This is a genomic window from Kosakonia sp. H7A, from assembly GCF_003028445.1.
Lineage (GTDB): Bacteria > Pseudomonadota > Gammaproteobacteria > Enterobacterales > Enterobacteriaceae > Kosakonia > Kosakonia radicincitans.
Window position 1 is genome coordinate 115,343 of record NZ_PYTZ01000010.1, and the last position, 57,671, is coordinate 173,013.

The following is a 57,671-nucleotide window of genomic DNA, read 5'->3' on the forward strand; positions in this document are numbered from 1 at the left end:
GCACTGCGCGTGATCGACCGTGAAGACCGACAGTGGTTGATTGATTGCGGCCCCACGATCCCCCGCGCGCTGTGGCAGCGTGGCCTTGATGTGAATGCTATCGACGCGATTTACTTCACCCATGTTCACCCGGATCACTGCACCGGGCTGACGGCGCTGCTGAATTATTGGAAAAGCTTTCAGCGCAGCAAACCGCTGGTTATCTGGTCGCAGCGCGAACAGCGTCCGGTACTGATGCAGTTGGCAAGCCTTGCCAACTGGCCGGATACCACGCTCTGTTTCGACATCGACTGGCGCGACAGCGAACCGCAGTGGCGCTGGCACAGCTGGCACGTGAGTACGGCGTTCACGCATCATGAAATTCCCAATCTTGCGGTGCGCATTGAAGCAGACGGCGTGGCGCTGTTCTACAGCGGCGACGGACGCCCGACGCCGGAGAGTATCGCGTTGATGCACCACGCGGATCTGGCGTTTCAGGAGTGCGCCTCCATGACGCCGCTGGCCAGCGACGCCTCACACGGCGATTTTCCCGGCTGCCAGGCGCTGTTTACCCAACTGCGTTTACCGACGCTGGGGCTGTATCACTGCAATGACGCCGCGCGCCCGGCGCTGGCGCAGGCCTGCCTTACGCATCAGGGGCTGTTTGTCAGCGAAGATGGCATGCGCATTGAGATTACGCGCCGCGCGGAGGGGAGCATTTGAGTCAGGCAATCCGCAAACAGGCCGTTACGGCGGAAGACGTGGCGAAACGGGCGGGTGTCTCCCGCGCGGTGGTATCGCGCGCATTAAGCAGCAACGGCAGCATCTCCCCGGCAACCAAAGAGAAAGTATTGCGTGCCGCGCAGGAGCTGGGTTATCAGGTCAATTTTCTCGCGCAGGGGCTGAACCGCCAGCGCAGCCATCTGATTGGCGTGATTGTGGCGCGCATTGGCGATCCGTTTCGCAGCAGCCTGCTGGAGGGGTTACTGCACGAGATCCAGCGGCGTGGCTACCAGGCGCTGGTCACCGAAATTACCGGCGAGCAGGATCTGGTCACCACGCTGCGTCGTTTCACTCAGTTTCGCGTCTCCGGCGTGATTGTTACCTCCGGCAAACCGCCGGAAGCTATTGTCAACGAGTGCGTCAGCCAGCAAATTCCGGTGGTCGGCATCAATCGCCATCCCGATATTCCGTTTGTCGATTTTGTCTGCTCGGATAACCAGCGCGGCGCGCAACTGGCCGCCGAACAGTTGGTTCAGGCAGGTTGTCGCCGTTTCGGCTGGCTGATCAACCGTGGCTCCACGTGGGCGGGCGTGATGCGCGGCGAGGCCTTTGATCAGGCGCTGCAACAACTCGGCGTTGATACACAGCGGCATCTGCGCTGGATAAGCGCCAGCGAAGAGGGTTACGACGGCGGATGGCAGGCTGCGCTCAATGATGAAGACGAATTACCGGAAGGGATCTTCTGCGCCAATGCGCAGCTGGCCTGCGGTTTTCTCGACGGCATGCGCCAGCGCGGTAAGTTCGCGCCGCACGACTTCCATTTGATAGGCTTTGATAATACGCCGCAAAGCGGCCAGTTCAGCTACCAGCTCACTACGCTGCATCAGGATGTGGCGGAGATCTCGCGCCGGGCGTTAACGCGCCTGCTGGAGCGGGCCAAAAATCCCTTACAGCCTTCCCGCGTTGAGTGGGTTAAGGTGGAATTGATTCACCGACAAACATCGCCACGCATTGGCTAAGAGTTCCGCTATGACAGAAGAGTTTACCCACGCGCTCTGCGCGTTGATTCGTCGTCTCGGCCAGCAAGCGAAGCAACTTCGCGATAACGGGCTAACGATTGAGCAGAAAGGCCGCCAGGATTTTGTCTCCCAGGCGGATGTGTATGTGGAAAACGAGCTGCGCGCCTGGTTGAAAACGCAGCGCCCGCAGGATGGCCTGCTCGGCGAAGAACGCGGGCTGGAGCCGGGAAGCGACGGCATCTGGGTTATCGATCCGATTGACGGTACCACCAACTTTATCCTCGGCATGGATTACTGGTGCATCTCCGTCGCCTATGTTCGCGCGCACAACATCGAGCTGGGCATCATTTATGCCCCCGATCGCAACGAGTTCTTCTTCGCGCAAACGGGCAAAGGCGCGTACTTAAACGAGCAGAAATTGACGATTCGCGAGCCGTCGCCGGAAGCGGTAGTTCTGGGGCTGGGGCGCTCAAGCCGTACTCCGCCGCGCGACTATACGCAGACCATTGAAACCCTGTTTGAACATGGCATTGAGCACCGCCGTTTTGGCGCAGGTGCGCTGATGCTGGCGCACGTCGCAGCAGGCCAGGTGCATGGCTATTTTGAAGCCCATCTGCATAGCTGGGATGCGCTGGCCGGTCTGGCGTTGATTAAGGAAGCGGGAGGCATGCACAACGATTTTCTCGCCAGTGATGGCCTGACACAGGGCAACAATGCCTGGGCGGCAAGCCCGGCGGTGTGGAAACGTCTGCAGCCGGTTCTGCTGCCCAACGGTTAAAACGAAAAAGCCCCCGGCAAGCGGGGGCGTAACATCATTATTTGGAAAATTTATCCCAGGCCATATCCCAGGCGCTACCGGTACCCGGAGCGTAGGCGAAGGCCGCACCGGAACACCAGCTGGTGTACGGCCACGGTTTGCACTGGTAAGCGTTGCCGTCAGTACCGGTCACAATATCACCCGCGGCATAAGGGAAGTTTTCCTGATAAGCCGGGTAAGCGGACTCAACTTTTTCGTTGGTGGTCACATCCAGCTTCTCAGACATCCCGGATTTGTTACCCGCAGCGTCAAGAGAGAGCACCTGATATTGATAGATAGTTTCCGGCTGCAGGCCTTTATCCACATAAGCAGACGTGGTCGGTGAAGCGATCAGCTTACCATCACGGAACAGCTGGTAACCGGTCACATGGACGTTATCGGTTGCCGCTTTCCATTGCAGAGCGATGGTAGAGTCAGTGACTTCAACGGTACCCATGCTGGTCGGGATGGACGGCGCTTCGGTATCAACAGCCGGTGCAGCCTGCGTTTTCACTTTGAAAACTGCGCTGGCGGCAGAAGTGTTGTTTGCCGCATCGACAGCCACGATGGTGTACTGGTATTCCGTTTCCGCTTGCAGATTGTTGTCCACAAAGGTGGTGGTGTTGACGTCAGCCACTTTCTGCTGGTTACGGAATACACTGTAGTGATGAACGCCGGTGTCATCGGTAGAGGCTTTCCAGTTCAACTGAACAGAAGTCGCCGTGCTGGTGCCCTGTACGTCAGATGGTACGCTCGGTGCCGTCGTATCTTCTTCCGGTGCCGGCATTTCGCCGCCATCATGGATCAGGTTGGTATACGCTTTACGGAACTGGCCGTTAAAGGATTGGTGATTAACGTTATCGCCTTCGTCCCAGTTGATAGACCAGGTCATCAAGCCTCTTAACGGCAGACCTTCTTTTTCCATATCCGCGAATACGCGATAAACATCTTCCGGCGTTTTTACAAAACCGGTTGCCGCAGCAGAAGTATTACTTGGCAGGCCAATAACCAGTTTGCTGGACGGAATTTTAACCGCAGACAGACCGTGTTTATTGGTGATAATTTCTTTACTGAAGTGGTAAAGGAATTCATATTTTTTAGCGTCGTCATTCTGCGCATAGTTTACCCACCAGCCATCGGTAGCAGTATTGTCCGGCTGGAAACCAATGCCGAATGCACCCTGGTTGTAATATTGCGGCGCGATGAAGTCATAATATCCATCGAGACGTTCAATATAATTTTGATACTGCGGGTTAGCTTTGGTCAGATACGGAATTTCCGGCGCCATACTGATAATAAAGTGCTTGCCCTGCTGTTCATAATGTTCGCGAACTTTTTTCAGCGCAGCAGGAATAACGGTTTCGTTATCCGCCAGTTTAATGGCGCTCTGCTCAAGGTCCAGATCCAGACCATCGAAGCCATAAACGTCGACCAGACGAATAATTTCATTAGCCAGATTTTCGGTGTCGCCATTGGCTTCATGCAGTTCAATATGGGCATCTGCGCCGCCCAGCGACAGCAGAACCGCCTGACCACGTTCGTTCAGCGCGGCAATTTCCTCGCGGAAGCTCTGATCGGTGCCGTAATAAGGAACGAAGGTCGGCATCGCAGCACCGCCAGTGGATTTCATAAAGGCCGCCATCACGACGTTATACTCTTTCGGCGTATCTTTCAGCGCCATTTTTAACGGGTAGCCCTGAGCGTAATCGCCAGAGAAACCCTGATCCCAGTTGTGCCAGTAACCGACCAGCACTTTTTTACCTTCGATAGAAGGCATTGTATCCGCATAATCCGTTGCAGCAAAAAGGTGACCACTAAAACCAACCATGCCAGCTAATGCAAGGCCAGCACAAATTCGATTGCGCTTAAAAATCCCTTTCATTCTAATTCCTCATCTATTAATAATCAGTTTTTTGCTACTGGTTAACGTACCTCTAAACAACGCCGACATATTACATTTTATTTCGGACTTTTAATTATAGGAAACGGATATTCGCAATGCGGGATCTTTCCCTTTCGGTTGAGAATTCTCTACGCGGATATTCAGTGATTAATTCATAACAGAGAAACACTATAATAGCAGCGGCCCGATATAAAAAAAATATCAGGCCAGACACAAAAAAATATTGAGCGGAGAAATATTATTTACTTTCCTGTATTTCTGCGTAGAGCGTACTGAGCTCTTTTGCATATTTCTTCGCGCCTGGAATACCTATCGCTTTAATGTAATCAACCAGACCCTCGGGGTTCCGTTCGAGCAGGCGATACTCAATCAAATGGCCAATCGGGAAATTAATCTGCGGCGCTTTATTGACAATGTTATCTTCGCCGCCGGTTTCTAAATATTTTTCATTCTTCTTAACGATCCAGGCAATTGTTTTTTCACGATCATTTTTTATTAATGCATCCAGTTCATCAAAGCTAACAGCGGCATGCTGTAAAGATTCATTATCCACCTCAATAATAAAATCATGAACCGGCGTCACGCGGTCAATTTTTTCCGGCAGCGCCAGATCCAGCGCATCCAGATAGTTCGCGTAGCTTTCAGTGTGCATGAATTCGTTAAGTGTCATATTTAGCGTCCCGTATAGTTGCCAACATCCTGAACAATTTTAATCAATCGGGAACCAGTATGCCTGTAAGGATCCTTCGCGGCATGCTCCCAGGGCGTCACCTTCTCCAGGTTATAGGGAAGATCGACGTTTTTGCCCGACCGCTGCGGCCAGATGCGGTGGTTCAGTTCCAGCGACACATTCCGTGTTCTGATACGCCGGGTCTTAAAGTGGTACTCCTCCACCCGAATGCGCGGCGCTAACCCCAATCGCATACGCAACATATTCACTGAAGAGTACATGCCTTTCGGCGCGGCTTTGGCTTCAGCTTTCCAGTAATCGCGCCGCGCGGTATTCCAGCATTTTAAGCCGAGAGGATCGATCCACGTCTGCGGGGCAATCACATAGTCATAGACATTGAGTCCTCCGGCAAGCCCAAGCGGATCCTGGCTAATATAGGCAGCAATCGCCGGATCGTAATAGCGATAGCGGTTGTAATGCAGACCGGTTTCGCCATCAAAATAGTGCCCCTGGAAACGCAGCGGGTTATCGATGCGGCTGGCATAAACCTCGCCTTTTTCGCCCCATGCGCCGCTTCTTTCCGACCAGACAACCTCCCCGCCGGGCGAGGTCAGGCGCACCGGCGCACCGTTCGGATCGCAGTGATAGTGCCAGCTCTGCTTCTGCCCGTTTTCCTGCGTTAATAGCGCCAGCGGCCGGAAACCGCCAGGGTAGTAGATGTACTCGCGCAGGTTGCTGAACAGTTGCGCCTGCGCTTTTTGCCGCTTCAGTCGCCCGCCGGTATCGAAGATGCTCAGCGCCGCCAGCGGCTGCGGGGTGGCGGTGACTGTCTCGCCCGCCAGCGCATCCTCCTGCCAGTAGAACCAGCGCGTTTCACTGGCGGTTTGTTTGAAAACACGCCGTCCCAGGCCGTCATAACCATAACGCACCTGCTCGTTACCCTTACGTACGGCGATCAACTGGCGGTTTTCATCCCAGCTGAAGTCCTCTTTTTCGCCCTCATGCTGCACACTACGGCGCTGGCGCAGTTCGCCAGCGCGGTCAAACACATAGCGCGTCCCCTGGTGGAGGCCTTCGCGGAACCAGCCGCCTGCGCTGTCGTTCACATCGCGGATCTGCGTCTGCAACGCGTTACCCGCTGCGTCATGGATAAACTGGCGCAGCACACCGTCCGGTGCGGTATGCGCCGCCAGACGTCCTACTGGATCGTAGGCATACCGATCGCTGCCCCACTGGCTGTCTTCACGCAGCGTCAGGTTGCCTGTGCGATCGTAAGCAAAACCGCTGGCGAACAGCGGTAAATCGTTTTGCAGCACCTGCTGCGACGTTAAGCGGCCAAGGCGATCGTAGCGATAACGGCGCTCAACGTCGTCAGAGAGCTGCTCGCTGGCTCTGCGCCCACAAGCATCGTAAGTGAAACGTATTGGCGCATCCTCGTTCAGTTGCACCTCGCTCAGCCTGTCATGCTCATCCATGCCATAACGTACCCGGTGGCCGCCGTCGCTCTCGCGCGAGATCAGCAGCCCGCGTTGGTCATAGCCGTAACGCAACTGGAAGCCGTCCTGCTCCTCGCACAGTAATCGCCCGGCGCGATCATAACGCCAGACCAGCCGCCGCCACGGGTTTTCGCACAGCACCATGCGCCCGCAGGGATCGTAATGAAACGTCGCCTGTAACGTGTCGCCGCTGCGCCGCTCGCAAAGCCTCCCGGCACGATCGTAGCCGTAACGAACTTCACGCCCGAGCGGATCTTCGCGGTGAATCAAGCGGCTGGCTTTATCCCAGCCATAGCGCGTTATCTGCCCCCAGTAATCGCTCTCCGCCGTGACCCGGCCCAGCGCATCGCGGGTGAACTGCCAGCTCTGCCCGTTCTGGTTGATCACCGCCAGCAGGCGATCTTCAGCGTCGTACTGATAGCCCAGCGTTGCGCCGTCCGGCGTTTCGCAGGAAGCAAGCATTCCGGTGCCGGTATAGCGAAACCGCGTTATGCGCCCCTGCTCGTCGGTAAATTGCAGCGGCTCATCTTCCCGGTCATAGCTGACGCGCACTTCGCCCCCCGCCGGATCAACCGTAGCGACCAGCCGGTCTTTCATATCCCAGTGGAAACGGGTGACACCGCCATCGGCATCAATGCGCTCCTGCAACGTACCGCGCACCGAGTAGCGAAAGCGAGTCACGCCGCCGCCAGCAACGTGCTCAGCGCTTAAAAAACCAAATCGGTCATAGTGATAATGGGTTGGCGGAGAGCCAGGAATCTCGGCGGCGGTCAGTTGGCCGAACGCATCATAGTGATAACGCGATGTGACGCCCGTTGGGTCAATTTCTGCCACCAGATTACCGCAGCTATCGAACTGCGTGCGCCAGTTGGCTCCCTGCTCATCCGTTACCGCAATCAGATCGCCCCAGTCGTCATAGCTCGCCTGTACGACGCTGCCATCAGGCAGGTGTTCGGCAACCATCTGCCCGCGCTCGTCATACTCCCAGCGCCAGGTGCTGCCATCCGGCTCCACCAACTCCGCCGTGCGGCCAAAATCGTCATAGCGAAACAGCGTATTGCCGCCGGTGGGATCGATTTCCGCGATCGGCAAACCGTTTTCATCAAAGGTAATGCGCGAGATATTGCCCGCCGAATCGCTTATTTCCACTTCATTAAGCAGTTCGTGCCAGGCAAAGCGATAATCCCAAACGTCGCCATCGCCCCAGGCATGAATCACCCGCCAGGCATCATCGTACTGGTAATGGAACCCCTGGCCATTGCGATCCACATGGCTTATCAGATAGCGCTGCTGCCAGAAGAAGTGGCGCGGGTGCGACAGCGCATCAATTTCGGCGCTAAGCTGGTTATCCGCATCATATTCATAGCGCGTAAGCGGAGTTATCTCGCCATCCAGCGTATTGCGCAAACGCAGCGCCAGTAGCCGATCGTTTTGCCAGGTGACGAGGATTTCACGCCCGGTCGCTCCCGCGTGGCTGAACTCGCGAATGGACTGCAATTCATCGCCGTTCCAGTCAAACGCCCAGCCATTACCGTTACGATCCGCCAGCCTGCGTAGCGGCAACACGCCCTGTTTACCGCTGAAATGCAGCTCCGGGCCGCTCTCCTGCTCGATTCGCCACCACACTTCACCATCGCGCGTTTCGCGCCACAGGCGGCTCCCGTCCGGCAGGCCGGTAATCGCCTGTTCGCGGCCATCCGCCTGCGGCAGCGCGGCAAACAGCGTCATCCCTTCCGCCTGCGTCAGCAGGGCAACGCCTTCATCGGCGAGCACCTCAAGGCGGGCATCCGCCGGGGTGGACCAGCCGTAACCACACATCCCTGCGATTTCCGTGTCGGACGAGGTATAGCTGCGCGTCCACTCCAGCGGCAACCTGCCCGGCAGCAGAAAATCCATTTGCTCCAGGCTGACACTGCCGTCGCGGATATCCACCGGCTCCGCGCGCAGCACCCGGCATTTCAGGAAGCCGGGGTCCATATTGCGAAACAGTTTTTGCCGCAGCTTGCGGAAACGGCGCATAAACAGCCGCCACTGCGGCGTTTTTTTCAGTTTTTTAAACCCTTTTCCCAGGCCGCTTAACCCGGCGCGCATCAGCAGCGCCATCAGGTTGATGGTGGGCGGCCCGCCGACAATCACATTGTTGGGCAGCGCGAGGTTAAACGTTAGCGGCAGCGTCAGCGAAAGCGGTTTCGGTTTGGTAGCGCGTTTGAGGCGAAACGGCGGGATCAGGCCAATAATGTTGCAGCTCAGCACCGGCATGCCAATGCGGGAAAACGGCTCGCCATCCACCGAAACGGTTTTGCTGCCCATAAACAGCTCATCTTCAATCTGCGGGCCGCCCGGCGCGCGCAGCGGCGGGATCCACGCGCCGCCCACCGGAATATGCACCGCCATCCCGCCCGTTCCGGCACTGGCGCGTTTGATGCTGTTAACGTGAACCGTGGTGCCAATCAGCGGCAGATAGTCGAAGACATCAAAAACGATGCCGATGTGCGGCGTTGGCAGCGGCCACGGGTAGGTATGAATATCCAGCCCGAGCTGTGGATCGAAGTGCGCGCCGGAGTGCATCGCTTAACCTCAGAACATGGCACGCAACAGCGCGCGCAGGAAAGTACGAACTTCGGTCGCCAGGTCGCTCTCAGAAAGGCTTAAAAAGAGCAGCGCCAGCACGGTGACGACCACAATAATGATGATGCGATTTTTCATAGCGGGTTGCTTCCTGCAGTATCAGTTAACGATGCGTCGCTCTCTCCCCACGCGGGAAGGCGTTGCCACTCGCCGGGCGGCGCATCAAAAGGATGGGCGATTTCCGGCAGGCCGTTCCAGTGCGGATGCAGTTTCTCACGCGCCAGCCGGATAACGCGGCGAAAGCTCTCATCGCCGCGGCGGATCAGGTTTTCACGCTCTTCACGGATCAGCGTAAAGGTCGCTTCAAGTTGTAATTGCAAACGGCTGTCGGCCTGCCGAACCTGTTCCACTGCTGGCGCGGACGGCAGTTGCGCTTCCACCTGCGCAATAAGTTTCTGTTTTTCCGCCTGCCAACGCGTGGCGCAGGCTTCCAGGGCTTCGGTTCGCCGCTTGTCATGCATACGCAGCAAATCCTGGAACACCAGCGGCAAGGTGGTCTGCCCGCGTTCCGTGATCGGGACAGGTTCCGCCGCCTGGATGGCGCGGGCGTACTCTTCCATTGCCGCCGGGCGATGCCCGCACAGCCAGAGGCAAAAACCGCACATCCGCCAGCCCTCCATCGCAAAGAGCGGATGCGGGATGGCCTGCGCCTCAATCGCAGCCTGACGGTAGGCTTTCGCCGCCTGAAGATAGTCTTTGCGGGAGAACCAGGCGCCCGCCTCGCCAAAGGTGCTTTGCGTGCGCAACTGCCCTTTTACCGCCTGATCGGGCACCTCGCCGGAGATGCTTTGCGCCTGGCGGTAATGTTCCACCGCCTGCGCGTGATCGCGGCCTTTGAGCCAGCCGCCCGCGATCAGGTTATGCATCATCGCCTGCTGATCCGCCCAGCCGCGACACTGCGCAATGGCCAGCGCCAGGCTGCCGCGCGCCGCTACCTGCGCGGCGCTGCCTTTTTCCAGCAGCAACATGGCATCGGCCAGATAACGGCGGAACAGCAAACGGTCGGCATCGGCGTCGGTCTGCTGCTGCGCGGTCTGGTGCATGACCTTCATGCCATCAATCCGATCCTCAATCAGCCGGACGTGTCGCGGATTCGCGGTATACAGCGGCTGGCAGATCGGCTGTTCAACGGTGTCGATCAATAACAGGCGCGGCGCGTCAGCGCCCTGTTCCAGCCAGAGATGGAGCCAGCGCAGCATCGCGCTCTCATCGCTGACAGCGGAAGGTTTCAGCACCAGCACCAGATAACGCAGATCGTCGGTAAACTGTTCGGCGAAGTTCTGCAACAGGCTGCGTAACTGCCCGGCGCTGTAGCAGGGCAACCAGGGTTCGGCATCCCAGAAAGCGGCATCGGGCGTCGCTTCATACTGCTCAACGAATTCGCGGCCCAGCGCCTCGCTGTAGCTGTATCCGGTTTCAAAAGGCGTGTTAAAGCTGAGGAATAGATCGGGCAATGAGCGCCCCTGCGGATGCTGTTGCAGCGCGAAAAAAGCATCCAGCAGCGATTCGCCATTTGCCGGAACACGCCAGATAAACAGTCGTGCGGCGGTATCTTCGCTGGCATCCAGCCAGCTTAATTCCAGCTCGCTCATCACCTTTTCACTGGGGTTTTTGCTGGCGTTCATGGCATCCCCATCAGGCGTTCAGCTCAATTTTCTTGCCATTGACCATCACCCCGGCGGCATTAATGGTGATGGTCGATCCGCCAGCGGTGATCTCCACGCTGCCGTTGCCAATCAGAATGCCGCTCTCACCTACGTTGATGCGGAAGGTGTCCGTCGCGCTGTCAGCCACGCTGCCCTGGGTGAACCGGGTATCGCCGCCGGTAATGCTCAACGTGCGTCCGGCACCGATGCTGATGTCCTGCTTTTGCGTCACCGTGCGCGTCTCATTGCTGCTGACGGTGACAGTGCGGTTACCGGTCACTTCCAGCGTCTGATTGCCGGTCACCTGCACAGTGCGGTTTTGCTGGACGCTAACCGTCTCATTGCCCTGCACGCTGCGGGTGCGATCCTGGACCACCGTCAGCGTCTGATTACCTTCAACAGTGCCGGTATTGTTGCTTTTCACCGTGGTGGTGTGGTTGCCGGTAATAGTTTCATCGCGGTTTTGTTCCACACTCAGGGTTTCGTTCCCCTTCACGCTCTCGGTACGGTTTTGCTGTACCGTGGTGGTTTCATTACCGTTGATGGTTTTGCTGCGATCCTGGCCGACGGTGATGGTTTCATTGCCATCGACGGTGCGCGTCCGGTTTTGCTTGATGTGGCTGGTTTCGTCTTTGCCGACGGTTTTGGTGCGGTTGCTGCCAACGTCATGGGTTTCGTCGTTTTCGACTTCCGTATCCATATTGCGTTCGGCATGCAGCCAGAGCTGCTCAGCGCCCGGTTTATCCTCAAAGCGCAGGGCGTTGGCGTTATCCGGCGATCCATCTTTGGAACGGCTCATAAAACCCATCTGCGTGGCCGCCGCTGGCAGCGCCCACGGCGGCATGCTGGCTTCGTTGTAGACGCGGCCAATGATGATGGGTCTGTCCGGCTCGCCGTTAATAAAATCGACCACCACTTCATCACCGACGCGCGGGATCTGCACCCCGCCGTAGCCCTGCCCGGCCCAGGCGCTGGAAACACGTACCCAGCAGGAACTGTTCTCGTCGCCCTGGCTTTGCCGATCCCAGTGGAATTTCACTTTGACGCGGCCATATTTGTCCGTCCAGATCGACTCGCCCGCAGGCCCCACGACTCTTGCCGTTTGCGGCCCGTAGGTGCGCGGCCAGTCGGTGACGGCGGCCGGGCGGAACGGCGTAGATGCCGGAATGACGGTAAAGTCGATGCGCTGCTGCGTCTCGCCAACATCACCGGAAGCATACTGATTTTCGGCAAAATCATAGCGAGCACCTACCACCAGCCACTGCGCGTTGTCGGCATCGTTAGGGGATCGGATAAGCGTAAAGGTGTGCCCCGGCGCAATACCGGTCGCCGTCGCGCTGCCCTGCATTTGCTGCTGTTCCGCCTGCCAGGATTGCTGGCGAATACGTGCATAAGATTCGCCGTCGCCATGCTCGACAAAGCGGCCTGGCCAGTCATAGACATCGATTTTTCCGGGCGTTGGCGAAACGGGGTTTTGCAGGGTTTGCAACATCCAGGCATGGGGCTTGCGGAAGTCGTAATCGTCGGTGCTGTAGAGGCCAGGCGTGACGATATGCCGCGCCAGTAACTGGCTAACGCCCTCTTCATTCACCGCACCGCCGCCACTCTGCGCATGCCACGGGATCACTTCATAGCCGGGAAACGCCTCCGCTTGCGCGTAATCATCCATTAGCACCAGCGTGTGTCCCTCTTTGCCGTGGCGGAACAGGTAGCTGATGCCCTCAAGCTCCAGCAAACGGCTGATAAAATGAAAGCTGCTCTCGGCGTACTGCACGCAGTAATCCCACTGGCGATAGCTGCGCGTCAGTTTGTTTTCAATTTTTACCTGGTATTCGGAAAACAGAGTGCTGACGATGTCCGGTACGCGCTGCTGCTGGAAAATACGGAAATTGCGATCGCGCATCATCGGCCAGAAATCCGGCTCAAGGGTCGCCTGATACACCGCATAGCGCGTGCCATCCAGCTCTTCCGAGCGCGCAGAGATCGCCGTGACTTTACCGCTCAGATAGCGCGTCGTTCCCAACTGCGTTGGGATCATCACCGTCATCTCCTGGCCCAGCAGTTTTTGCCGATCGAGGGTGAAATCTTTGCTCAGCAGATCGACCTGAAAGCGAAAGGGCGTGGAGAGCTGTTCTTCCCCTTTAAACGTCCAGAATAAGAGCGAATCACTTCCGGAGGATGACAGAACGGTTATCCGGTTAACCATACATGTTCCTTTATTGCAGAGGCGAATATTCCGGGCGAAGAGGTGTTTCCACGCCTTCAGCGCAGGCAATTATTAAATAGAGTTTTGCGGTGCGGGTATTATTCCCTGCTAACCGATAATGATTTATTACGGGCGATATTAACTGGATATAGTTGAAACTTGCACCGATTGGTAGTTAAGAATCATCCCATTTTCATCAATTTATGATAACACGTTGAAAATTAAGACCAGGGTTTATTTACGCAATTTATTTAGGGTTATTGGGTTATGCGATTCAGCCAACATATTAATCGCGTATCATATATTTTGAGATGGCAATATTATTCTCAACACTAACAATTAAATAATTACGTAGGTTATTTTAGGAAAGTTTAATTATATGCCGGAAAATAAAGAGATGGCCCACCAGCGGGCCATTGTCGATTTCAGAAAAAGCGGTGACCGGCAGCCAGCGTAATAGCCGGTTGGCTGGCTTTAAACAACAGGGCCGGTTTGTCGCCGCCGAGCTGCGCGTGGCCGTCCTGTACCGCGATCCAGCTTCCTTCCGGTAAACCGATCACTTCCAGTTCCGGCGCCACCACCAACAGTTCGCGAATGCGCTGCTCGCGCGTTTCGCCCTGATGCCCGGCGGGTAGCGCGTTGGTAAAGTGCGGGTTGATCTGCAACGGCACCAGATTGAGCGCATCCAGACCGCCCGGATCGATAATCGGCATGTCGTTGGTGGTGCGGATCGTCGGACAGGCCAGATTCGCCCCGGCGCTCCAGCCAACATACAGCGCACCGTTGTTCACGGCCTGGCGGATCGGTTCGATCAACCCGCGCTCGCGGCAATTTTTCAGCAGGTTAAACGTGTTGCCGCCGCCAACCATCACAATCTCTGCGGCGGCAATCGCCGCAGGCGCGTCGTCCACGGTGTGAATGCCGGTGATCGACAGATCCAGCTCCGCCAGCGCCAGACGGACTTTATCCGTATAGGCATCAAAGCTTTGCGTCACGCCCGCGAAGGGAATAAATACCACCTTGCGACGCCCGCCAAGCTGCGCTTTCAGCAGCGGCAGCGCATATTCCAGATATTCGGTGCCAGGCAGCACCGAATTGCTCAGTAACAGCAAATCCATAACCCTCTCCTTTTACAGCAAATTGCGTAGCAGATCGGCTAACAGCTTATTCGATAATACAACGGGCAGCGGGACGTGGCGGGCGCAGATCGCCTGATGCCAGGCGGTGTAGCCCATGCAGTCGGTCAGAATCACTTCCGCCCCCTGCGCTTGCAGCGAGCGGGCGGCGGCGGCAATCTCGTCTTCGCTGGCGGTATAGGGCGAGGCAACGGCAAACACCGGCATTTGCGCAGCACCGCGCCACTTCTCCAGCTCGCTGGCGATCTGCGCTTCCAGCGGCACCAGGATCCCGGCGCGACGCGTTCCGACCAGTGCATTCAGCGTCGGCGGCAGGATCCGATCCGGCTCGATCAACCAGGCTTTTTTACTGCTCAAACCGTGAAACTCGCCGGTACAAAGAATAGCGATGATCTCGCAGCCCTGCGCTTCCAGCCAGTCGATCTTCTGTTGCAGCGCTTCGCCGACCGCCGGTTTGCCCATCACCACCGCTCGCCCGTCCAGCAGGCGCGAAGTCAGCAATGCATCACCAGGTTTTGGCGCAAAACGCGCCGCGATGGCGGCATCATCCAGCCCATCCAGCACTCCGGCGTGCAGGCAACTTACCTGCGCGGGTAACGCCGCATCGAGGATTGGGGTGATGTCGCTGCGCGGTGCCTGGCCGATGGTCAGCGTACCGATTTTACGGATCGCCATTTCACACTCCCGGCTGACGTTTTTGCAGATGCGCCAGCGAACCGTACAGATCGAGCAGGCGCTGGTATTCTGCTTTATCGAAGAACTGGCAGGTGCCGCGGGTGAACTCTTTCGCCACTTCTACGGCAAATTTACAGGCCAGCGCGATATCCGTTTCGTGGCTCGCCCCGGTGCCGCAGCCCGGCACGGTGCTTACCGCCGTAATCGCCACGCCAACCACGGGCGCGGCGGTAGCAATCGACGGTTGCAGAATGCTGTTCAGGTGGTAAACCCCATTACCGTACGGCGTGATGTCCTGGGTGGTGATCGGGAAAGTGACCGGCAGTTGCCCGGTGGTCATTTCCATGACGCGCAACAGATCTTCCGCCACGCGCAGGATGTAACCCGCTTTGACCGTCGGCGAAATGGCAAAGCCTTTATGGTTGATGATGCGGTTGCCTTTGGTGGTATCAATCGACAGCACCGCATCCATTTCGTCGGAGACTTCCTGCTCGTTCATGTCTTCGGTTTCGACCGGCGAATCCATAAAATCAACCGGTTCGTGTGGGCGTGTTGGCGCATCCGGGCAGATATGGGTGGTGACAATCACATCGCCTGGCAGGCTATCGCCCTGGCGCTGCATCTCCGCCAGTTTGAGCGCGCTGGCAATCGCCGCCACGGCGCCATCGGCGTCGGAGACCAGCCCAATTCGCCCCGGACGCGCACCAATACCGCCCAGACGTCCGACAATCCCCAGCGTCGGCGCGCTGCCGCCGCGACGTTTTCCTTCCGTACCTGGAATAACGATTTTAACGAAGTCGGTGCTGCCTTTCGGGCCACTGACCGCTTTCACGCTCACCTCGATGTTGCTGTAACCCGCCAGCAGAGTTTTCACCTTATCGCCGCTGGCATACGCGCTGTCGAGTAACTCAAAGACCTGTAACGTTTGTTGTAAGCTCATTATATTTTCTCTGGAATGGCGTGATTACTTTTTGCCGCCCGGCAGGACGGAATTAAAGAAGCTGAACAGGGCGTCTCCGGCGATCAAACCCGCCGCCAGCACCTCGATTTTGTTACGCATCGGCTCGCCGCCAACGCGCAGCACTGCCGCGCGGATGGCAATACCGATCATCACCGCCCAACCCGCCAGCGGGTTATTGATAAGCAACCCAGTAGCCAGCAGCACGCCCATCTGGCGGCCAGGGCCGCCAATCAACTGGATGATGGCGCCAGGAATGGCCCAAATGAGCAGCGATTTGGCAATATCAAACGACACCCCGGCGTTGATGGCGGCGACATACACTTTTGCCACCGGCGGCACCAGCCCCTGCGAGAAGTAGTCGCGGAAAATAAACAGCACCACCGGCATGGCGACGACAAAGGCCAGCATGGCAGCCAGCAACTGCTGACGGCGGCCCTCCAGCTCAAAGCGGGTGTGTTCGCCTTTACCGCGCAGGATCCATCCGGCCTTAAGGTCGTAGCCCATATCGGCAAACGCCGGGCCGGTGGCGGCAGAGAAACCACACAGCATCGCCAGCGCTTGTGGCGGGAAGCCAATCAAAATACCGATAAGCAAAGTGATCAGCGCCACGGCAAAGGCCGGGAACCAGCCGGAGTGCATGGCGGCAAGGCCCACGATCATTTCATGCAGAAAGGCAGCGAAAGCGGCGTAGACCATAAACGCCACCAGCCACGGCAGGGAGAGATGGGCATACAGACCACTGCCGAGCGCAATCAGTACTGAAATCGCCATAAAGCCGAGCGCGCCTAAGCGGATGGTTTTGCCAATCTGCGCATTTTGCGCCTGCGGCAGCGCGTCGGCGGCGGTATGCGGCGCTGCTTTCTGGCTGTTGCTCTGGCGGATCAGGCGGATAATCTGGAACAACGCCACCACGCCCGCCCCCGCCATCACGCCGTGCGGGATGTAGAGCTTGTTGATATCAATGCCGAATAGCGGCCCGGAATAACCGCGCAGCAGGAAACCAACGCCGAGCATGCTCAGCGCCCAGATATTGCCGATAAACGCCGTACCCAGCGCCGCCATCGGGAATTTGAACCACGAGCCGACAGCGCCGATCACCATGCCGGTGCCGAGCAGCGCCGCCTGTTTGCCGCCCTGATCGCCCGCTTTAATCGACTCTGCCGCCGCAATTCCCGGCGGCCAGGCGCCTTCGGCCGGGAAGATGCGCGTATTAAACAGGCGATAGAGCAGCCAGCCATCCAGCAACATCGCCAGCGCCACGCCGATAAACATCGGCATCACCATTTCGTTATGACCAAACAGCCACGGAATTGAAATAGGCAACAGCAGCGAGTTCGCCGCGCCAAAGGTAGCCGCCGACGTCGCGCTTTGCGCCAGGTTTTGAATATGGATGGAACGGAAACGGGCGAAGCACTGGAGTGGAATGCGGGCGATGATCATCGCCGCCATCGCGCCGATGATCGCTGTATTCGGCGTTACCCCCAGCGTGGTTAGCAGTTGCACGCCAATAACTGCGCCGAAGATGCTGAGCACCAGCAGCAACAGTAATGTGGCCGGGGCAAAAGCGCGTGGATGGCTCTCGCTCTGTTCCGGCAGCGTTTCGGATGAGACAGTCTGACTCACGGTTATTCTCCTGGTATTGGCAAAAAAGGAAAAATCAAAGCGAGCTGGTCACCAGCGTGTCACCGGTTTTTCCGGCGATGGTGAGGGCGGCTTCTTTCAGTAATGTCGCGATCCGTTGCAACTCTTCAGGGGTAGCAAGGTGTTGAGGGAAGGAGAGGCAGAACGCCACGGCTTCGTGAGTGGCCGGGTCGCCTACTGCGCAACTAACGGAAGCCGTGTCGGCAACCGATTCATTAACGGCCGTTGCGTAACCGGCATCGCGGGTACGGGCCACGGCAGCAACCAGCATGCTGACGTCTTGCTGTGTACCGCTAAGCTGCGATACCACCAGCGGGCTGGCAAAAAAATCATGGAGTTGTGTATCGGAAAGACGCGCCAGCAGCGCGCGGCCGGTCGAAGTTCCCCATGCCGGCGAGCGCGAACCCGGCCAGGTAACAACCGGCAGCGCCTGACGGCCGTGGATCACCCGCAGCACAAGGATTTCCTGGTTATCGAGCATCGAGATATAGCCAGTGTATCCCGTGCGTTCGCACAGGTTGCGCAGCGCCGCATCAACGTGATCGCTCAGGGTGATCTGGCGGCTGACGAGATGCGAAGCCGACATAATCAACGGGCCAGGCAGAAAGGTGCCCTGGTTTTCGTCTTTTTCCAGATAGCCCCAGAACTCAAGCTGGCTCATCACGCGCGAAGCGGTACTTTTGGGCATGCCGAGGTGGGTAATCACATCACTGACGCGGATACCGCTTTGCAGATCCACCATCAATTTCAGAATGCTGGCCGTGGTTTCTAAAATGGACATAATGCGGTCTCATAAAATGGGACTGAAGTTTCACTAAATGGAACTGCAAGAAGGGTGCCAGCGTGTAACAAACTGAATTTACAGAAAACGCATAAAATCGATCAGAATTCACGCACTAAAGTAACGATCAAAAAAGGTGCATGAATGGCGACATATCACGCAAATAGTGCAATAAAGCGGCAGGTGATGACGGCGGGCTTGTATCAAAAAAGAATGGCTTAGCTTTTTTTCGTATAACGTTATTCGTATATATTTGTTTTCGCACACGGCGCAAAGAATATAATTCGCACTAATCCAGCCCTCAAATAATTAAGCCGGGCTAATAAAATATTCCGCCAGCAATTTCTGGCAAAATGTTCCGTCCGGAAGGTGTGCAGTGCCAACATGGTTACCCTTAGCGATTGATTCTTTCTGGCCGATGCTTTCCGCAGGGCTAAAATTCACCATTCCCTTAACGCTGATCTCCTTTATTCTTGGGCTGTCGCTCGGTTTTGTGGTTGCGCTTTTGCGCCTGTACGGCCCGGCTTTTTTAAAGCCGGTGGTGCGGTTTTACGTCTGGCTGATTCGCGGTACGCCGTTGCTGGTGCAGCTATTTTTGATTTTCTACGCGTTGCCGAGCGCCGGGATCACCATTGATGCCTTCCCTGCGGCGGTGATTGGCTTTACCGTCAATATTGGCGCGTATACCTCCGAAGTGATCAGAGCAACGCTGCTGGCTGTGCCGAAAGGGCAATGGGAAGCCGCCCACTCCATCAGCATGACCTGGGCGCAGTCTCTGCGTCGTATTATTCTGCCGCAGGCTGCGCGCATCGCCGTGCCGCCGCTCTCTAACACCTTTATTTCTCTGGTAAAAGATACTTCGCTGGCGTCGGTGATCACCGTACCGGAGATGTTTCTTGCCGCGCAGCAAATTGCAGCGGTGACCTATGAACCGCTGATTCTGTACAGCGAAGCGGCGATTATTTATCTGTTCTTCAGTTCTGTGTTATCGCATTTGCAAGAGAAGCTGGAGCGGAAATTAGCGGGTACGACAGTAAAAGGCCAGGTCAATGATAACGCTCTCCAGCATTGAAAAAAGTTTCGACGGCAACCGGGTGCTGAAGGACATCAATTTAACGATTGAAGAAGGCACGGTAACCACGCTGATTGGTCCTTCAGGCAGCGGGAAAAGCACCTTATTGCGTTGCATTAATTTGCTGGAAATTCCTCAGTCCGGGGAGCTGACCATCGGCAAAGAGCGCATCACATTCGCGCCAGGTGCGCGGATCAAAGGCCAGGATATTCGTCGCATCAGCCGCCAGACCGGTATGGTGTTCCAGAACTTCGCGCTGTTTCCGCACATGACCGCCCTCGACAACATCACCGAAGGGCTGGTTACGGTGCATAAATGGGATCGCGAACGCGCTCGCCGCCGTGGTGAAGAGCTGCTGGATAAAGTCGGCATGCTGCACAAACGCGATGCCCTGCCGAATACGCTCTCTGGCGGCCAGCAACAACGCGTGGCGATTGCCCGTGCGCTGGCGCCGTCACCGGCGGTTCTGCTGTGCGATGAACCCACTTCCGCACTCGATCCTGAGCTCTCCGGCGAAGTGGTGTCCGTACTGCGCCAGCTGGCGCTGGAAGGCACCACGATGATCATGGCGACCCATGATTTGCGTCTGGCGGCGAATATCGCCAGCCAGGTGGTGTTTCTGGAAGCCGGGGAAATTGTCGAGTCCGGCTCCGCTAACGATTTGTTTTTACATGCGAAGAAACCCCGTACCGCGGAGTTTATCGCCTCTTTAAGCACAGCGCTCCCGGAACTCGGGGCGAGTTAATTAAAACAACATAGGGTAATGCAGATGAAAGCACTCGCAACATTAGTCGTAGCCGGGATTATGCAGCTTGGTTTTGCCCACGCAGCGCTGGCGCAGGATGATTTGGCAAAGATTCAGTCCGCTGGCGTACTGAAAATCGGGACTGAAGGCACCTATCCGCCGTTCACTTTCCACAATGCTTCCGGCACGCTGGAAGGTTTTGACGTAGAAATTGGCCGTGAAATCGCCAAACGCCTGAAAGTGAACCCGCAGTTCGTTGAAGGTAAATGGGACGGCCTGATCGCCGGTATCGACGCGAACCGTTATGACGTGGTGATCAACCAGGTGGGTATTACGCCGGAACGCGAGAAGAAATTCGACTTCTCCGAGCCGTACATTGCGTCTAAAGCGGTACTGATCGTCAATGACAAAAATAGCAGCATTAAAAGTTTTGCCGATCTGAAAGGCAAAAAATCAGCCCATTCACTGACCAGTAACTACGCCCAGATCGCGCGTAAATACGGTGCGGAAATTGTCCCGACCGACGGCTTTAACCAGTCTATCGATCTGGTGGTGCAGGGCCGTGCCGATGCCACCATCAACGACAACCTGTCGTTCCTCGACTTCAAAAAACATAAACCGTCTGCGCCGGTGAAAATCATCGCCACAGAAGAGAATGCAGAGAAATCCGGCGTGCTGCTGCGCAAAAACAACCCGCAGTTGAAAGCGGCGATTGATAAAGCGCTGGAAGAGATCAAGGCCGACGGCACCTACGAACGTATTTCCCAGAAATACTTTGGTGCGGACGTGTCGAAGTAATTTTTTACCCCTGCTGTAAAAGAGAACCGTAAGCCCGGCTCGGGTTTACGGTTTTTTTATCATCACATGGCTGTAAAATGCGCCAGTTACGCTTTCTGCGAAACGTTTCTTCAACGCCGCCAGAGGCTTCCTGTTTATCGATGTCGGAGATTTATGATGCCGTACAAGCTCTATACAGCCGTGTTGCTTCTCGCTGCCGCAACGTTCTCTGCTACAGCCGCTTCAGCGCCTTCGATTGGCAATTTGATCAATGAACGTTTGTCCTGGATGAAAGATGTTGCCGGTTATAAAGCACAGCATCACCAGGCGATTGAAGATCTACAGCAAGAGGAGAAGGTGCTGGAGAGTACCCTTGCTGATGCTGATTCGCTGGGATTAAAAGGCGAGAGCGTAAGGCCATTTATTCAGGCGCAGATGGACGCCGCCAAGGCGATTCAGTACCGCTATCGCGCCGACTGGCTGGCCGCGCCGGAAACTGACTGGCAGCCTCGCCCGCTTCAGGACGTCCGGACGCAAATCGGCCAACTTAGCGCCCGTATTCTGCAAAGTGTGGCAGCACGATTAAAGTCCGGGCAACCCCTGACGGAACAGGACCGGAAGGCATTTATGCACGCCTTGCAGCAGAAGAATTTACACGAGCAGGATAAGCAGAGGATCTGGGAAACAATGAAAAGGATTTCGTTGAAAGATTAAGTAAAAAGCCCTGCCGAAGCAGGGCTTTTCGTTCTGATTAACTTGCTTTGAAAAGCGAACTCAGAACGGGATATCGTCGTCGAAATCCATCGGCGGTTCGTTAGACGGTGCCGGAGCGGAAGACTGCTGCGGACGAGACTGCGCGCCGCCGCTGAACTGGTTGCCGCCCTGCGGCTGCTGAGGCTGACCCCAACCGCCCTGCTGCTGGCCACCGCCTGCCCCGCCTGCCGGTGCGCCGCCGCCCTGACGACCGCCCAGCATCTGCATGGTGCCGCCCACGTTCACCACCACTTCCGTGGTGTATTTTTCCTGACCGGACTGATCGGTCCATTTGCGGGTACGCAGCTGGCCTTCGATATAAACCTGAGAGCCTTTACGCAGATACTCACCGGCCACTTCCGCCAGCTTGCCGAACAGCACAACGCGGTGCCATTCTGTCTGCTCTTTCATTTCGCCGGTCTGCTTGTCACGCCAGGATTCGGAAGTAGCCAGCGTAATGTTGGCAACTGCGCCACCACTCGGCATATAGCGTACTTCCGGGTCCTGGCCCAGATTACCGACGAGAATCACCTTGTTTACGCCTCTGCTGGCCATGTTCGAGTCTCCTGATACGTTAATACGTTTCTTAGTAGTGTAAACGCGCGAGTGTACCATTTCCATGTAGCAATTTGATAGCTGCGAAGCATGTTCCGGAGATATCGCACTCACGGCGCATTGTTGCACATCGAATCATGATTTGCATTCCAATACTGTATATTCAAACAGGTTAAATTGTGTCATAATTAGCCGTTTGTGATCGCCGGTTGTCCTTCAAACACACCGGGCAAAACGTGTTCCTCCGGGTAAAAGGTGAATGGATTGGATAAGATAGAAGTACGGGGCGCCCGCACCCATAATCTCAAAAACATCAACCTCGTCATCCCGCGCGACAAACTGATTGTCGTCACCGGGCTGTCGGGTTCTGGTAAGTCCTCACTGGCTTTCGACACGCTTTACGCCGAAGGACAGCGCCGCTACGTTGAATCGCTTTCCGCCTATGCCCGTCAGTTTTTATCGCTGATGGAAAAACCGGACGTTGACCATATTGAAGGTCTGTCGCCGGCGATCTCGATTGAGCAGAAATCAACCTCGCACAACCCGCGTTCCACCGTCGGGACAATTACCGAGATCCACGACTATTTGCGTCTGCTTTACGCCCGCGTTGGCGAGCCGCGCTGTCCGGATCACGATGTACCGCTAGCGGCGCAAACCGTCAGCCAGATGGTGGATAACGTGCTGTCGCAGCCGGAAGGCAAGCGCCTGATGCTGCTGGCACCGGTGATTAAAGAGCGTAAAGGCGAGCACACCAAAACGCTGGAAAATCTGGCAAGCCAGGGCTATATCCGCGCGCGTATCGACGGCGAAGTATGCGATCTTTCCGATCCGCCGAAGCTGGAACTGCAAAAGAAACACACCATTGAAGTGGTGATTGACCGCTTTAAAGTACGCAGCGATCTGGCGCAGCGCCTGGCGGAATCGTTTGAAACCGCGCTGGAACTCTCCGGCGGCACCGCAGTGGTCGCCGACATGGACGATACCAACGCGGAAGAGCTTCTGTTCTCCGCCAACTTTGCCTGCCCGATTTGCGGCTACAGCATGCGCGAACTGGAACCGCGCCTGTTCTCGTTTAATAACCCGGCGGGCGCATGCCCAACCTGCGACGGCCTCGGCGTACAGCAATATTTTGACCCGGACCGCGTGATCCAGAACCCGGAACTGTCGCTGGCTGGCGGCGCAATCCGCGGCTGGGATCGCCGTAACTTCTATTATTTCCAGATGCTGAAATCGCTGGCGGATCACTACAAATTCGATGTGGAAGCGCCGTGGGAAAGCCTGAGCGACAGCGTGCGAAAAGTGGTGCTGTTCGGTTCCGGTAAAGAGTCAATTGAATTCAAATATATGAACGATCGCGGCGACACCTCCGTGCGTCGTCATCCGTTCGAAGGCGTGCTGCATAATATGGAGCGCCGCTACAAAGAGACGGAATCCAGCGCGGTACGCGAAGAGCTGGCGAAATTCATCAGCAACCGCCCCTGCGCCTCCTGTGAAGGAACGCGTCTGCGCCGCGAAGCGCGTCATGTGTTCGTTGAAAATACGCCGTTGCCGACCATCTCCGACATGAGCATTGGCCATGCGATGGATTTCTTCAATAACCTGAAGCTTTCCGGTCAGCGGGCGAAAATTGCCGAAAAAGTGCTGAAAGAGATTGGCGACCGCCTGAAGTTTCTTGTGAACGTCGGCCTGAACTACCTGACGCTTTCCCGCTCGGCGGAAACCCTCTCCGGCGGCGAAGCGCAGCGTATTCGTCTGGCGAGCCAGATTGGCGCCGGTCTGGTAGGCGTCATGTACGTGCTGGATGAGCCGTCCATCGGTCTGCACCAGCGCGACAACGAGCGCCTGCTCGGTACGCTGATCCACCTGCGTAATCTGGGGAACACGGTGATTGTCGTCGAACACGACGAGGATGCCATCCGCGCGGCCGACCACGTGATTGATATCGGTCCTGGCGCGGGCGTGCACGGCGGGCAGGTCGTCGCGGAAGGGACGCTCAAGGATATTATGGCGGTGCCGGAATCACTGACCGGCCAGTATATGAGCGGCAAGCGTAAAATTGAGCTGCCGAAACAGCGCGTGAACGCCGATCCGGAAAAAATGCTCAAGCTGACCGGCGCACGTGGCAACAACCTGAAAAACGTCACCCTGACGCTGCCGGTGGGCCTGTTCACCTGTATCACCGGCGTTTCCGGTTCCGGGAAATCGACGCTGATCAACGATACGCTGTTCCCGATCGCCCAGCGCCAGCTCAACGGCGCCACTATCGCGGAACCCGCGCCGTACCGCGATATTCAGGGGCTGGAACATTTCGATAAGGTGATCGACATCGACCAGAGCCCGATTGGCCGCACGCCGCGCTCCAACCCGGCAACGTACACGGGCGTCTTTACGCCAGTGCGCGAGCTGTTCGCCGGGGTGCCGGAATCACGCTCGCGCGGTTACACGCCAGGACGCTTCAGCTTTAACGTGCGCGGCGGCCGCTGCGAAGCCTGTCAGGGCGACGGCGTTATCAAGGTGGAGATGCACTTCCTGCCGGATATTTATGTGCCGTGCGATCAGTGCAAAGGCAAACGCTATAACCGCGAAACGCTGGAGATCAAATATAAGGGCAAAACCATCCACGAAGTGCTGGATATGACCATCGAAGAAGCCCGTGAATTCTTTGATGCCGTTCCGGCGCTGGCGCGCAAGTTACAAACGCTGATGGATGTCGGGCTGACCTATATTCGTCTGGGACAGTCGGCCACCACGCTCTCCGGCGGCGAGGCGCAGCGCGTGAAGCTGGCGCGTGAGCTGTCGAAACGCGGCACCGGGCAAACGCTCTATATCCTCGATGAACCGACGACCGGCCTGCACTTTGCCGATATCCAGCAGTTGCTGGACGTGCTGCATCAGTTGCGCGATCAGGGTAATACCATCGTGGTGATTGAGCACAACCTGGACGTGATTAAAACGGCGGACTGGATTGTCGATCTCGGCCCGGAAGGCGGCAGCGGCGGCGGTGAAATCCTCGTTGCCGGTACGCCGGAAACCGTCGCCGAATGCGAAGCCTCGCACACGGCGCGATTCCTTAAACCGATGCTGAAATAGCGGCTACGAGCGGGTTGATCCTTCATAAAGCTGGTGCCGGATATTTTCCGGTACCAGCTCCATCGCCTGCTGATACGAAGCATCCACCAGATAGTAAATCTGCGAATCCGGCAGCGAACCGTCGAGATATACCGTGCTCCAGTGCGCTTTATTCAGATGTCGGCTTGGGCGCACATCTTCATGCTGCTGACGCAGCAGCTCCGCCAGTTCCGGGCTGGTTTTCAGCGACGCCGCCGGGCGACCGTCCACCTCTTTCACCATCGCAAACAGCACATCTGAGACCTTGATTTGCGTGGCTTTCCAGTCGCTGTGCACACTCTGTTCCGCGCCAGGCCTGGACATGCAATATTGCAGCAACTCCGAAATTGTCATCTTTATTCCCCTTGTAGTGTCGCGATAATCGTGCGCGACCCGCCGTGGATACGATGCTCTCCCAGCCAGATCCCCTGCCACGTTCCTAACTGCACGCGCCCATTCCTGACCGGTAGCAGCAGTGAAACACCCAGTGTTGAGGATTTGATATGCGAGGGCATATCATCCGGCCCCTCGTAGTCGTGCTTATACGGTGCGTTGTCCGGCACTGCATTTAAAAAGTGGCGCTCCATATCGTCGCGCACCGTGGAGTCACAATTTTCATTCAGGGTAAGGGAAGCTGACGTGTGCATCAGCAACAGATGCAATAAACCCACCTGCACACGGGAAAGTTCGCGAATTTGATCCAGCACTTCATCAGTGACCAGGTGAAACCCGCGCGATTTCGCGCCAAGCGTGAGCGTCTGTTGATACCACATCGACTGTTCCTTCTGCAAAGAGGCCGTTTTTAAGTGTGCTGCAAATCGGCAAAAGGGCAAATCCGGCGCTTAAAACTCCGAGTCGACAATCACCTCTTCGCCCATAGCACCTGCTTGCGGCAATGGCTTATAGGTGGAATTCGCGGCGCGCAGAATGCGGATTGGCCGGGCTTCGCTCGCACGCGCGGCGGCGATATCACTGTCCGAGTCGCCGTAGAAAATGCGGATCTGCTTCTCCTTCAGCCACTGAATTTTGGTGTTCTGCCCTGGCTGGTCGCCGGCAAAAATCACCGGATTCATATTCGCTGCCGGGATCAGAAAATCCTCCTGCAACGTTTTCGTCACGGTTTCCGTTTTTGTCTGGCTGCGGCCGGTAATGAAAAAGATGCTGTCGCCGCGTTTCACATGCATGGCGATTAACTGACGCGCCACCTCTTTGGGAATGCTGAATGCATCCCAGCCGTTATTCATTTTTTCCCAGAACGCCGGGTTGTGCAGGTAATCATCACTCTCCGGAGACCAGGTTTTCTTACCGCGCCAGAAACCGGGGCTGGAGAAGAGTACCGTATCGTCGATATCAAACCCGACCGCCATTGGCGGGCGCTCCACCAGCGAGCTTTCAATTTGCGCCACGGAAACCCAGTGAACAGGCGCCTGCTCTGCCAGCTTGATGATGTTGGTGCCATCCGCAACCGGAGAAGGCGCAGAGGCGTAAACCGCAAGGCTACCGGACGCCAGCCATAAACAGGCGGCGCCGAAAAGACGAGTGATCGTTCGCATCTTTATCCCTAAATTATCAGTTCGTTATATTCATAAATGGTGCGAATGGTCGAAATGTTATCCGACCTTAACCCCAGCGGCAGATGAAACAAAGGATTTTCTGCTAATTACGCCGATAATGAGAGAACACGGGGGGATAATGACCTTCCGCCCGTTGGCAGAAGGTCGGGGAAAACTAAAAAGTGAGCGAGTGCTTACATTACTGCGGCGAATGCTTGCGCCACGCGTTGCACGTTGCGGCTGTTCAGACCCGCAACACACATACGACCGCTGGCAATCAGGTAAACGCCAAACTCCTCGCGCAGACGATCGACCTGCGCCGCGCTCAGGCCGGTGTAGCTGAACATGCCGCGCTGTTTAAGCAGGTAGTCGAAATTCCCGCCCGGTACGGCTTCGCGCAGCACCTGCACCAGTTGCTGGCGCATTGCCTGAATGCGCGTGCGCATCGTTTCCACTTCCTTCAGCCAGAGCGCCCGTAACGCCGCGTCACCGAGCACGGTCGCCACCAGCTGCGCGCCAAAACTTGGCGGGCTGGAGTAGTTGCGACGGACGGTGGCCTTCAGTTGTCCCAGCACTCGGCCTGCGGCTTCGCTGTCTTCACAGACCACGGAAAGGCCGCCGACACGCTCGCCATACAGGGAGAAAATTTTGGAGAACGAGTTGCTGACCAGCGCAGGCATCCCGGCGCTGGCAATCGCGCGAATAGCGTAAGCGTCTTCTTCCATACCTGCGCCAAAGCCCTGGTAAGCGATGTCGAGGAACGGAATCAAATTGCGCGCTTTCAGCACGCCGACCACCTCGTCCCACTGGGCGTTAGTCAGGTCCGCACCTGTCGGGTTATGGCAGCACGGATGCAGTAACACGATGCTTTGTTCCGGCAGGGTATTCAGTTTTTCCAGCAGTGCCGGGAAACGTACACCGTTGGTTTCATCGTCATACCAGGGGTAAGTGCTTACTTCGAATCCAGCGCCTTCAAAAATGGCGATGTGGTTTTCCCAGGTTGGATCGCTGACCCAGACGCCGGAGTTGGGGAAGTAGCGTTTCAGGAAATCCGCGCCGACTTTCAGCGCGCCGGAGCCGCCCAGCGTCTGGATAGTTGCCACGCGGTTTTGCGCCAGCACCGGGTGGTCGGCGCCAAACAGCAGCGGCGCAATGGAGTGACGGTAGCTGTTCAGCCCTTCCATCGGCAGATAGAGCGATGCACCGTGCGGTTGCGCATTCAGGCGCGTTTCGGCTTCAGCCACCGCCTGCAGGCGCGGAATGATGCCATCTTCGTTGTAATACAACCCGATGCTGAGGTTAACTTTGTCGCTTCTCGGATCTTCTTTAAAACGCTCCATGAGCGAGAGAATCGGGTCGCCAGCATAGGCGTCAACTTTTTGAAACACGCGTGTATTCTCCAGGTTTACAGTCGGCAAGAACAACACAATAAACCGGAAGCCGGGGAAGATCGAGAGGGGCAGCGCTTTCCCGTGCAGGAAAGCGCAAAACGTTTAGTCGAGGTACTGCAGCGACGCCCTGGCGGTCAGGCGCGTAATAAGTTCGTAAGCACTCACTTTTGTGATGACAGCGATACGTTCGACAGGTAAACCTTCACCCCACAGCACCACGCTATCACCGACGCGCTCACGCGCATCCGGGCCGAGATCGACACAAATCATGTCCATTGCCACGCGGCCAACGATCGGCACTTCGCGTCCGTTGACCAGCACGGGCGTGCCGGAAGGCGCAGCGCGCGGATAACCGTCGCCATATCCCATCGCCACTACGCCTAAGCGGGTGTCGCGCGCGCTTTCCCAGGTTCCGCCATAACCGACTGCGTCTCCTGATTTGTGGTCGCGTACGGCAATCAGCGTGGAAGTCAACGTCATCACCGGCTGAAAGCCGAAATCCGCGCCCCACGGTCTGTTCTCCAGCGGCGAAACGCCATAGAGAATGATGCCGGGGCGCACAGCGTCAAAGTGCGACTGCGGCCACAGCAAGGTGCCGCCAGAAGCGGCTATCGAACGCAGGCCCGGTTTGCCTTCAGTAAAAGTGGTGAAAATATCCAGCTGGCGTTCCGTTACGCCGCACTCCGGCTCATCGGCGCGGGCAAAGTGGCTGGCAAAATTCACTGGTTGACGTACATTTTTGCAGCCGGAAAGACGCGCGTAAAACGCCTCAGCTTCATGAGGATGCACGCCAAGACGGTGCATGCCGGTATCCAGTTTCATCCACACCGTTACCGGCGCGGGCAGCGTGGCCGTTTCCAGCGCATCCAGTTGCCAGGGGCTATGGATCACCATTTCAAGCTGGTGCTCTGCCAGTACGGGCAGATCGCTGGCGGCGAAAAAACCTTCCAGCAACAGAATCGGTTGTGTGATTCCCCCTGCGCGCAGTTGCAGGGCTTCTTCGAGACGGGCAACGCCAAAAGCGTCGGCATCGGGGAGCGTTCGCGCGGTCTCCACGAGACCGTGTCCATAGGCGTTCGCTTTCACGACTGCAACCAGTCGGCTGGCAGGAGCCAGCTCGCGCAGACGTTGCAGATTGTGTCGCAGAGCGCGGCGGTTAACTACTACGGTTGCCGCTTGCATGTTTTTCCTCAAAAAACAATTTTCTGCATCATTCGTGTTGCAGGAAGGCGACAAACCCGGGAATCCCCGGGGCTTAGTAAACTAAGTGACCGGGGTGGGCGGGTGCCGTCAACGCACCTGCGGCGCGAAGGATGACGAAAATTTATTCATCGTCGTATTGTGGCCCTGCATAATTATCAAAACGTGACCACTGCCCGTTAAAGGTCAGACGTACCGTACCGATCGGCCCGTTACGCTGCTTACCAATAATGATTTCTGCAATACCTTTTAAATCGCTGTTTTCGTGATAAACCTCGTCACGATAGATAAACATGATTAAGTCGGCGTCCTGCTCGATAGAACCGGATTCACGCAGGTCGGAGTTGACCGGGCGTTTATCGGCGCGCTGCTCCAGAGAACGGTTAAGCTGCGACAGCGCCACCACCGGCACCTGCAACTCTTTTGCCAGCGCTTTCAGCGAGCGGGAGATCTCGGCGATCTCCAGCGTACGGTTGTCGGAAAGCGACGGTACACGCATCAACTGAAGGTAGTCGATCATAATCAGGCCAATCCCGCCGTGCTCGCGGGCAATACGCCGCGCGCGCGAACGCACTTCTGTCGGCGTCAGGCCGGAGGAGTCATCAATGTAGATATTGCGTTTTTCCAGCAGGATCCCCATGGTGCCGGAGATGCGCGCCCAGTCTTCATCGTCAAGCTGGCCGGTACGGATGCGCGTCTGGTCCACGCGCGACAGCGACGCCAGAGAACGCATCATAATCTGTTCTGATGGCATCTCAAGACTGAAGATAAGAACCGGTTTATCCTGCAACATCGCCGCATTTTCGACGAGATTCATGGCAAATGTTGTTTTACCCATCGACGGACGGGCAGCAACAATAATCAGATCTGACGGCTGCAAACCTGCCGTCTTTTTATTGAGATCTTCATAGCCGGTGTTCACGCCCGTGACACCATCATGCGGCTGCTGGAAAAGCTGCTCGATACGCGAGACAGTTGCCTCAAGCACATCGGCGATATTTTTCGGACCTTCGTCTTTATTGGCGCGGCTTTCGGCGATCTTAAACACCCGCGATTCCGCCAGATCGAGCAGATCTTCGCTGGTGCGCCCCTGCGGATCGAAACCGGCGTTAGCGATTTCATTGGCTACCGCGATCATCTCGCGAACCACGGCACGTTCACGCACGATATCGGCATAAGCGCTGATATTCGCCGCACTTGGCGTGTTTTTTGATAACTCAGCCAGATAGGCAAAGCCGCCGACAATATCCAGTTGCCCTTGCAGTTCCAGCGATTCCGCCAGGGTGATCAGGTCGATAGGTTTCCCCATCTCCTGCAAGCGATGCATCTCGGTAAAAATATGACGGTGCGGACGGGTATAAAAGTCTTCGGCCACGACGCGCTCGGCGACGTCGTCCCAGCGCTCATTATCCAGCATTAAACCGCCCAACACCGACTGCTCCGCTTCGATGGAATGTGGAGGCACTTTCATCCCCTCGACCTGTCTGTCAGGGGTTTCAGTCTGTTTGTTGAAGGGTTTATTTCCTGCCATAGTGAATGGAGCTATCCGGGTTATGAATGGTTCGAAAGATTATCACATCAGGAGGAAGCATGGCGACACGAATAGAATTTCACAAGCATGGCGGCCCCGACGTGCTCAGCGCGGTGGAATTTACCCCCGCCGCTCCGGCAGAAAACGAGGTGCAGGTGGAAAATAAAGCCATTGGCATCAACTACATCGACACCTACATTCGCAGCGGCTTATACCCGCCTCCCGCGTTGCCAAGCGGGCTGGGCACCGAAGCCGCTGGCGTGGTGAGTAAAGTCGGCAGTAACGTCACGCATATTAAGGTCGGCGATCGCGTGGTATATGCGCAATCCGGGCTTGGCGCGTACAGTTCGGTGCATAACGTTCTGGCAGACAAAGTGGCCGTCCTGCCAAACGCCATCTCCTTTGAACAAGCCGCCGCCTCGTTCCTGAAGGGGCTGACGGTGTTCTATCTGCTGCGCAAAACCTACGACATCAAACCCAATGAGATCTTTTTATTCCACGCAGCGGCGGGCGGCGTCGGGCTGATTGCCTGCCAGTGGGCGAAAGCGCTGGGCGCGAAGCTTATCGGCACCGTAGGTTCGGCGCAAAAAGCGCAGCGTGCATTACAGGCCGGCGCCTGGCAGGTGATCAACTACAGCGAAGAGAATGTGGTTGAACGCGTTAAGGCGCTGACCGACGGTAAAAAGGTCAGCGTGGTGTATGACTCGGTGGGTAAAGATACCTGGGAAATTTCCCTCGACTGCCTGCATCGCCGTGGGCTGATGGTCAGTTTTGGCAACTCCTCCGGGCCAGTTACTGGCGTGAACCTGGGCATTCTCAACCAGAAGGGCTCTCTTTATGCCACCCGCCCTTCCCTGAACGGCTATATCACCACCCGCGAAGAGTTACAGGAAGCCAGCAATGAGCTGTTCTCACTAATCGCCAGCGGGGTGATTAAAGTGGATGTGGCCGACAACCAGAAGTTCGCACTGAAAGATGCGCAACGGGCGCATGAAGCGCTGGAGAGCCGGGCCACGCAAGGCTCAAGCCTGCTGATCCCGTGAGATAAGTCTCAGAAAGAATTAGGGCTTCCCGCAGGAAGCCCTTTCTTTTTTTAGTTCGGCTGCATTGTAGGGTACAGCGCGATGAATTCGTTAACGCCGCGATAGTGACAGATTTGATATCTAAATCCTATTCGGTTCTAAGCAATGCTGCTGGAAATGTCTCAGGGTTGTGACGAACCACTCAATACTTTAGTAACGCCAGCGGTTATTGCGTTGATAACGTGGAACCTTCGGCTCTTTGATAGTACGAATCACCCAGACTACCGCCACGGCCAGCAGCAGCCAGGGCAACAGTTTGATCATCAAAGCAAAAAGTCCGCCCAAAAACATCACTGCGGCGGCAACCAACAGCGCGGCGATAATGCCGAGCAGTGAAACGCCGGTCACCAGCAACATGACAAAAAAGCCAATAATAAACAGTAGTTCCAGCATGATCTTCTCCAGAGAATCGGTAATGTCTTTTACATTACAAGAAGCATGCCAAAAATAACCTTTTGATTTTAAAATAAAAAGCCCTGCAACGCAGTGCAGGGCTTAGTGAATTTGACTATCTTTTAGTGAAATTTTAACGCTTCGATGCCACCAGGTTTAGCGCGTGCTCCACTACCGAGATATCAGCGCCTGCTTTGTGCGCATTTTCGCTCAGATAACGACGCCACTGACGCGCGCCCGGCACGCCCTGGAATAACCCGAGCATATGACGCGTGATATGACCAAGATAAGCGCCCTGGCTCAGTTCGCGTTCAATGTAGGGATACATTGCGCGAACCACGGCGACAGGATCGGCATCCACAACATCGGCACCGTAAATCTCCCGATCGACAGCGGCCAGAATTCCCGGATTCTGATAGGCTTCGCGCCCGACCATGACCCCATCCATATGCTGCAAATGGGCTTTGGCCTCTTCCAGCGATTTTATACCGCCATTGATCGCCATCTTCAGGTGCGGGAAATCGCGTTTAAGTTGATAGACGCGCGGGTAATCCAGCGGCGGGATCTCGCGGTTCTCTTTTGGACTCAGACCAGAGAGCCAGGCTTTACGGGCATGAATGGTGAAGCTTTCACACTCGCCTTTACCAGCAACGGTACCAATAAAATCGCAGAGGAATTCGTAGCTATCCTGATCGTCGATGCCAATACGGGTTTTCACCGTCACCGGAATAGAAACCACGTCGCGCATCGCTTTCACGCAGTCCGCCACCAGTTGCGCTTCGCCCATCAGGCAGGCGCCAAAACGCCCGTTCTGTACGCGATCGGACGGACAACCGACGTTAAGGTTGATCTCATCGTAACCGCGCGCTTGCGCAAGCTTCGCACAGTGCGCAAGCTGTGCCGGATCGCTGCCGCCCAGTTGCAGCGCCACCGGGTGCTCTTCCTCGCTGTACGCCAGATAATCACCTTTGCCATGAATAATGGCGCCCGTCGTCACCATTTCGGTATAGAGCAGCGTCTGGCGCGACAGTAAACGCAGGAAGTAGCGGCAATGTCTGTCCGTCCAGTCGAGCATCGGAGCGACGCTGAATCGCCCATACCAGTGATTGTCAGAATTTACAGGCATTACGCTGGTTTGGCTGGCGTTAGTCATTTCAGAATTACCGTGCTTTGATTTCCAGAAAAAGAGGTGCTCTCACCGCTATTCCGCCGGTGAGCGAAAGCAATAGACAATAAGATTTTCTATTGTATCACATTCGCTGTAAGTCACTGGAGAAGGCATTTTTTCACCTTGTTGAGACACGGTTCCCTTTCTATATTTTTTCTAACGCACAAGGAGTCTTAACCCAATAGCAGAAAGCTATTGTCAACTGAAACAGGGAGTTATTATGTCTAAACCGTATGTTCGTCTTGATAAAAATGATGCAGCCGTTCTGTTAGTTGATCATCAAACGGGTTTGTTATCTCTGGTAAGAGATATCGAGCCGGACAAGTTCAAAAATAATGTTCTGGCGTTAAGCGATCTCGCCAAATATTTCAAATTGCCCACGATTTTGACCACGAGTTTTGAAACCGGACCGAATGGCCCGCTGGTACCGGAACTTAAAGCGCAGTTCCCGGATGCGCCTTATATTGCCCGCCCGGGTAACATCAATGCCTGGGATAACGAAGATTTCGTTAAGGCCGTCAAAGCAACCGGCAAGAAGCAGTTGATTATTGCTGGCGTGGTGACGGAAGTGTGCGTTGCTTTCCCGGCGTTATCCGCCATTGAAGAGGGCTATGAAGTGTTTGTTATTACCGACGCTTCAGGAACATTCAATGAAATTACACGTCATTCCGCATGGGATCGTATGTCCCAGGCTGGCGTGCAGTTGATGACATGGTTTGGTGCCGCCTGCGAATTACACCGCGACTGGCGTAATGATATTGAAGGTCTGGCAACGCTGTTTTCCAACCATATTCCTGATTACCGTAATCTGATGACCAGCTACGACAAGCTCACCGGTAAATAAGCGCCAATAAAACCGGAGGCGCAATGCCTCCGGTTACTCATCAGAAAGTCACGCTAAGCTGTGCTCCGGCCCCCCAGGTTTGATCTTCACCCACCAGACCCATCAGATCGATATGCACGCGATTAAACGGCGCAAATCCGACACCGCCGGTAAAGACGTTTTTATCATCCCCTTTGACATCCGCGCGGTAACCGGCACGCACCGCCAGCCAGCTCAACGGGCGAACTTCCGCACCCACGCCGACATACTGGGAATTTTTCTCGCTCTTAAAGCCTTTAGTCTCGGTTAAATCACCGTCGGCGCTCAGTGTCAGCAGGTCGTTATGCCATGCCGCGCCTGCCGTCACGACCGGGCTAATCTGGTAAGTATCTTTATAGCTCACCACATCGCCCGTTCTGCCGTTGCGAATACGAATGTCTTTGGTATCAATGTCACGGGAGATCAGGTTTGTACCGGTCAAACCGACCGTCACATTCTCGCCGAAATCCGCGGCCAGGCCAACATCCACGTTGAAGCCGGTATCATCGGTACGGTAGCGGCTGCTGTTCCAGTCACTACTTTTGTAGTCATAAATCGACGCCGTATAGTTGTAGACCCAGGTTTTCTGTAATTTTGGCGTCACACCAACGGATAACGGTACGCCGCCGACATCAAACTGGCGAGCCATCGCAATGCCGTAATCCGAGACGATAGCCGCGCGGCCTGAAGCGGTTGAGTTGAGGTTTTTGGTGATTTCTTCGCTGCCATTCGGCGATATCACCGCATTCAGCGCTTCACCGGCGGCGACGGCGGTGCTGTTCTCAATACTGCGCAGGTAGTCAATGTCCTGCTGATCGATTGACGACGTGACGCGCGCATGGGCATAAGCTTTCGTCACAAATGCCACGGAAAGGACATCATTGGGGATACTTACCGCGATACCGGCGGCGGCTTTGGCCTGCGCTGTTTTCCCTCTCAGAAACTCCAGCTCATTCGCCAAATCGCCCGCGGCGCTCTGAAATTGCCTTACCGTACCGAGCGGATTAGCAATAATTTCCGCAGCGGTGAGGTTATCGACCACATCTTTGTAGCCATCGATTTTGTCATTGATATCGTCGATCTCGTCGCGCAGATTATCTTTGTCGCTAATTTGCGCCTGTACGCTCGGCAGGATGACGGTAATATCATCATCGGGTTTTGCTTTTGCTAACAGTGCCGGGTTGATTAATGGCCCGCTGCCATAATTCGCAGATGCAACGCCCGTTCCCCCCATTGCATCATTACGTGCTTCTGCCCAGGTATTGGCTGCCCCTGCCTGATTTGCCACAAAAAAGGAGACAGCGATCGCGACCAGCGAAAGTTTACGTTTTTTTTCCACAGTATGCGTCTCGTAGCCAGATGAGTTTTAAGCCTGTAAGTATTCGCACAAACAGGAATGCACTATTGCTGTGAATAACGTAAGAAAATGAAGCTAAATTGCCGGAATACCCGTAAGTACCCGGAGATTATTGTTTTAAGTGATGACCATCACTATTTATAGATGACGGAATCCATTTCGGGAAGCGATCCAGAGAAATGGAGATTGCTGGCCACGATCTCGGCGTTTTCGACAGGACATGGTAAAGTGTATGGCTTGTATTTCCCCAACCGGAGAGCGCCTATGGATAAGACCACTTCGCAAGAGATGTTAGCGCAGGCTGAAAAGCTGTGCGTGCAGCGCAACGTGCGCCTGACTCCCCAGCGTCTTGAAGTGTTGAGATTACTCAGCCTGCAACAAAGTGCCATCAGCGCGTACGATCTGCTCGATCTGCTGCGTGAAAGCGAACCGCAGGCCAAGCCGCCGACGGTGTACCGCGCTCTTGATTTCCTGCTGGAACAAGGGTTCGTACATAAAGTCGAATCAACAAACAGCTACGTGCTGTGCCACCTTTTTGACCAGCCGACGCACACATCCGCGATGTTTATCTGCGATCGCTGTGGTTCGGTAAAAGAAGAGCAGGCGGAAGGCGTGGAAGATATTATGCATGCGCTGGCGGCAAAGATGGGCTTTGCTCTGCGACATAATGTCATTGAAGCTCACGGCTTATGTGCAGACTGTGTCGAAGTGGAGTCCTGCCGTCATCACGACCATTGCCACCACGACCACACCGTGCAGGTGAAGAAAAAGCCACGTTAATCTTTTGAGCGGGACGATAGATAAAACAGCTGGAGGGGTGGTACATCCTTGTACCTTCGGGCAGGGTAGCCTTCGAGGGTTAGCACAATGAGGGGATGTGCAGGCTACCAGCGGTAGTCGTTACGCGTTTCCCAATCTGTAACTTCTTTCTCCGCCTGGTCTTTGGCATAACCGTAACGCTCCTGGATTTTACCTACCAGCTGGTCACGTTTACCTTCGATGATGGTCATATCATCATCGGTCAGTTTGCCCCATTTTTCTTTAACAGTGCCTTTGAACTGTTTCCAGTTACCGCCGACTTCGTCTTTATTCATCGTTGACTCCTTATCGTTCGGTTAAATAGGTAATCGTTCTGCTGAACGTACTGATTATTGTAGTTAAGGATTCCGGCAATCGATTTTTATTCGGAATCTTTAACCGTCGAGATGATTAAAAACAGCATAAGCGAGACGAGGGAACAGGCAAAAAACTGGCAATATCAGGAAGGATTCGCGTCGGAAAACCAGCTGCCATTACGCCAGTGGCGACGCCACAGCCAGGCAAGCGTAAGCCCGCGCAGGGCGAGAAAGACGGTCAGCGACAGCCATAAACCGTGATTCCCCAACACCGGAACCGTCAGCAGCGTGACAGCAAACCCGGCAGCGGCAATCGCCATACTGTTACGCATCTCCGCAGCGCGTGTGGCACCGACAAACATGCCATCCAGCAAGTAGCACCACACGCCCACCAGCGGCAGAATCACCTGCCAGAACAGATAATGCCCGGCGAGCGTCTGCAAGGCAGGAAGCGAAGTCAGCAAGGCAATAATGTTGTCGCCTGCCAGCGCATAAATCGCCGCAAAGAACAGCGCCACCAGCCCGGCCTGGCGGCACGCCGCTCGCCAGACTTCCATCAATTGACTGCCGTCGCGCGCGCCGTAGGCCTGCCCGGAATGCGCTTCGACCGCGTAGGCAAAACCATCCAGCGCATACGCTGTAAAGGTGAGAAACATCATCAGCACCGCGTTAGCGGCGACTGTCTCGCCACCAAGACGCGCGCCCAGTACGGTGATTGAGCCAAAGCAGAGCTGCAAGAGCAGCGAGCGCAGCATGATATCGCGGTTAAGCGCTAATAAGCGCCGCATACCGCCGCGCCAGGCATTTTTCAGCGCTGGCAGGGTGATGCCGCGCATCACCAACACGCGGTGCACCATCAGCAGACCGATGGCGAAAGTCGCATACTCAGCCACAACGGTGGCGAGCGCTGCCCCCTGCACATTCATGTGCAGACCCATCACCAGCCACAGGTCGAGAACAATGTTGAGGAGGTTCCCTACCACCAGCAGGATCACCGGAGCACGGGCATACTGCACGCCCAGCAACCAGCCGAGTAATACCAGATTTCCCAACGACGCTGGCGCACTCAGCCAGCGGATATTAAGAAAGCGCCGCGCTTGTTCCAGCACGGCTTCGCTCCCACCGGTGATGTGCAGCGCCAGATCGATGAGCGGCGTACGCAGCAACATAATTCCCCCGCCAGCCAACAGCGCCAGTAGCAGCGGTTGTACCAGCGCGCGCGCCAGCGCAGGTGCGTTTTTAGCGCCAAACGCCTGTGCCGTAAGACCGGTTGTGCTCATCCGCAAAAACAGCAGCAGCATAAACAAAAAGCTGGTTGCCGTTGCGCCAATCGCCACGCCGCCGAGGTAAACAGGGCTATCCAGGTGCCCGACCACGGCGGTATCCACCAGTCCCAGTAACGGAACAGTGATATTGGAGAAGATCATAGGCAGCGCAAGCCGCCACAGTGCTCTGTCAGATGCGTTCAGCAACGGCATGGCAGTGTCGAATCAATGGGGGAAAAGTGTATTACGCAGCGCCACGGTATTCTGTGTCGCTGCGAAAAGAACAGGCGTTAGAGCCATGTACCATTACGGATGACGCCAACCGCCAGCCCTTCAATGGTGAAGTTTTGATCGCGCAGATCGACGACGATCGGGGAAAACTCGCTGTTTTCCGGCAGCAGTTCGACGGTGTTACCCTGTTTTTTCAGACGTTTCACGGTAACTTCATCATCAATACGTGCGACGACCACCTGGCCGTTACGCACGTCCTGCGTTTTATGCACTGCGAGCAGATCGCCGTCCATAATACCGATGTCTTTCATCGACATACCGCTGACGCGCAGCAGGAAATCCGCGTGAGGCTTGAAGAGATCGGGATCGACCTGGTAGTGACCCTCGATATGCTGTTGCGCCAGCAGCGGTTCACCCGCAGCAACGCGGCCAATCAGCGGTAAACCGATATCCTCTTCTTCTTCCAGCAGCAGACGCAAACCACGCGATGCGCCGGAGACGATTTCGATAACCCCTTTGCGCGCAAGCGCTTTCAGGTGTTCTTCAGCCGCATTTGGGGAACGGAACCCCAATTGCTGTGCGATTTCCGCACGCGTTGGTGGCATACCGGTTTGGGTGATGCGATCGCGGATGAGATCGAACACCTCTTGCTGCCTGGCCGTTAATGCTTTCATCCCGCCCCCTGGGTGTATATACAGTTATGCTGTGAGTATATACAGTCAAAGGCGATTTTGGAACCAAATTTAAGCAAAAAACCAGGGAGTTATTGATTTCTGGAAGCGTTATCGAAAATGCGACCAAAGAAGCGAGATCCAGGTAAACAGCGCCAGCAGGATCGACATCAGCACTGCCGCCGATCCCATATCCTTCGCCCGACCGGAAAGTTCGTGAAATTCAGAACCAATTCGGTCTACGACAGCTTCAATTGCACTATTTAGGATTTCAACAATCATTACTAGCGACACCGAGCTAATCAGCAATACCCGTGTGACCGTGTCAATGTCCAGCCAGCAAGCAATAATGATAGCTAAAACAACGGCTACCAGCTCCTGACGGAAGGCGGCTTCATTGATCCATGCAGCGCGAACGCCCTTCCATGAGTAACCTGCTGCTTTAATGATTCGGGTAATTCCGGTGGTATTATTGGCCATGAAAAGAACCTTTTTATGTAATAAACGTCAATGTCTACATCAGCGTACTGAGGTACAACAGAAATTACGTGCGCTTTCTGATATTCTTGCGGCGCAATGGCACTATTATTAACCAGAGGCTTTTCATCTTTTATGTCCGGTTGGCCACGAATTTACTACAAATTACTGAATTTACCATTAAGTGTACTGGTAAAAAGTAAATCGATACCTGCAGAACCTGCACAGGAACTGGGTCTCGATACTTCACGTCCTATTATGTACGTGCTGCCTTATAACTCTAAGGCAGATTTGATGACGTTGCGTGCTCAGTGTCTGGCGCACGAACTGCCCGATCCCCTGGAACCCCTGGAAATCGACGGCGTATTACTGCCGCGTTTCGTGTTTATTCATGGCGGGCCGCGCGTGTTTACCTATTACACGCCAAAAGAAGAGTCCATCAAACTGTTCCACGACTACCTGGATTTACACCGCAGCCATCCGGATCTGGATGTGCAAATGGTGCCGGTATCGGTGATGTTTGGCCGCTCTCCGGGGCGTGAAAAAGGCGAGATTAATCCGCCGCTGCGCATGCTGAACGGCATCCAGAAATTCTTCGCGATCTCCTGGCTTGGCCGCGATAGCTTTGTGCGCTTCTCGCCGCCCGTCTCCCTGCGCCGCATGGCGACCGAGCACGGCACCGATAAAATTATCGCGCAGAAACTGGCGCGTGTGGCGCGTATGCATTTCGCGCGACAGCGTCTGGCCGCCGTTGGGCCGCGTCTGCCGGCGCGTCAGGATCTGTTCAATAAGCTGCTCTCTTCTAAAGCGATTGCCCGTGCGGTCGAAGACGAAGCGCGCAGCAAAAAAATCTCTCACGACAAAGCGCAGCAAAACGCTATCGCGCTGATGGAAGAGATTGCCGCCAACTTCTCGTACGAAATGATCCGTCTGACCGACCGTATCCTCGGCTTTACCTGGAACCGTCTCTATCAGGGGATCAACGTGCACAACGCCGAACGCGTGCGCCAGCTTGCGCACGACGGCCATGAGATTGTCTATGTGCCCTGCCATCGCAGCCATATGGACTATCTGCTGCTCTCATATGTGCTCTATCACCAGGGGCTGGTGCCGCCGCACATTGCCGCAGGCATCAACCTGAACTTCTGGCCCGCCGGGCCGATTTTCCGCCGCCTGGGCGCCTTCTTTATTCGCCGTACCTTTAAAGGCAACAAACTCTACTCCACTGTGTTCCGCGAATATCTGGGCGAACTGTTCAGCCGCGGTTATTCGGTTGAGTATTTCGTCGAGGGTGGTCGTTCACGTACCGGGCGTTTGCTGGACCCGAAAACCGGTACGCTGTCGATGACCATCCAGGCGATGCTGCGCGGCGGTACGCGCCCAATCACGCTGGTACCGATTTATATCGGTTATGAGCATGTGATGGAGGTGGGCACCTATGCGAAAGAGCTGCGCGGCGCAACCAAAGAGAAAGAGAGCCTGGTGCAGATGGTGCGCGGGCTGAGCAAGCTGCGCAATCTGGGGCAAGGTTATGTGAACTTCGGTGAACCCATTCCGCTGATGAACTACCTGAATCACCATGTTCCGGAGTGGCGCGAATCTATCGATCCCATCGAAGCGATTCGCCCGGCATGGCTGACGCCGACGGTAAATAACATTGCCGCCGATTTGATGGTTCGCATTAACAATGCCGGTGCGGCCAACGCCATGAACCTGTGCTGTACGGCGCTGCTGGCATCGCGCCAGCGTTCATTGACGCGCGAGCAGTTAACCGAACAACTCAGTTGCTACCTCGAACTGATGCGCAATGTGCCTTACTCGCCGGATTCAACAACGCCTGCCGCCAGCGCGGACGCGCTTATCGACCACGCGTTGCAGATGAATAAGTTCGAAGTCGAGAAAGACACCATCGGCGATATCATTATTCTGCCGCGCGAACAGGCAGTATTGATGACCTATTACCGCAACAACATTGCCCACATGCTGATGCTGCCGTCGCTGATGGCGGCGATCGTGACCCAGCATCGCGCCATCTCCCGTAGCGATATTCTGCGTCACGTTGAGCTGCTCTATCCGCTGCTGAAAGCCGAACTGTTCCTGCGCTGGGAAAAAGCCGAGCTGGCGGAAGTGCTGGAAAACCTGACGCAAGAGCTGCTGCGCCAGGGCTTAATTACCGTCAAAGACGATCTCCTGAGCATCAACCCGGCCCATTCCCGGACGCTGCAACTGCTGGCCGCCGGTGCGCGCGAGACGTTACAGCGCTATGCCATCACCTTCTGGCTGCTTGGCAACACGCCGTCAATGAACCGCAGCACGCTGGAAAAAGAGAGCCGCACGCTGGCGCAACGTCTGTCTGTGCTGCATGGCATCAACGCGCCGGAATTCTTCGACAAAGCGGTATTCTCCACGCTGGTGTTAACGCTGCGTGATGAAGGGTATATCAGCGACAGCGGCGATGCAGACCCGACGCGAACGCTGGGCGTTTACCAGATGCTGGCAGACTTGATAACGTCGGATGTGCGTCTGACGATTGAAAGCGCGACGCAAGCGGAAGTGTAAGCCGGGACGTATCCGCCGGATGTCGCTTGCGCTTATCCGGCCTGTGGGATGAGAGAACCCCGCAGGCCGGATAACATGCAGCCGCGTCCGGCAGTTTTTAGATTCAGTGCAGGTAACTAAAAGCCAGCCCTAAAAACAGCACCAGCCCCACGTAGTTGTTATTCATAAAAGCTTTAAAACAGGCGTCGCGTTCGCGCCCCGCAATCAATATCTGTTGATAAACAAACAGCACGCCCGCCACCAGTACCGCAGCGTAATACGCCCAGCCCAGCCCGTTCAGCCAGCCAATGGACGCCATCAGCGCCAGCACGGCAACCTGCAAAATACCAATAATTAGCTTGTCGTAGCGACCAAACAAAATCGCCGTCGACTTGATGCCAATCTTCACATCATCATCGCGATCAACCATAGCGTACTGGGTATCGTAGGCCACCGCCCACAGAATATTGGCGAAAAACATGGTCCAGCAGCTTAGCGGTACAGATTCGCTTACAGCTGCAAACGCCATCGGAATTGACCAGCCAAATGCCGCGCCGAGCACCACCTGCGGCAGATGCGTGTAGCGCTTCATAAACGGATAAACCCACGCCAGCGCCAGCGCCGCCACCGACAGCAGGATGGTCATCATATTCAGCGTCAGCACCAGCGCAAAGGCCAGCAGCACCAGAACAACAAACAACACCCGCGCTTCATTTTCCGTGACCGCGCCGCTGGGCAGCGGTCGGTTCGCCGTGCGTTTAACATGCCCGTCGAATTTGCGATCCGCGTAATCATTCACCACGCAGCCCGCCGCGCGCATCAGCCAGACGCCCGCAACAAACACCAGTAAGATCCACAGCGGCGGCACGCCAGGCGTTGCCACCCATAACGCCCACAGCGTTGGCCACAACAGCAACAACGCGCCAATCGGTTTGTCCGTACGCATAAGCCTGTGAAAGGCTAACAACTTAGTCTGCGTGAGACTCCACTCCATTCTATTTTCCTCTTAGTACAGCGGCGACGCAGGCAAAAACAGTTCTGTAAGCATCAAGGGTTTCCCCCCCAGACGCAGGCGGGAACGCCGTCCCCACAGCTGCTCATAACGGCCAATATCAATAAAATCACGCGTAAGCGTTGAAGAGGTAAAGAGATATCGCCCAAGCGGCGTATTGCCCAGCCGTTGCAGCGCCATCTCCGGGCCGCTCAGGGTCGATTCCGGCACAACGGTGCGCCCGGCAAGCCAGGGTTCACCATCTGCGCAAAGGATAATCTCCCGTAACCAGTAACGTGCCTCTTCCGGTAAATGTGCGCGTTCGGGCGCAATCTCGTCCGCCGTGACAAAGCCTTCCTGAATCAATGTGACGCTGACTTTTTTACCTTGCTGCTCAAAACGTTTGGTCATGGAATCTTCCAGCAACAGCCAGTCCAGCAGTTGTGGTTCCAGTTCGGGTATTGCGTCTACATAGCGCAGCGCACGCAATTGCGTAAGCGCAGGGTGTGACATGCCTTACTCTCCGGTACATAACGTAGCAATAGTGTATCGCAGAACAGGCAGGCTCGTGCGGGGAAACTTCAAACGGTTTTCATCAGCGCAACAGATGCGCAACAGCGCGCATCTGCGCCGGAAAAAGGGTGCGCCAGGCGACGCACCAGTTACTGCAAAATATCGGCAGTGCGGGGATGGGTTACCCCTTGCCTTTTACACTGCTGATAAAAGTGGCACGGGCGGTTTTTGACCCGAGGCGTTCAGCTTCATTCAACAATTTCAGCGCCTTATCAATATCGCCTTTGGCAGCGGCCTGTTTGATGGCCTGATTGAAATAACTCTCCGTATCATTCAGCATTGGCTCGCTTTTCGCGGCTGGCGCAGGAGCAACAGCCGGAGCCGCTACCGGCGCAGGTTGTGCGCTATAGACCGGCGCCGCAGTGTTACCCACGGTGACCGGGCCTGGGCCAGAAGAGCCAAACAGCGGGCCGACCAGCACGCTGGAACCGCTGCTGTTTTTCACTTTCAGCGTCAGTTTTCCGTCAGTGCCGTGCTTCGCAATAGGATCAGGAATATCCGGCACCGCATTGCCGGTGCCTTTGGCATAGGCTTTTGCCGGATCGATTAATTTCGTAGTGCGCTGTAAGTCGTTGTTTGTAGTAAAAACAAGTACATAGATTTTTTGTTGTCCCAGCGCAGGCGTCAGGCGCATTACCCCTTCCAGACGATCGGCGCTCATCACACCGGGTTCCTGATAGGTAAAGTACTCGCTGGGGAAATAGGCTGAAGGCGTCATGTTTTGATCAAGAATCAGCACGTTCGGCGCAAATACGCTGGTTTGCTTATCCACTTCGCTGGTTAACGTCAGCGTCAGTTCGCCGATGTTCGCCGGTACGCTCCACGCCGCAACCGGGCCGCTAATACCCGGCACATCGAGGCGTTGACCGCCGGTTGCCAGCTGCGTGGATTGAGTTTTCGATTGATCGACCGGCGTCCAGGTCAGTTGCTGTAATGCCGATGCCGGAATTGACGGCGCGGCAGTGGTGTTTTGCGGGACAAAATTGACATCAGCGAAGCTAACCCCGGGAGCGCCCGCCAGTAAACCGGCGGTCAGGCACAGGGCGACGAGATTTTTTTTCATTTTCATTGTTATCACCTTTTCTGCACGGGAACAGCGAACGCCAGGCAATAGCGCGCTGACCCAAGGGTTGAGGGGCTTGCGCCCCTCTTTTGGTCATTACGTCAGGTTAAGCGTGGATTACCACCAGATTTCCATCTGTGCGCCGAAGCTCCACTCATCGTTGTCGCCACGGCTGGTGGTGGTGAAACCAGAGTCGTTCGCCGCAGCGAAGCGCGTTACAGAATCACCGTTTTTGATGTAGCCCCATTTCTCATCCCATTTCGCATAGGTCGCGAAAATACGAATTGCCGGACGAGACCAGATGCTGTCGCCTGCCTGCCATTGCTGTGCAAGGGTGATTTTGTACTGGCTGTTTCTGTCGCCGGTCTGCTGGGATTTCACGTTGTCGTAGCCCACTTCCAGCAGGGTGCTCATGATTGGCGTCCATTTGTACATTGGACGAACGCCCACGGTCCACCAGTCGGTGCCGAGTTTAGAATCGAGATCCTGCTTCTGATACATACCGACATACATCAGGTCCCATTTCTCACTCAGCGTGATTGCACCGTGATCCAGCACGCGCCACAGCTTACCGTCGTTGTTACCACCGACGAAATCGTCATAGTCGCCGGATTGGTAAGTCCCTTGCGGAATACCTTTACCCTGCGTGGTCATGGCGTCGGTTGCGTACTGCAGAACAAACTTGTTGTAGCCTTTCAGCATGCTCTGGGTATGTTCAGCAGTGAACATCCAGCCATCTTTCGAATCGTTGTCGTTCACATAGCGGTAATTGTCGGTTTTGTTTGCACGACCGTAATCAAAGCCCAGTTCCAGCATGCCGTCCGGGTTGGTCTGAAGACCGGCTAAACGCACATCGAAGACGTCGTTGGCGGTATCTTTAACCACGTCATACACGCCCGGGCTACTGAAGGTAACAGAGCCGCCAGATTCAGAAGAACGGGTTGCCGCCAGAGAGAGTTTACCGAAGCCAAGATCGACGTTTTCCAGACCTGCGCCCGGGCCTGAGATATCCCAGTAGTAGAAGTCGATCATGTGCACATCATGACGCTGGTAGAAGCGTTTACCGGCCCAGATGGTGGCACCTGGCAGCGCATCGATCAGGTTTTTACCCTGTACGTTCGCTTCACGGAAAGCCGGGCTGGTGGCTTCCCAGTCATTTTGCTGTGACACGGAGTAGGCCACGTTCGTGTCGAAGTAGAAGCTCTTATCGCCCTCTTTCCACACTTCCTGGCCGAGTTTTAATTCTGCGTAGGTTTCACATTCGTTACCGAGACGGTATTTAGCACCTGCACCGGTCGCCTGGAAGCATTGCTGCTCGCCGCCGCTGCCGGTCCAGCCGATGCCGGAACGCGCGTAACCTTTGAAGTCGACGGCGCCCGCCTGCGCAGACAAAATGCCTGCGGTAATGGCGAGAGCCAGGGGTAGTTTGCGCAGAGTAATCATCATTCTATCTCCTGAGATCATTGCTTTTCTGTTTACACTTGGCCCTGGAAGGGTTGGTGTAAGTTTTTTTGGGGTACGCTCAAACACCCGGCTCTTTGTGTAACCGGCGGCAGGCGGTGCCATCTTCACGGAACAGATGGCAGCGCTCCGGCGGTAAGCCGATAGCGAATGTGGCACCCTCTTCTACCAGCACGACGTCAGTCTGGCGGTAGACCAGGTTCTGGCGTATTGCGGGGATCTGGATATGAATTTGTGTTTCGTGACCAAGCTGTTCTACGACCTGCACTTCCCCTTCCAGCGTGACATCGGCGATGTCGCTTGGAAGTAGATGCTCCGGGCGAATGCCCAAAGACATATTCGCGCCGACCTGCACATTGGCGCTGTCCACCGGCAGCCAAACCTGCTGGCGGTTAGGCAGCTCAACCTGCACCTGTTCAATGGCGGTGGCCGTCACTTTTACCGGCAGGAAATTCATCTTCGGCGAGCCAATAAAGCCCGCAACAAAGCGGTCAGCCGGGTAGTGATAGAGTTCCAGTGGTTTCCCGACCTGCGCTACGCGACCGGCGTCCAGCACCACAATCTTGTCGGCCAGCGTCATGGCTTCGACCTGATCGTGGGTGACGTAAATCATCGTGCGGCCAAGGCGTTTATGCAGACGGGAGATCTCAATACGCATCTGCACGCGCAGCGCGGCATCAAGGTTGGAAAGGGGTTCATCAAGTAAGAAGACGCTGGGTTCAGCCACCAGCGTACGACCAATCGCCACGCGCTGGCGCTGGCCGCCAGAGAGCGCTTTCGGTTTGCGTTCCAGCAAGTGCGCCAGTTGCAACACCTCCGCCACCTGAGTGACGCGCGATTTAATGATCTCTTTTTTCGCACCCGCTAACTTCAGGCCGAAAGACATGTTTTCCGCTACCGACAGGTGCGGATAAAGCGCGTAGGACTGAAATACCATCCCGACGCCGCGTTCGGCGGGGGGAACATCATTCATGCGGGTATCGCCGATAAACAACTCCCCGCTGGTAATGGTTTCCAGCCCGGCAATCATGCGCAGCAGCGTCGATTTACCACAGCCTGACGGGCCGACAAACACCACAAATTCACCTTCGTGAATGTCGAGATTGATCTCTTTTGAGACCACTACATCGCCCCAGGCTTTCGTTACGTTACGAAGCTGTACGCTCGCCATGCCCTTCTCCCTTCGTTACAACCTGTCACCAACAGAAACATTCAACGTTGGCTGACTATGGGGCATCAGTACAGCGGGCGAATCCTCCACCCCTGCGGTTTTTTATGGGGGAGGAGGCGGGAGGATGAGAAGGTTTGCTCTGCACCCCGTATCGCCGGGTGACAGGCATTTTCGTGACGAAACCTGCAAAAATCGGCTCTTTTTTATGTGCTCTGACACACATAATGAAAATCTATGTAACACAGATCACACAAATCGCCCCAGGGGCGTAGGGATAAGGAGGATGAGAAGTACTTGTCAAAAAAGGAGACTAATCCCGTCAGACCACCTTGCACGTATCCACGAGCACATCACCAAATAGGACGGGATATATGAAAATCAAAACAGGCGCACGCATCCTCGCATTGTCCGCACTGGCGACGATGATGTTCTCCGCCTCTGCCCTCGCCAAAATCGAAGAAGGTAAGCTGGTTATCTGGATCAATGGCGATAAAGGCTATAACGGCCTTGCCGAAGTGGGTAAGAAATTCGAGAAAGACACCGGCATCAAAGTGACGGTTGAACATCCGGACAAGCTGGAAGAGAAATTCCCGCAGGTTGCCGCGACCGGCGATGGCCCGGACATTATCTTCTGGGCGCACGACCGCTTTGGCGGCTACGCGCAATCTGGCCTGCTGGCAGAAGTCACCCCGGACAAAGCCTTCCAGGACAAGCTGTTCCCCTTCACCTGGGACGCCGTGCGCTACAACGGCAAATTAATCGCTTACCCGATTGCTGTCGAATCGCTGTCGCTGATTTATAACAAAGACCTCGTACCGAACCCGCCAAAAACCTGGGAAGAGATCCCGGCGCTGGATAAACAGCTGAAAGCGAAAGGTAAGAGCGCGCTGATGTTTAACCTGCAAGAACCGTACTTCACCTGGCCGCTGATCGCTGCCGACGGCGGTTACGCGTTCAAGTATGAAAACGGCAAATACGATGTGAAAGATGTCGGCGTTGACAATGCAGGCGCGAAAGCGGGCCTCGGCTTTCTCGTCAAGCTGATTAAAGATAAACACATGAATGCCGACACGGATTACTCCATCGCTGAAGCGGCGTTCAACAAAGGCGAAACCGCGCTGACCATCAATGGTCCGTGGGCATGGGCCAACATTGATAAGAGCAAGATCAATTACGGCGTCGCACCGCTGCCAACCTTCCACGGTAAACCATCCAAACCGTTCGTCGGCGTGCTGAGCGCAGGCATTAACGCCGCCAGCCCGAACAAAGAACTGGCAAAAGAGTTCCTGGAAAACTACCTGCTGACCGATGCCGGTCTGGCGGATGTCAACAAGGACAAACCGCTGGGCGCCGTAGCGCTGAAATCGTACCAGGAAGAGTTAGCGAAAGATCCGCGCATTGCTGCCACCATGGCTAACGCAAAAACCGGTGAAATTATGCCGAACATCCCGCAGATGGCCGCCTTCTGGTATGCCACCCGCACTGCCGTTATCAATGCCGTGAGCGATCGTCAGACCGTTGATGCTGCACTGAAAGACGCGCAGGGTCGCATTACCAAGTAAAAATGTGAATGCCTTATCCCCGGAAAAGGATAAGGCAACCTGGACAGTTGTATACACGGCATTATTCGCGCGACATCGCGGCGGCAAGGTTGTGTATCCCCGGGCGCTTACAAAAGTAAGTGACTGGGGTGCGCAACCGTAGCCAACAAAGAGGCCGCGTGAAGAGTGCCGCGTAGAGAGGAAATCCCCATGGATGTTGTAAAGAAGCGCCATTGGTGGCAAAGCCCACAGCTTGCCTGGACCGTCATTACCCTGATCGGGCTGCTGGTGGCATACCTTGTCGTTATGATGTATGCCCAGGGGGAATACCTTTTCGCCATTACCACGCTCGTGCTCAGTTCGGCGGGCCTGTATATTTTCGCCAACCGTAAAACCTACGCCTGGCGCTATGTTTATCCGGGCATGGCCGGGATGGGGCTGTTCGTCCTGTTCCCGCTGATTTGTACGATCGCCATCGCCTTTACCAACTACAGCAGTACCAACCAGTTAACGCAGGAACGCGCGCAGCAGGTGCTGCTCGATCGCTCCTTCCAGGCGGGAAAAGCCTACAACTTTGGTCTTTATCCGGAAGGGGATGAATGGCGGCTGGCGCTCACCGATGGCGACAGCGGCAAAAATTACCTCTCCGACGCCTTTAAACCTGGCGGCGAACAGCAACTGGCTCTGAAAGAGGTGCCAGCGCTGCCGACCGGTGAACGCGCTAATTTGCGTGTCATTACGCAAAATCGTCAGGCGCTGAACCAGCTTACCGCCATCCTGCCGGATGAGAGCAAAGTGATAATGAGCTCGCTGCGCCAGTTTTCCGGCACGCGCCCGCTCTACCAGCTCGCGCAGGACGGTACGCTGACCAACAACCAGAGCGGCGCCAAATACCGGCCAAATAACGACATCGGTTTCTACCAGGCGATTAATGCTGACGGTAGCTGGGGCAGCGAAAAACTCAGCCCTGGTTATACGGTGACCATCGGCTGGGATAACTTCACCCGCGTCTTTACCGATGAAGGTATCCAGAAACCGTTTATCGAGATCTTTATCTGGACGGTGATCTTCTCCATTCTCACGGTGGTGCTGACCGTCGCCGTCGGCATGGTGCTGGCCTGCGTTGTGCAGTGGGAGTCGCTGAAAGGCAAAGCGATTTACCGCGTGCTGCTGATTCTGCCTTACGCGGTGCCGTCGTTTATCTCGATCCTGATCTTTAAAGGGCTGTTTAACCAGAGCTTCGGTGAGATCAACATGATGCTGAGCGCGCTGTTCGGCATTAAACCGGCCTGGTTCAGCGATCCGACCACTGCCCGCGCGATGATCGTGATCGTTAACACCTGGCTTGGCTATCCCTACATGATGATCCTTTGCATGGGGCTGCTGAAAGCGATCCCGGACGATCTGTATGAAGCCTCGGCAATGGATGGCGCCGGGCCGTTGCAGAACTTTTTCCGCATCACTTTCCCGCTGTTGATCAAGCCACTGACGCCGCTGATGATCGCCAGTTTTGCCTTTAACTTTAACAACTTCGTGCTGATCCAGTTGCTGACCAACGGCGGGCCGGACCGCATCGGCACCACCACTCCGGCGGGTTATACCGACCTGCTGGTGAGCTACACCTACCGCATCGCCTTTGAAGGCGGCGGCGGTCAGGACTTTGGGCTTGCAGCCGCTATCGCCACGCTGATTTTCCTGCTGGTAGGCGCGCTGGCTATCGTCAACCTGAAAGCCACGCGCATGAAATTCGATTAAGGAGGACGACATTATGGCTATGGTGCAGGCAAAATCGCAGAAGCTGCGGCTGTTTATCACCCATGCGTTACTGCTGGTGTTTATTGCCGCCATCATGTTCCCGCTGCTGATGGTGGTCGCCATTTCGCTGCGTGAAGGTAACTTCGCTACCGGCAGCCTGATCCCGGATAACATCTCCTGGGAGCACTGGCGACTGGCGCTGGGTTTTAGCGTCGAGCATGCCGACGGGCGTGTCACTCCGCCGCCGTTCCCGGTGCTGCTGTGGCTGTGGAACTCGGTGAAAATCGCCGCCATTACTGCCGTGGGCATTGTCGCGCTCTCCACTACCTGCGCATACGCGTTCGCCCGTATGCGTTTTCCCGGCAAAGCGACGCTGCTGAAAGGGATGCTGATTTTCCAGATGTTCCCGGCGGTGTTATCGCTGGTGGCGCTGTATGCGTTGTTTGATCGTCTGGGACAGTACGTGCCGTTTATCGGCCTGAATACGCACGGTGGGGTGATCTTTGCTTATCTTGGCGGGATTGCACTGCATGTGTGGACGATTAAGGGCTATTTCGAAACTATCGACAGCTCGCTGGAAGAAGCCGCTGCGCTGGATGGCGCCACGCCGTGGCAGGCGTTTCGCCTGGTGCTGCTGCCGCTGTCGGTGCCGATCCTGGCGGTGGTCTTTATTCTGTCGTTTATCGCGGCCATCACCGAAGTTCCGGTGGCCTCGCTGCTGCTGCGCGATGTCAACAGCTACACGCTGGCGGTCGGCATGCAGCAATACCTCAACCCGCAAAACTATCTGTGGGGCGATTTTGCCGCTGCGGCGGTGCTCTCCGCCATTCCGATTACGCTGGTGTTCCTGCTGGCGCAGCGCTGGCTGGTCAACGGCCTGACCGCAGGCGGAGTAAAAGGTTAACTTTCATCGTTGTTATCACGCCCTAAGTATTTCGGGTTAGAGCAAGGCGGCGACTGCACGAAACCCCGGGAGCTTACTGAAGTAAGTGACTGGGGTGAGTAAAGGAAGCCAACACAGCTATCACCCGAAAGATGACGGGCGTTGCCACTGCACCCTCAACTTAACTTGTGAAGTCGTTGGCGGCCCGAAAGGCCGCCTTTTTTTATTCGCGCTTCAGCCGTTGGGAGTTACATAACCACAGGGTGATCACCAGTAGCAGGATCGCCGCAGAGTAGATCAGCACATCCATCGGCGACTGATGATCGACGATGATCAACCGCACGATCGCGGTGATGCCGATATAGATAAAGTAGCGCAGCGGGAAATGAAAACCGGACTGAAAGTACTTCACAATCAGTGCGATAAATTCAAAATAAAGGAAGTAGACCACCAGCCCTTCCACCAGCTCATACTTGCTGGTCTGCACCGGCGAAAACAGCACATCCGCCAGATGCAGCGTCTCTTTGCCAAGAAAAACAATCAGGATCAGCCCCAGGCTCAGCAGACCCAGGTTCAGCACGGTCTGCAAAATAGTAGAAACAAACTCAGCGCGTGGACGAGTTAGCGACGTCATAACAGCACCTCATTTTATGTGGGGAATCTCCTGTATAACGTAAAAATGTGATCTGGATCTACATTATTTACTTATCTTTTGTGACAGCGCGTGGTGACATGTCTGGCTAGCCGTTTTCATGCAAGAGGAAAAAAGAGCATGCTTACAATGCGTAAAGCATCCGTGGACGACGCGGCGTTAATCAGCGAAATGGGGTTTGCCAGCTACATGCATCACTTTGCTCATCTGTGGCGCGAGCAGAGCGAATTACAGGATTTCCTCCGGCAAGAGTATGCCGTGCCGGTGCTGCAACAGAGCTTACAGGATGAAAAAAGTTGCTGGTTCATTGCCAGCGATCCCTCGCCGGTTGGCTTTGCCAAAGTCTCCTGGCATCGCGCTGTCGATGAACATGGCCCAGTGGGAACGCTGCTGCATAAACTCTATTTTCTGCCGGGCAAAACCGGCCTCGGCTACGGCGAAACGCTGCTGACGGAGATCGCGCGCGTGGCGAAAAGCCGTGGCGAAACCGCGCTCTGGCTGGAGGTACTTGATGCGAATCCCAATGCCCATCGCTTTTATCTCCGCCAGGGATTCACGCACCTGAAAGAGACCTTGTTTAGTACCCCTTCTCAGCAAAGTACACTGCACATTCTCTGTAAACCGCTCTAAAGGAGTCAGCATGCCTACCGCTACCGTGCGCCAGTCCGCCATCCGCAACGTGACCTGCGGCAAGAACGTGGTGATTTACGAACCCGCCAATCTGTATGACTGCATTCTCGGCGACAATGTGTTTGTCGGCCCGTTTGTGGAAATTCAGGGCCATACGCGAATTGGCCAGGGGAGCAAAATTGAGTCGCACAGCTTCATCTGCGAGTACGTGACTCTTGGCGAGCGTTGCTTTATCGGCCATGGCGTGATGTTCGCTAACGACATGTTCCGCGATGGCAAGCCCAATCCCGATCGCGAAAGCTGGGGACGCATTGTGATTGGCAATGATGTTTCTGTCGGTAGCGGCGCCACGATCCTGGCCGTCACCATTTGCGATGGTTGCGTTATCGGCGCGGGCAGCGTGGTAACGAAATCGTTGCACGAGAAAGGGGTCTATGCGGGAAATCCGGCGCGGTTACTGCGGCGACTGTGAAAAGCCCCCTCTCCGCCGGAGAGGGGGTGAAGGATTACTGGAAGTTGATCGTCTTATCGTTGGTCATATCATAAAGCTCAAACTTACGGCCCAGTTTCTGGCCGCCGTCACGCGTCAACGGCGTCCAGCCAACGGCTGCGCGGCTGCGGGTCGGGCCGGTCGTGAACAAATCCAACGGTACAGAGACATACACCCCTTTGGTGAACTCCCCTTCCCCGTACTGCGCCGCCGAAACGTTGGTCTTCGTGGCATACGCGCCAATGACCACGCCGCTATCAAAGTGTTTCGAGACATCCAGCGTAACGCCTTTATCCCCTGCCAGATACTGCCCGGCGCTCGCTTTAATCAGCACATCGTCGGCGAACCACGGCGTCCAGTACGCGGTGAAGTGGCCGGTTTTCACGCTGTAATCGGTGAACTTCATCATGTCCTGCGGGCTGCGCCAGTCGCGCTGTTTCACGTAGTTGCCATCAATACCGAACGCCCAGTGGCTGTCGACCGGACGCCACAGCACTTCCGCACCCGCGCCGCCAAACATGGTTTCAAGGTAACCGGCATACACCTGACCATAGAAATTATTCCCCAGGTAGTGCATGTAGTTCGCTTGCATGTTGTTGACGTAGTAGTCATTTTGCACATATTCACGCACGCGGGTACGCACGCGCGGCAATGCCGAATCGCTGGAGGTATAGCTGAATTTATCGTAGTTGTTAGCCACGTTGGCGAACAGACTGCCGGTGGTCAGTAAATGATCGGTCCACCACCAGTCGGCGGTTGCCATCACACCAACCTGATACATGTAGAAACTTTCCGGGCCGCCGAATGACTGGTTCAACACCGGATCGATATGGAAATCGAATGACGATTTATCGATATACCAGCCCTGCTCTGTGCTGTCCGGCACAATTGGCGTGACCCGTTTCTGCACCAGCTCTGTATCCTGCCCCAGCGGCTCCCCTTCCAGATGGCGCTTCAGGCTGGCGACATCCGTTTCGGTGGTGACGATCGGCATGTTAAGGCTATTTTCCGTCACGCGGATGGTGCGAATGCCATCCGGCAAGTCATTCATGATGATACGGTTTGCCCGCTCAATCCCTTCCTGGGTGTTACGGTATTTCACCTGCTGACCGGTCACATAGAGCGTATCGCCTTTCACCTGGATCTGCGGATCGGCAAAACCGGCGTTATATTTCAACAGAGTAAGCTGATTAGCCACCACCGAATGTTGCAGGATCGCGTCCTGCGGCTGCGGCTGATACTTCGGCCGCGGCGCATCGTTGTAAGCGGGACGTAAGTCGTTGAAATTATTGCGCAGGGTAAAACCAAACATCCAGGTGTTGCCGCGCTCATAGCTCAGGTTAATGTCGGCCCAGTCGGTAATGCGGTAGATCGCGCCAACGTTCACTTTGCTGCGCTGCGGCAGTTTCCCGGCATAATCCTGCTGATAGTTGTTACCTTCATACTCCAGTTTTAAACGCAGTGGGTTCCAGGGGGTCTGATATTCAACCCCACCAAACAGAGCCGTCGGGCCGCGAAACATCTGGCTGGTATCGGTGGAGCCCGCCTGTTTATAGCTGGTGTCGCGCGTACAGTATTTCTCGTCATAAGAGCAGAGCGGGTTTTTGATATTGCCGCTGGTGCCCAGATAACCCCAGCCGATACCGAGAGAGAAATCGAACGGCCCCCAGGCTTTGCTGGCAACCAGATATTCGCCGTCAAACAGCCCTGTCCCGCCGATATCCCGCGCGCCGAGGGAGACTTCCGGTAGCCAGTAGCCTTCCTGCCACAAACGCAGTTTCACATCGAAGGCTTTATCTTTGTAGGTCTGATTGCCGGAGAAGGCTTCCACCGAGCTATATTTGCGTGTGCGCACGTCGGTATAACGTAGCGTCGTTTCCAGCCACGGGAAAAGTTGTATCGAGCCAGAATAGAAACGGTACTGATTGTTATCGCGGTAGTTAAAACTCAATTCACCTTCGCGCGACATGCGTGCGGTTGGTGTTTGCAGCAATCCCACGCCGCCAAAGTCCGACTGGGATGGCCCCACCGGATCAGGATAAGATTCTGCGTGACAGGCTGCGCTAATTCCCAGCGCCAACAGGCTTATTACAAACGATTTTTTCATTATTATTCCGGTATCCGATGCGTCAGTGACTGAAGGATGTCGGCATTCAGTTCGTCATATTCGTTGCTCCACAACCCCGGAGCGAAGCCAACGAAAATCACGCTGCCGGGCATCGGCTCTACGTGGCGGCGGTTCCAGTAAGCAACCGGCACTTTTTGTGTCTGACCGGTGGGGTAAATCACCCACGCATAGCTGCGTTCCGCGCCGCTGAGCAGGCTCATATCATCCAGGTAACTCACCACATCCCTGCCTGGTGTAAACGGTTTTTTCCCTGGGCTGCTAATCAGCCCTACCACGGTAATCGTGGCCGGTTGCGGCCCCACCCACAGCGAGTATTCACCCTCCAGCGGACGGTTCGCCAGCCGGTGCGTACGAACGTAATCCGGGTCAAGATTGACTATCTGCCTGCCGGTCACTTTCACCGCCTGCAACTGCTGGCGCAGTGAATTGATGGCAGCGGCAGTGTTACCGCTTTCGTCAGCAGCAAGCGTGCTCAGGCGCGTTAACAACACCTGATGCCGGGCCTGCTCCGCCTGCGTGGCGTGACGTTCACTGACCACGGCACCGGGCCACCAGCTATCCGCAAGCCGGGGTTGCCCGACCAGATCGCTCAAACGCGCAGCGTTGGATAACGTTTTCGGTTTGCTGTCGCCAGCGACGTAGACATTCACCGTCCCGGTGGCCAGCGCGAGCGGAGAAGCGAGGCTGGCTAATAACAGAAGAAAAGTGCGCATCGTCATTGTTTAGCCGCCTTAATCAGTGTGGTCTTCACCGGGAACCAGTCTGCGCCCAGATACTGCTCCGACTGCCTGATTACCCCGGCGTCATCCACCCAGAAGCGGTTGCGCCAGCTCTTTTCGTCTGTGGTGACATCCTCGTCGAGAATACGCACCGCGGTGACATCATTCGCCAGCTTGATGGTGTCGGTGCCGTTCCAGTGGAAGACAGAACGTGCGGTGGCATAGCGCACCTGTTTGTGCTCCGTCCAGCCCATGGTGCGCGTCCAGCTTGCACCATCAATAATTTGATTCGGTTTTGCCAGCGGATCGGATGCCAGGTTATTCACTTCAATCAGGTTATCGCCGCTGAGTTGTGTTTTTACGATGCGGTAATGCTGCGTCACGATAGTCGCCTGATCCTGCGTTACCCATTTCTGCTGACCGTTTTCGTCGAAAGCGAGCACCACAAACAGTTGCGGGCCGTTGTTAAGCTGCATGTACTGGCTGGCATAGGGCATGTTGAGAATGTCTTCATCTGTCAGTTGCACGCCTGGCACGCCAAAAACGCTATCCCACAGTGAATTTCCCAGGCCTTTGATTTGGCCGGAACATGCCTGAAGCAGCAGGCAAATTAAAATAATACCAGGTCGCTTCACGACTCTTCTCCGAGAGGGGCGGAAATAACCACACCGAAGTGTGGTTATAGTTAATGTACCCGTGATTACTGAGTACTTGTGGTCGTGGTGGTCGTGGTTCCCGTGTTGGAGCCATCACCGCCACCGGTTGCCGCCAGCGCGACACCCACCGCAGACCCTACGGTGCTGACGCTCGTCGCAGCAGAACTACCTGCCGAGACAGAGGTCGCTGCCGACCCTGCCGCTTCACCGATTTGCACCGGTGCAGCAAAAGCAGAAGTCGCCGCAAGCGCGGATATGGCAAAAATGCCATACAGGACTTTTTTCATATCAATTTCCCTTCATTGAATGAATGGAGATTTACCTGAAAAAACTCAGGCGATATCGAGTATACACAACTAAAGCAGATGAATTACGCAACGGGAAATAGCGGGGAATCTTTTAGGAGAATTGGCAAATAAGGTACACCTGAGAAAGCAATTACATAAAAATGTTATGTAATTCAAACAATTAAATAATGACGAAAGGTTGATACAATAAGGCTAGTCCTAAAATGTATAGTAATACCTGGAAGTAATGACAGCTTTTTCAGATAAACCTGATCCCCGATATCTGCCGAAGAGAATCATCTCTGTCGCCATAATTTAGCAAAGGGGAAATATCAATATCAGAATCGCTTATATATTGTGGAAACCCGGAAACCAATATATATGCGCAGGGGATTAATATATTCGGCAGGCAAAAAAAGCGCCGCCGAAGCGACGCTTTGTCGATGGTTCGATTAGCCGCGCCAGGATTTGTAGCGGTTAATCAGACCGTTGGTTGAACTGTCATGGCTGGAGATGGCTTTATCATCGCCCAGCTCAGGCAGAATGCGGTTCGCCAGCTGTTTACCC

General features: G+C 55.6%; 53 protein-coding genes (2 of these 53 running past the window's edge). 17 read left to right on the forward strand and 36 right to left on the reverse strand.

All coding sequences use genetic code 11. From position 1 onward, the window contains the following. The 3 genes in view from CWM66_RS24140 to CWM66_RS24150 are tightly spaced (at most 10 nt apart) and all read left to right on the forward strand, a layout consistent with a single transcriptional unit that may run on beyond the window. Positions 1–702 carry the 3' portion of an MBL fold metallo-hydrolase gene (locus CWM66_RS24140; protein ID WP_107147413.1) on the forward strand. Its footprint begins 57 nt before the window's first position, so only the last 702 of its 759 coding nucleotides appear in the window; the start codon falls outside the window, past its left edge; its stop codon occupies positions 700–702. After that, positions 699–1,721, forward strand: coding sequence for a LacI family DNA-binding transcriptional regulator (locus CWM66_RS24145; RefSeq protein WP_007372459.1), 1,023 nt, complete (start codon positions 699–701; stop codon positions 1,719–1,721). The genes CWM66_RS24140 and CWM66_RS24145 overlap by 4 nt, the downstream gene beginning before the upstream one ends. A 10-nt stretch (positions 1,722–1,731) precedes the next feature. Beyond that, entirely contained in the window at positions 1,732–2,499 is a 768-nt protein-coding gene (locus CWM66_RS24150; protein WP_007372458.1) for an inositol monophosphatase, read from the forward strand. A gap of 37 nt (positions 2,500–2,536) precedes the next feature. Here the strand turns inward: CWM66_RS24150 and CWM66_RS24155 are convergent, their stop codons facing one another. The 11 genes from CWM66_RS24155 to CWM66_RS24205 all read right to left on the reverse strand — a co-directional run bounded on the left by CWM66_RS24155 (position 2,537) and on the right by CWM66_RS24205 (position 18,260). Beyond that, entirely contained in the window at positions 2,537–4,399 is a 1,863-nt protein-coding gene (locus CWM66_RS24155; RefSeq protein ID WP_107147415.1) for a glycosyl hydrolase family 18 protein, read from the reverse strand. A 259-nt stretch (positions 4,400–4,658) separates the two neighbouring features. Then, positions 4,659–5,090, reverse strand: coding sequence for a hypothetical protein (locus CWM66_RS29330; protein WP_007372456.1), 432 nt, complete (start codon positions 5,088–5,090; stop codon positions 4,659–4,661). 2 nt (positions 5,091–5,092) lie between these two features. Continuing rightward, positions 5,093–9,154: an RHS repeat-associated core domain-containing protein gene (locus CWM66_RS24165; RefSeq protein WP_107147417.1), complete on the reverse strand. Its 4,062-nt coding sequence runs from the start codon at positions 9,152–9,154 to the stop codon at positions 5,093–5,095. 9 nt (positions 9,155–9,163) lie between these two features. Next, a complete protein-coding gene (locus CWM66_RS29445) occupies positions 9,164–9,292 on the reverse strand; it encodes a hypothetical protein (protein ID WP_007372454.1) in 129 nt (42 codons plus the stop codon). Continuing rightward, positions 9,289–10,839 carry a hypothetical protein gene (locus CWM66_RS24175; RefSeq protein WP_107147418.1) on the reverse strand — a complete coding sequence of 517 codons (1,551 nt, stop codon included), beginning with the start codon at positions 10,837–10,839 and terminating at the stop codon, positions 9,289–9,291. The genes CWM66_RS29445 and CWM66_RS24175 overlap by 4 nt, the downstream gene beginning before the upstream one ends. A gap of 10 nt (positions 10,840–10,849) precedes the next feature. Beyond that, a complete protein-coding gene (locus tag CWM66_RS24180; protein ID WP_107147420.1) occupies positions 10,850–13,066 on the reverse strand; it encodes a type VI secretion system Vgr family protein in 2,217 nt (738 codons plus the stop codon). A gap of 425 nt (positions 13,067–13,491) precedes the next feature. Then, complete coding sequence (gene pepE / locus CWM66_RS24185) at positions 13,492–14,184, reverse strand: dipeptidase PepE (protein ID WP_107147422.1); 693 nt, start codon at positions 14,182–14,184, stop codon at positions 13,492–13,494. A gap of 12 nt (positions 14,185–14,196) precedes the next feature. Beyond that, complete coding sequence (locus CWM66_RS24190) at positions 14,197–14,877, reverse strand: AroM family protein (protein WP_090398297.1); 681 nt, start codon at positions 14,875–14,877, stop codon at positions 14,197–14,199. A gap of 1 nt (position 14,878) precedes the next feature. Further along, on the reverse strand, positions 14,879–15,817 hold the full coding sequence (locus tag CWM66_RS24195; RefSeq protein WP_107147424.1) for a DUF1177 domain-containing protein: 939 nt from the start codon (positions 15,815–15,817) through the stop codon (positions 14,879–14,881). Positions 15,818–15,841: 24 nt separating this feature from the next. Further along, the gene (locus CWM66_RS24200; protein WP_107147432.1) at positions 15,842–17,434 is read right to left on the reverse strand and encodes an OPT/YSL family transporter; all 1,593 of its coding nucleotides are present in this window, start codon (positions 17,432–17,434) and stop codon (positions 15,842–15,844) included. Positions 17,435–17,495: 61 nt separating this feature from the next. After that, a complete protein-coding gene (locus CWM66_RS24205) occupies positions 17,496–18,260 on the reverse strand; it encodes an IclR family transcriptional regulator (RefSeq protein WP_007372447.1) in 765 nt (254 codons plus the stop codon). Between the two features lie 376 nt (positions 18,261–18,636). Here CWM66_RS24205 and CWM66_RS24210 point away from each other — a divergent pair, with 376 nt between their 5' ends. The 4 genes from CWM66_RS24210 to CWM66_RS24225 all read left to right on the forward strand — a co-directional run bounded on the left by CWM66_RS24210 (position 18,637) and on the right by CWM66_RS24225 (position 21,568). Further along, positions 18,637–19,332, forward strand: a complete 696-nt coding sequence (locus CWM66_RS24210; RefSeq protein WP_007372446.1) for an amino acid ABC transporter permease — start codon at positions 18,637–18,639, stop codon at positions 19,330–19,332. Next, a complete protein-coding gene (locus CWM66_RS24215) occupies positions 19,310–20,077 on the forward strand; it encodes an amino acid ABC transporter ATP-binding protein (RefSeq protein ID WP_007372445.1) in 768 nt (255 codons plus the stop codon). Before CWM66_RS24210 ends, CWM66_RS24215 begins: the two co-directional genes overlap by 23 nt. A gap of 24 nt (positions 20,078–20,101) precedes the next feature. Further along, positions 20,102–20,875 carry an amino acid ABC transporter substrate-binding protein gene (locus CWM66_RS24220; protein WP_007372444.1) on the forward strand — a complete coding sequence of 258 codons (774 nt, stop codon included), beginning with the start codon at positions 20,102–20,104 and terminating at the stop codon, positions 20,873–20,875. A gap of 156 nt (positions 20,876–21,031) precedes the next feature. Next, complete coding sequence (locus CWM66_RS24225; RefSeq protein WP_035889716.1) at positions 21,032–21,568, forward strand: chorismate mutase; 537 nt, start codon at positions 21,032–21,034, stop codon at positions 21,566–21,568. 60 nt (positions 21,569–21,628) lie between these two features. Here the strand turns inward: CWM66_RS24225 and ssb1 are convergent, their stop codons facing one another. Continuing rightward, positions 21,629–22,162 (reverse strand): single-stranded DNA-binding protein SSB1, encoded by a 534-nt coding sequence (ssb1, locus tag CWM66_RS24230; RefSeq protein ID WP_007372442.1) that lies wholly within the window; start codon positions 22,160–22,162, stop codon positions 21,629–21,631. Positions 22,163–22,426: 264 nt separating this feature from the next. On the opposite strand from ssb1, the gene uvrA reads away from it, so the two are divergent. After that, positions 22,427–25,252 (forward strand): excinuclease ABC subunit UvrA, encoded by a 2,826-nt coding sequence (uvrA, locus tag CWM66_RS24235; RefSeq protein WP_007372441.1) that lies wholly within the window; start codon positions 22,427–22,429, stop codon positions 25,250–25,252. A 3-nt stretch (positions 25,253–25,255) separates the two neighbouring features. On the opposite strand, the gene CWM66_RS24240 is transcribed toward uvrA, so the two are convergent. The 6 genes from CWM66_RS24240 to dnaB all read right to left on the reverse strand — a co-directional run bounded on the left by CWM66_RS24240 (position 25,256) and on the right by dnaB (position 30,945). After that, entirely contained in the window at positions 25,256–25,624 is a 369-nt protein-coding gene (locus CWM66_RS24240; protein ID WP_007372440.1) for an MmcQ/YjbR family DNA-binding protein, read from the reverse strand. Positions 25,625–25,626: 2 nt separating this feature from the next. Continuing rightward, positions 25,627–26,043: a secondary thiamine-phosphate synthase enzyme YjbQ gene (locus tag CWM66_RS24245; RefSeq protein WP_007372439.1), complete on the reverse strand. Its 417-nt coding sequence runs from the start codon at positions 26,041–26,043 to the stop codon at positions 25,627–25,629. A gap of 69 nt (positions 26,044–26,112) precedes the next feature. Next, positions 26,113–26,823 (reverse strand): acid phosphatase AphA, encoded by a 711-nt coding sequence (gene aphA / locus CWM66_RS24250; RefSeq protein ID WP_007372438.1) that lies wholly within the window; start codon positions 26,821–26,823, stop codon positions 26,113–26,115. A 194-nt stretch (positions 26,824–27,017) separates the two neighbouring features. Beyond that, positions 27,018–28,211 (reverse strand): aromatic amino acid transaminase, encoded by a 1,194-nt coding sequence (gene tyrB / locus CWM66_RS24255; RefSeq protein ID WP_079517094.1) that lies wholly within the window; start codon positions 28,209–28,211, stop codon positions 27,018–27,020. 105 nt (positions 28,212–28,316) lie between these two features. Continuing rightward, positions 28,317–29,396 carry an alanine racemase gene (gene alr, locus CWM66_RS24260; protein WP_107147426.1) on the reverse strand — a complete coding sequence of 360 codons (1,080 nt, stop codon included), beginning with the start codon at positions 29,394–29,396 and terminating at the stop codon, positions 28,317–28,319. A 142-nt stretch (positions 29,397–29,538) separates the two neighbouring features. Continuing rightward, a complete protein-coding gene (dnaB, locus tag CWM66_RS24265; RefSeq protein WP_007372434.1) occupies positions 29,539–30,945 on the reverse strand; it encodes a replicative DNA helicase in 1,407 nt (468 codons plus the stop codon). 59 nt (positions 30,946–31,004) lie between these two features. Between dnaB and CWM66_RS24270 the strand changes: the two genes are divergently transcribed. Beyond that, the gene (locus tag CWM66_RS24270; RefSeq protein WP_072440882.1) at positions 31,005–31,988 is read left to right on the forward strand and encodes a quinone oxidoreductase; all 984 of its coding nucleotides are present in this window, start codon (positions 31,005–31,007) and stop codon (positions 31,986–31,988) included. Between the two features lie 189 nt (positions 31,989–32,177). On the opposite strand, the gene pspG is transcribed toward CWM66_RS24270, so the two are convergent. Both pspG and dusA read right to left on the reverse strand, forming a co-directional pair. Then, positions 32,178–32,420 carry an envelope stress response protein PspG gene (pspG, locus tag CWM66_RS24275; RefSeq protein ID WP_007372432.1) on the reverse strand — a complete coding sequence of 81 codons (243 nt, stop codon included), beginning with the start codon at positions 32,418–32,420 and terminating at the stop codon, positions 32,178–32,180. A 133-nt stretch (positions 32,421–32,553) separates the two neighbouring features. Continuing rightward, positions 32,554–33,573 (reverse strand): tRNA dihydrouridine(20/20a) synthase DusA, encoded by a 1,020-nt coding sequence (gene dusA, locus CWM66_RS24280; protein ID WP_090398293.1) that lies wholly within the window; start codon positions 33,571–33,573, stop codon positions 32,554–32,556. 235 nt (positions 33,574–33,808) lie between these two features. Between dusA and ycaC the strand changes: the two genes are divergently transcribed. Continuing rightward, entirely contained in the window at positions 33,809–34,432 is a 624-nt protein-coding gene (gene ycaC / locus CWM66_RS24285) for an isochorismate family cysteine hydrolase YcaC (RefSeq protein ID WP_007372430.1), read from the forward strand. A 40-nt stretch (positions 34,433–34,472) separates the two neighbouring features. Here the strand turns inward: ycaC and traF are convergent, their stop codons facing one another. Continuing rightward, positions 34,473–35,789, reverse strand: coding sequence for a conjugal transfer protein TraF (gene traF / locus CWM66_RS24290; protein WP_007372429.1), 1,317 nt, complete (start codon positions 35,787–35,789; stop codon positions 34,473–34,475). A 282-nt stretch (positions 35,790–36,071) separates the two neighbouring features. Here traF and zur point away from each other — a divergent pair, with 282 nt between their 5' ends. After that, on the forward strand, positions 36,072–36,587 hold the full coding sequence (gene zur / locus CWM66_RS24295) for a zinc uptake transcriptional repressor Zur (RefSeq protein ID WP_007372428.1): 516 nt from the start codon (positions 36,072–36,074) through the stop codon (positions 36,585–36,587). Positions 36,588–36,691: 104 nt separating this feature from the next. On the opposite strand, the gene CWM66_RS24300 is transcribed toward zur, so the two are convergent. From CWM66_RS24300 to CWM66_RS24315, 4 genes are all read right to left on the reverse strand, one after another. Beyond that, positions 36,692–36,901 (reverse strand): CsbD family protein, encoded by a 210-nt coding sequence (locus CWM66_RS24300; protein ID WP_007372427.1) that lies wholly within the window; start codon positions 36,899–36,901, stop codon positions 36,692–36,694. 164 nt (positions 36,902–37,065) lie between these two features. Beyond that, on the reverse strand, positions 37,066–38,400 hold the full coding sequence (gene dinF, locus CWM66_RS24305; RefSeq protein ID WP_007372426.1) for an MATE family efflux transporter DinF: 1,335 nt from the start codon (positions 38,398–38,400) through the stop codon (positions 37,066–37,068). A 77-nt stretch (positions 38,401–38,477) separates the two neighbouring features. Beyond that, the gene (gene lexA / locus CWM66_RS24310) at positions 38,478–39,092 is read right to left on the reverse strand and encodes a transcriptional repressor LexA (protein ID WP_007372425.1); all 615 of its coding nucleotides are present in this window, start codon (positions 39,090–39,092) and stop codon (positions 38,478–38,480) included. Between the two features lie 108 nt (positions 39,093–39,200). Next, complete coding sequence (locus CWM66_RS24315; RefSeq protein WP_007372424.1) at positions 39,201–39,569, reverse strand: diacylglycerol kinase; 369 nt, start codon at positions 39,567–39,569, stop codon at positions 39,201–39,203. Positions 39,570–39,701: 132 nt separating this feature from the next. On the opposite strand from CWM66_RS24315, the gene plsB reads away from it, so the two are divergent. Further along, positions 39,702–42,125 (forward strand): glycerol-3-phosphate 1-O-acyltransferase PlsB, encoded by a 2,424-nt coding sequence (plsB, locus tag CWM66_RS24320; RefSeq protein WP_007372422.1) that lies wholly within the window; start codon positions 39,702–39,704, stop codon positions 42,123–42,125. Between the two features lie 103 nt (positions 42,126–42,228). Here the strand turns inward: plsB and ubiA are convergent, their stop codons facing one another. From ubiA to malK, 5 genes are all read right to left on the reverse strand, one after another. Beyond that, a complete protein-coding gene (gene ubiA / locus CWM66_RS24325) occupies positions 42,229–43,098 on the reverse strand; it encodes a 4-hydroxybenzoate octaprenyltransferase (RefSeq protein ID WP_035889711.1) in 870 nt (289 codons plus the stop codon). Between the two features lie 12 nt (positions 43,099–43,110). Further along, a complete protein-coding gene (gene ubiC / locus CWM66_RS24330) occupies positions 43,111–43,608 on the reverse strand; it encodes a chorismate lyase (protein ID WP_071921808.1) in 498 nt (165 codons plus the stop codon). A gap of 181 nt (positions 43,609–43,789) precedes the next feature. Continuing rightward, complete coding sequence (malM, locus tag CWM66_RS24335) at positions 43,790–44,737, reverse strand: maltose operon protein MalM (protein WP_007372419.1); 948 nt, start codon at positions 44,735–44,737, stop codon at positions 43,790–43,792. Positions 44,738–44,848: 111 nt separating this feature from the next. Beyond that, entirely contained in the window at positions 44,849–46,177 is a 1,329-nt protein-coding gene (locus tag CWM66_RS24340; RefSeq protein WP_007372418.1) for a maltoporin, read from the reverse strand. A gap of 76 nt (positions 46,178–46,253) precedes the next feature. Beyond that, positions 46,254–47,363 carry a maltose/maltodextrin ABC transporter ATP-binding protein MalK gene (malK, locus tag CWM66_RS24345; RefSeq protein WP_007372417.1) on the reverse strand — a complete coding sequence of 370 codons (1,110 nt, stop codon included), beginning with the start codon at positions 47,361–47,363 and terminating at the stop codon, positions 46,254–46,256. A 371-nt stretch (positions 47,364–47,734) separates the two neighbouring features. Between malK and malE the strand changes: the two genes are divergently transcribed. The 3 genes from malE (at position 47,735) to malG (ending at position 51,563) form a co-directional block, all read left to right on the forward strand. Beyond that, positions 47,735–48,925, forward strand: a complete 1,191-nt coding sequence (gene malE, locus CWM66_RS24350) for a maltose/maltodextrin ABC transporter substrate-binding protein MalE (RefSeq protein ID WP_007372416.1) — start codon at positions 47,735–47,737, stop codon at positions 48,923–48,925. A gap of 189 nt (positions 48,926–49,114) precedes the next feature. Further along, positions 49,115–50,659 carry a maltose ABC transporter permease MalF gene (gene malF, locus CWM66_RS24360; protein WP_007372415.1) on the forward strand — a complete coding sequence of 515 codons (1,545 nt, stop codon included), beginning with the start codon at positions 49,115–49,117 and terminating at the stop codon, positions 50,657–50,659. Between the two features lie 13 nt (positions 50,660–50,672). Further along, entirely contained in the window at positions 50,673–51,563 is an 891-nt protein-coding gene (gene malG / locus CWM66_RS24365; protein ID WP_007372414.1) for a maltose ABC transporter permease MalG, read from the forward strand. Between the two features lie 202 nt (positions 51,564–51,765). On the opposite strand, the gene psiE is transcribed toward malG, so the two are convergent. Then, positions 51,766–52,176, reverse strand: a complete 411-nt coding sequence (gene psiE, locus CWM66_RS24370; RefSeq protein WP_007372412.1) for a phosphate-starvation-inducible protein PsiE — start codon at positions 52,174–52,176, stop codon at positions 51,766–51,768. 138 nt (positions 52,177–52,314) lie between these two features. Between psiE and CWM66_RS24375 the strand changes: the two genes are divergently transcribed. After that, positions 52,315–52,824, forward strand: coding sequence for a GNAT family N-acetyltransferase (locus CWM66_RS24375; protein ID WP_007372411.1), 510 nt, complete (start codon positions 52,315–52,317; stop codon positions 52,822–52,824). Positions 52,825–52,834: 10 nt separating this feature from the next. Further along, a complete protein-coding gene (locus tag CWM66_RS24380) occupies positions 52,835–53,296 on the forward strand; it encodes an acyltransferase (protein ID WP_035942755.1) in 462 nt (153 codons plus the stop codon). Positions 53,297–53,330: 34 nt separating this feature from the next. On the opposite strand, the gene CWM66_RS24385 is transcribed toward CWM66_RS24380, so the two are convergent. From CWM66_RS24385 to pgi, 5 genes are all read right to left on the reverse strand, one after another. Beyond that, a complete protein-coding gene (locus tag CWM66_RS24385; protein WP_007372409.1) occupies positions 53,331–55,421 on the reverse strand; it encodes a YjbH domain-containing protein in 2,091 nt (696 codons plus the stop codon). A 2-nt stretch (positions 55,422–55,423) separates the two neighbouring features. Next, positions 55,424–56,161 carry a capsule biosynthesis GfcC D2 domain-containing protein gene (locus tag CWM66_RS24390; RefSeq protein WP_007372408.1) on the reverse strand — a complete coding sequence of 246 codons (738 nt, stop codon included), beginning with the start codon at positions 56,159–56,161 and terminating at the stop codon, positions 55,424–55,426. After that, positions 56,158–56,796, reverse strand: coding sequence for a YjbF family lipoprotein (locus CWM66_RS24395; RefSeq protein WP_007372407.1), 639 nt, complete (start codon positions 56,794–56,796; stop codon positions 56,158–56,160). The genes CWM66_RS24390 and CWM66_RS24395 overlap by 4 nt, the downstream gene beginning before the upstream one ends. A gap of 65 nt (positions 56,797–56,861) precedes the next feature. Then, complete coding sequence (gene yjbE, locus CWM66_RS24400; RefSeq protein ID WP_007372406.1) at positions 56,862–57,104, reverse strand: exopolysaccharide production protein YjbE; 243 nt, start codon at positions 57,102–57,104, stop codon at positions 56,862–56,864. Positions 57,105–57,556: 452 nt separating this feature from the next. After that, positions 57,557–57,671: the 3' end of a glucose-6-phosphate isomerase gene (gene pgi / locus CWM66_RS24405; protein ID WP_107147429.1), read on the reverse strand. Its footprint extends 1,535 nt past the window's final position; only the last 115 of its 1,650 coding nucleotides appear in the window; its start codon lies beyond the right edge, outside the window — the gene reads right to left on this strand; the stop codon is at positions 57,557–57,559.

Coding starts and splice junctions, on each gene's coding strand:
- alr (WP_107147426.1), bottom strand. CDS start 29,396: ATGCAAGCGGCAACCGTAGTAGTTAACCGCCGCGCTCTGCGACACAAT.
- ubiA (WP_035889711.1), bottom strand. CDS start 43,098: ATGGAGTGGAGTCTCACGCAGACTAAGTTGTTAGCCTTTCACAGGCTT.
- CWM66_RS24375 (WP_007372411.1), top strand. CDS start 52,315: ATGCTTACAATGCGTAAAGCATCCGTGGACGACGCGGCGTTAATCAGC.
- CWM66_RS24150 (WP_007372458.1), top strand. CDS start 1,732: ATGACAGAAGAGTTTACCCACGCGCTCTGCGCGTTGATTCGTCGTCTC.
- lexA (WP_007372425.1), bottom strand. CDS start 39,092: ATGAAAGCATTAACGGCCAGGCAGCAAGAGGTGTTCGATCTCATCCGC.
- dnaB (WP_007372434.1), bottom strand. CDS start 30,945: ATGGCAGGAAATAAACCCTTCAACAAACAGACTGAAACCCCTGACAGA.
- CWM66_RS24220 (WP_007372444.1), top strand. CDS start 20,102: ATGAAAGCACTCGCAACATTAGTCGTAGCCGGGATTATGCAGCTTGGT.
- ssb1 (WP_007372442.1), bottom strand. CDS start 22,162: ATGGCCAGCAGAGGCGTAAACAAGGTGATTCTCGTCGGTAATCTGGGC.
- CWM66_RS24195 (WP_107147424.1), bottom strand. CDS start 15,817: ATGAGCTTACAACAAACGTTACAGGTCTTTGAGTTACTCGACAGCGCG.
- ycaC (WP_007372430.1), top strand. CDS start 33,809: ATGTCTAAACCGTATGTTCGTCTTGATAAAAATGATGCAGCCGTTCTG.
- CWM66_RS24165 (WP_107147417.1), bottom strand. CDS start 9,154: ATGCACTCCGGCGCGCACTTCGATCCACAGCTCGGGCTGGATATTCAT.
- CWM66_RS24155 (WP_107147415.1), bottom strand. CDS start 4,399: ATGAAAGGGATTTTTAAGCGCAATCGAATTTGTGCTGGCCTTGCATTA.
- malG (WP_007372414.1), top strand. CDS start 50,673: ATGGCTATGGTGCAGGCAAAATCGCAGAAGCTGCGGCTGTTTATCACC.
- CWM66_RS24390 (WP_007372408.1), bottom strand. CDS start 56,161: ATGACGATGCGCACTTTTCTTCTGTTATTAGCCAGCCTCGCTTCTCCG.
- CWM66_RS24270 (WP_072440882.1), top strand. CDS start 31,005: ATGGCGACACGAATAGAATTTCACAAGCATGGCGGCCCCGACGTGCTC.
- CWM66_RS24225 (WP_035889716.1), top strand. CDS start 21,032: ATGCCGTACAAGCTCTATACAGCCGTGTTGCTTCTCGCTGCCGCAACG.
- CWM66_RS24385 (WP_007372409.1), bottom strand. CDS start 55,421: ATGAAAAAATCGTTTGTAATAAGCCTGTTGGCGCTGGGAATTAGCGCA.
- pspG (WP_007372432.1), bottom strand. CDS start 32,420: ATGCTGGAACTACTGTTTATTATTGGCTTTTTTGTCATGTTGCTGGTG.
- malE (WP_007372416.1), top strand. CDS start 47,735: ATGAAAATCAAAACAGGCGCACGCATCCTCGCATTGTCCGCACTGGCG.
- CWM66_RS24205 (WP_007372447.1), bottom strand. CDS start 18,260: ATGTCCATTTTAGAAACCACGGCCAGCATTCTGAAATTGATGGTGGAT.
- dinF (WP_007372426.1), bottom strand. CDS start 38,400: ATGCCGTTGCTGAACGCATCTGACAGAGCACTGTGGCGGCTTGCGCTG.
- aphA (WP_007372438.1), bottom strand. CDS start 26,823: ATGCGAACGATCACTCGTCTTTTCGGCGCCGCCTGTTTATGGCTGGCG.
- yjbE (WP_007372406.1), bottom strand. CDS start 57,104: ATGAAAAAAGTCCTGTATGGCATTTTTGCCATATCCGCGCTTGCGGCG.
- CWM66_RS24215 (WP_007372445.1), top strand. CDS start 19,310: ATGATAACGCTCTCCAGCATTGAAAAAAGTTTCGACGGCAACCGGGTG.
- malF (WP_007372415.1), top strand. CDS start 49,115: ATGGATGTTGTAAAGAAGCGCCATTGGTGGCAAAGCCCACAGCTTGCC.
- malM (WP_007372419.1), bottom strand. CDS start 44,737: ATGAAAATGAAAAAAAATCTCGTCGCCCTGTGCCTGACCGCCGGTTTA.
- plsB (WP_007372422.1), top strand. CDS start 39,702: ATGTCCGGTTGGCCACGAATTTACTACAAATTACTGAATTTACCATTA.
- zur (WP_007372428.1), top strand. CDS start 36,072: ATGGATAAGACCACTTCGCAAGAGATGTTAGCGCAGGCTGAAAAGCTG.
- CWM66_RS24380 (WP_035942755.1), top strand. CDS start 52,835: ATGCCTACCGCTACCGTGCGCCAGTCCGCCATCCGCAACGTGACCTGC.
- CWM66_RS29330 (WP_007372456.1), bottom strand. CDS start 5,090: ATGACACTTAACGAATTCATGCACACTGAAAGCTACGCGAACTATCTG.
- CWM66_RS24340 (WP_007372418.1), bottom strand. CDS start 46,177: ATGATGATTACTCTGCGCAAACTACCCCTGGCTCTCGCCATTACCGCA.
- dusA (WP_090398293.1), bottom strand. CDS start 33,573: ATGACTAACGCCAGCCAAACCAGCGTAATGCCTGTAAATTCTGACAAT.
- pepE (WP_107147422.1), bottom strand. CDS start 14,184: ATGGATTTGCTGTTACTGAGCAATTCGGTGCTGCCTGGCACCGAATAT.
- CWM66_RS24300 (WP_007372427.1), bottom strand. CDS start 36,901: ATGAATAAAGACGAAGTCGGCGGTAACTGGAAACAGTTCAAAGGCACT.
- CWM66_RS24240 (WP_007372440.1), bottom strand. CDS start 25,624: ATGACAATTTCGGAGTTGCTGCAATATTGCATGTCCAGGCCTGGCGCG.
- CWM66_RS24180 (WP_107147420.1), bottom strand. CDS start 13,066: ATGGTTAACCGGATAACCGTTCTGTCATCCTCCGGAAGTGATTCGCTC.
- CWM66_RS24175 (WP_107147418.1), bottom strand. CDS start 10,839: ATGAACGCCAGCAAAAACCCCAGTGAAAAGGTGATGAGCGAGCTGGAA.
- CWM66_RS24315 (WP_007372424.1), bottom strand. CDS start 39,569: ATGGCCAATAATACCACCGGAATTACCCGAATCATTAAAGCAGCAGGT.
- psiE (WP_007372412.1), bottom strand. CDS start 52,176: ATGACGTCGCTAACTCGTCCACGCGCTGAGTTTGTTTCTACTATTTTG.
- ubiC (WP_071921808.1), bottom strand. CDS start 43,608: ATGTCACACCCTGCGCTTACGCAATTGCGTGCGCTGCGCTATGTAGAC.
- CWM66_RS29445 (WP_007372454.1), bottom strand. CDS start 9,292: ATGAAAAATCGCATCATCATTATTGTGGTCGTCACCGTGCTGGCGCTG.
- CWM66_RS24190 (WP_090398297.1), bottom strand. CDS start 14,877: ATGGCGATCCGTAAAATCGGTACGCTGACCATCGGCCAGGCACCGCGC.
- CWM66_RS24245 (WP_007372439.1), bottom strand. CDS start 26,043: ATGTGGTATCAACAGACGCTCACGCTTGGCGCGAAATCGCGCGGGTTT.
- malK (WP_007372417.1), bottom strand. CDS start 47,363: ATGGCGAGCGTACAGCTTCGTAACGTAACGAAAGCCTGGGGCGATGTA.